This is a genomic window from Mesorhizobium ventifaucium (genome assembly GCF_935822925.1).
GTDB classification, from domain to species: domain Bacteria; phylum Pseudomonadota; class Alphaproteobacteria; order Rhizobiales; family Rhizobiaceae; genus Mesorhizobium; species Mesorhizobium ventifaucium.
In genome coordinates, this window is the sequence record NZ_CAKXZS010000014.1 from 24,814 (window position 1) to 80,368 (window position 55,555).

The 55,555-nt window shown below is 62.0% G+C and carries 56 protein-coding genes, 1 tRNA gene and 4 pseudogenes (1 of these 61 cut by a window edge); 22 read left to right on the forward strand and 39 right to left on the reverse strand.

What is annotated here, in order from left to right; translation table 11 throughout:
- Window positions 1-100: 100 nt before the first annotated feature.
- A complete protein-coding gene (locus NMG70_RS12835; RefSeq protein WP_254024866.1) occupies window positions 101-844 on the reverse strand; it encodes a creatininase family protein in 744 nt (247 codons plus the stop codon).
- A gap of 3 nt (window positions 845-847) precedes the next feature.
- Window positions 848-1,414 carry an SIS domain-containing protein gene (locus NMG70_RS12840; RefSeq protein ID WP_254025127.1) on the reverse strand — a complete coding sequence of 189 codons (567 nt, stop codon included), beginning with the start codon at window positions 1,412-1,414 and terminating at the stop codon, window positions 848-850.
- A gap of 186 nt (window positions 1,415-1,600) precedes the next feature.
- Here NMG70_RS12840 and NMG70_RS12845 point away from each other — a divergent pair, with 186 nt between their 5' ends.
- On the forward strand, window positions 1,601-2,623 hold the full coding sequence (locus NMG70_RS12845) for an aldo/keto reductase (RefSeq protein WP_254025128.1): 1,023 nt from the start codon (window positions 1,601-1,603) through the stop codon (window positions 2,621-2,623).
- 111 nt (window positions 2,624-2,734) lie between these two features.
- Here NMG70_RS12845 and NMG70_RS12850 read toward each other — a convergent pair whose 3' ends face one another.
- The 4 genes from NMG70_RS12850 to clpP form a co-directional block, all read right to left on the reverse strand.
- Window positions 2,735-3,007, reverse strand: coding sequence for an HU family DNA-binding protein (locus tag NMG70_RS12850; protein ID WP_023798342.1), 273 nt, complete (start codon window positions 3,005-3,007; stop codon window positions 2,735-2,737).
- 194 nt (window positions 3,008-3,201) lie between these two features.
- Window positions 3,202-5,613, reverse strand: coding sequence for an endopeptidase La (gene lon, locus NMG70_RS12855; protein WP_254024867.1), 2,412 nt, complete (start codon window positions 5,611-5,613; stop codon window positions 3,202-3,204).
- 321 nt (window positions 5,614-5,934) lie between these two features.
- Window positions 5,935-7,209 (reverse strand): ATP-dependent Clp protease ATP-binding subunit ClpX, encoded by a 1,275-nt coding sequence (clpX, locus tag NMG70_RS12860; protein WP_027155315.1) that lies wholly within the window; start codon window positions 7,207-7,209, stop codon window positions 5,935-5,937.
- 294 nt (window positions 7,210-7,503) lie between these two features.
- Window positions 7,504-8,133, reverse strand: coding sequence for an ATP-dependent Clp endopeptidase proteolytic subunit ClpP (gene clpP, locus NMG70_RS12865; protein ID WP_023798344.1), 630 nt, complete (start codon window positions 8,131-8,133; stop codon window positions 7,504-7,506).
- Window positions 8,134-8,595: 462 nt separating this feature from the next.
- Here clpP and NMG70_RS12870 point away from each other — a divergent pair, with 462 nt between their 5' ends.
- Window positions 8,596-9,045 (forward strand): hypothetical protein, encoded by a 450-nt coding sequence (locus NMG70_RS12870; RefSeq protein WP_436798381.1) that lies wholly within the window; start codon window positions 8,596-8,598, stop codon window positions 9,043-9,045.
- Window position 9,046: 1 nt separating this feature from the next.
- Here NMG70_RS12870 and NMG70_RS12875 read toward each other — a convergent pair whose 3' ends face one another.
- Window positions 9,047-10,150: an NAD(P)/FAD-dependent oxidoreductase gene (locus NMG70_RS12875; RefSeq protein ID WP_254024868.1), complete on the reverse strand. Its 1,104-nt coding sequence runs from the start codon at window positions 10,148-10,150 to the stop codon at window positions 9,047-9,049.
- A gap of 201 nt (window positions 10,151-10,351) precedes the next feature.
- Here NMG70_RS12875 and NMG70_RS12880 point away from each other — a divergent pair, with 201 nt between their 5' ends.
- Window positions 10,352-11,602, forward strand: coding sequence for a cytochrome P450 (locus NMG70_RS12880; RefSeq protein WP_254024869.1), 1,251 nt, complete (start codon window positions 10,352-10,354; stop codon window positions 11,600-11,602).
- Window positions 11,603-11,629: 27 nt separating this feature from the next.
- A complete protein-coding gene (locus NMG70_RS12885; protein ID WP_254024870.1) occupies window positions 11,630-12,349 on the forward strand; it encodes a transporter substrate-binding domain-containing protein in 720 nt (239 codons plus the stop codon).
- Between the two features lie 11 nt (window positions 12,350-12,360).
- Here the strand turns inward: NMG70_RS12885 and NMG70_RS12890 are convergent, their stop codons facing one another.
- From NMG70_RS12890 to NMG70_RS12910, 6 genes and pseudogenes are all read right to left on the reverse strand, one after another.
- Complete coding sequence (locus NMG70_RS12890; RefSeq protein ID WP_254024871.1) at window positions 12,361-12,711, reverse strand: cupin domain-containing protein; 351 nt, start codon at window positions 12,709-12,711, stop codon at window positions 12,361-12,363.
- Window positions 12,712-12,732: 21 nt separating this feature from the next.
- Window positions 12,733-14,013, reverse strand: a complete 1,281-nt coding sequence (locus tag NMG70_RS12895) for an O-acetylhomoserine aminocarboxypropyltransferase (RefSeq protein ID WP_254024872.1) — start codon at window positions 14,011-14,013, stop codon at window positions 12,733-12,735.
- Between the two features lie 173 nt (window positions 14,014-14,186).
- The gene (locus tag NMG70_RS12900; RefSeq protein WP_254024873.1) at window positions 14,187-14,708 is read right to left on the reverse strand and encodes a CoA-binding protein; all 522 of its coding nucleotides are present in this window, start codon (window positions 14,706-14,708) and stop codon (window positions 14,187-14,189) included.
- Window positions 14,705-14,851: pseudogene (locus tag NMG70_RS33260) on the reverse strand (AAA family ATPase); the annotation flags it as partial. The pseudogene NMG70_RS33260 and the gene NMG70_RS12900, both read right to left, overlap by 4 nt.
- Window positions 14,852-14,908: 57 nt before the next feature.
- A complete protein-coding gene (locus NMG70_RS12905; RefSeq protein WP_254024874.1) occupies window positions 14,909-15,331 on the reverse strand; it encodes a VOC family protein in 423 nt (140 codons plus the stop codon).
- A 15-nt stretch (window positions 15,332-15,346) separates the two neighbouring features.
- Window positions 15,347-16,168: an enoyl-CoA hydratase gene (locus NMG70_RS12910; RefSeq protein WP_254024875.1), complete on the reverse strand. Its 822-nt coding sequence runs from the start codon at window positions 16,166-16,168 to the stop codon at window positions 15,347-15,349.
- Window positions 16,169-16,345: 177 nt separating this feature from the next.
- On the opposite strand from NMG70_RS12910, the gene NMG70_RS12915 reads away from it, so the two are divergent.
- From NMG70_RS12915 to rpsI, 4 genes are all read left to right on the forward strand, one after another.
- On the forward strand, window positions 16,346-16,810 hold the full coding sequence (locus NMG70_RS12915) for a PaaI family thioesterase (RefSeq protein WP_254024876.1): 465 nt from the start codon (window positions 16,346-16,348) through the stop codon (window positions 16,808-16,810).
- A gap of 98 nt (window positions 16,811-16,908) precedes the next feature.
- Window positions 16,909-17,559, forward strand: a complete 651-nt coding sequence (locus NMG70_RS12920; protein ID WP_436798382.1) for a LysE family translocator — start codon at window positions 16,909-16,911, stop codon at window positions 17,557-17,559.
- Between the two features lie 263 nt (window positions 17,560-17,822).
- Window positions 17,823-18,287: a 50S ribosomal protein L13 gene (gene rplM / locus NMG70_RS12925; protein WP_023798353.1), complete on the forward strand. Its 465-nt coding sequence runs from the start codon at window positions 17,823-17,825 to the stop codon at window positions 18,285-18,287.
- A 1-nt stretch (window position 18,288) separates the two neighbouring features.
- Window positions 18,289-18,771, forward strand: coding sequence for a 30S ribosomal protein S9 (gene rpsI, locus NMG70_RS12930; protein WP_023717316.1), 483 nt, complete (start codon window positions 18,289-18,291; stop codon window positions 18,769-18,771).
- A 277-nt stretch (window positions 18,772-19,048) separates the two neighbouring features.
- On the opposite strand, the gene NMG70_RS12935 is transcribed toward rpsI, so the two are convergent.
- The gene (locus NMG70_RS12935; protein ID WP_254024878.1) at window positions 19,049-19,951 is read right to left on the reverse strand and encodes a LysR family transcriptional regulator; all 903 of its coding nucleotides are present in this window, start codon (window positions 19,949-19,951) and stop codon (window positions 19,049-19,051) included.
- Window positions 19,952-20,046: 95 nt separating this feature from the next.
- Here NMG70_RS12935 and NMG70_RS12940 point away from each other — a divergent pair.
- Window positions 20,047-20,920, forward strand: a pseudogene (locus NMG70_RS12940) (aldo/keto reductase family oxidoreductase).
- A gap of 267 nt (window positions 20,921-21,187) precedes the next feature.
- On the opposite strand, the gene NMG70_RS12945 reads toward NMG70_RS12940, so the two are convergent.
- Complete coding sequence (locus NMG70_RS12945) at window positions 21,188-22,246, reverse strand: glycerophosphodiester phosphodiesterase family protein (protein ID WP_254024879.1); 1,059 nt, start codon at window positions 22,244-22,246, stop codon at window positions 21,188-21,190.
- A 356-nt stretch (window positions 22,247-22,602) separates the two neighbouring features.
- Here NMG70_RS12945 and speB point away from each other — a divergent pair, with 356 nt between their 5' ends.
- From speB to NMG70_RS12960, 3 genes are read left to right on the forward strand one after another with little or no spacing between them, the layout of a single operon-like run.
- Window positions 22,603-23,610, forward strand: coding sequence for an agmatinase (speB, locus tag NMG70_RS12950; RefSeq protein ID WP_254024880.1), 1,008 nt, complete (start codon window positions 22,603-22,605; stop codon window positions 23,608-23,610).
- Window positions 23,611-23,634: 24 nt separating this feature from the next.
- Window positions 23,635-24,567: an N-acetyl-gamma-glutamyl-phosphate reductase gene (gene argC, locus NMG70_RS12955; RefSeq protein WP_254024881.1), complete on the forward strand. Its 933-nt coding sequence runs from the start codon at window positions 23,635-23,637 to the stop codon at window positions 24,565-24,567.
- Window positions 24,568-25,407: an aminoglycoside phosphotransferase family protein gene (locus NMG70_RS12960; RefSeq protein WP_254024882.1), complete on the forward strand. Its 840-nt coding sequence runs from the start codon at window positions 24,568-24,570 to the stop codon at window positions 25,405-25,407.
- Here NMG70_RS12960 and NMG70_RS12965 read toward each other — a convergent pair.
- Window positions 25,397-26,488 carry a COX15/CtaA family protein gene (locus NMG70_RS12965; RefSeq protein ID WP_254024883.1) on the reverse strand — a complete coding sequence of 364 codons (1,092 nt, stop codon included), beginning with the start codon at window positions 26,486-26,488 and terminating at the stop codon, window positions 25,397-25,399. The genes NMG70_RS12960 and NMG70_RS12965 overlap by 11 nt on opposite strands.
- Before the next feature lie 152 nt (window positions 26,489-26,640).
- Between NMG70_RS12965 and NMG70_RS12970 the strand changes: the two genes are divergently transcribed.
- The gene (locus NMG70_RS12970) at window positions 26,641-26,859 is read left to right on the forward strand and encodes a DUF2842 domain-containing protein (protein ID WP_023798362.1); all 219 of its coding nucleotides are present in this window, start codon (window positions 26,641-26,643) and stop codon (window positions 26,857-26,859) included.
- Window positions 26,860-27,274: 415 nt separating this feature from the next.
- Here the strand turns inward: NMG70_RS12970 and NMG70_RS12975 are convergent, their stop codons facing one another.
- Both NMG70_RS12975 and NMG70_RS12980 read right to left on the reverse strand, forming a co-directional pair.
- A complete protein-coding gene (locus NMG70_RS12975) occupies window positions 27,275-27,871 on the reverse strand; it encodes a helix-turn-helix transcriptional regulator (RefSeq protein WP_254024884.1) in 597 nt (198 codons plus the stop codon).
- Window positions 27,856-28,359, reverse strand: a complete 504-nt coding sequence (locus NMG70_RS12980) for a cupin domain-containing protein (RefSeq protein ID WP_254024885.1) — start codon at window positions 28,357-28,359, stop codon at window positions 27,856-27,858. The genes NMG70_RS12975 and NMG70_RS12980 overlap by 16 nt, the downstream gene beginning before the upstream one ends.
- Window positions 28,360-28,597: 238 nt before the next feature.
- Between NMG70_RS12980 and NMG70_RS12985 the strand changes: the two are divergent.
- Window positions 28,598-29,572 (forward strand): annotated as a pseudogene (locus NMG70_RS12985) (DUF2332 domain-containing protein).
- A gap of 319 nt (window positions 29,573-29,891) precedes the next feature.
- Here the strand turns inward: NMG70_RS12985 and NMG70_RS12990 are convergent.
- The 11 genes from NMG70_RS12990 to NMG70_RS13040 all read right to left on the reverse strand — a co-directional run bounded on the left by NMG70_RS12990 (window position 29,892) and on the right by NMG70_RS13040 (window position 39,915).
- Complete coding sequence (locus tag NMG70_RS12990; RefSeq protein WP_254024886.1) at window positions 29,892-30,047, reverse strand: Rossmann-fold NAD(P)-binding domain-containing protein; 156 nt, start codon at window positions 30,045-30,047, stop codon at window positions 29,892-29,894.
- Window positions 30,044-30,463, reverse strand: coding sequence for an SDR family NAD(P)-dependent oxidoreductase (locus tag NMG70_RS12995; RefSeq protein WP_367185534.1), 420 nt, complete (start codon window positions 30,461-30,463; stop codon window positions 30,044-30,046). The genes NMG70_RS12990 and NMG70_RS12995 overlap by 4 nt, the downstream gene beginning before the upstream one ends.
- A gap of 252 nt (window positions 30,464-30,715) precedes the next feature.
- Window positions 30,716-31,753, reverse strand: coding sequence for an alpha/beta fold hydrolase (locus NMG70_RS13000; RefSeq protein ID WP_436798383.1), 1,038 nt, complete (start codon window positions 31,751-31,753; stop codon window positions 30,716-30,718).
- Between the two features lie 29 nt (window positions 31,754-31,782).
- Window positions 31,783-32,904 carry a thioredoxin family protein gene (locus tag NMG70_RS13005; protein ID WP_254024887.1) on the reverse strand — a complete coding sequence of 374 codons (1,122 nt, stop codon included), beginning with the start codon at window positions 32,902-32,904 and terminating at the stop codon, window positions 31,783-31,785.
- A 67-nt stretch (window positions 32,905-32,971) separates the two neighbouring features.
- Complete coding sequence (locus tag NMG70_RS13010) at window positions 32,972-33,634, reverse strand: VOC family protein (RefSeq protein ID WP_254024888.1); 663 nt, start codon at window positions 33,632-33,634, stop codon at window positions 32,972-32,974.
- 65 nt (window positions 33,635-33,699) lie between these two features.
- Entirely contained in the window at window positions 33,700-34,977 is a 1,278-nt protein-coding gene (locus tag NMG70_RS13015) for an epoxide hydrolase family protein (RefSeq protein WP_254024889.1), read from the reverse strand.
- Complete coding sequence (locus NMG70_RS13020) at window positions 34,974-35,402, reverse strand: DUF6130 family protein (protein ID WP_254024890.1); 429 nt, start codon at window positions 35,400-35,402, stop codon at window positions 34,974-34,976. Before NMG70_RS13020 ends, NMG70_RS13015 begins: the two co-directional genes overlap by 4 nt.
- An 89-nt stretch (window positions 35,403-35,491) precedes the next feature.
- The gene (locus NMG70_RS13025) at window positions 35,492-36,853 is read right to left on the reverse strand and encodes an epoxide hydrolase family protein (protein ID WP_254024891.1); all 1,362 of its coding nucleotides are present in this window, start codon (window positions 36,851-36,853) and stop codon (window positions 35,492-35,494) included.
- A gap of 237 nt (window positions 36,854-37,090) precedes the next feature.
- Entirely contained in the window at window positions 37,091-37,477 is a 387-nt protein-coding gene (locus tag NMG70_RS13030) for a response regulator transcription factor (RefSeq protein ID WP_254024892.1), read from the reverse strand.
- A 73-nt stretch (window positions 37,478-37,550) separates the two neighbouring features.
- A complete protein-coding gene (locus NMG70_RS13035; RefSeq protein WP_091595473.1) occupies window positions 37,551-38,213 on the reverse strand; it encodes a response regulator transcription factor in 663 nt (220 codons plus the stop codon).
- Between the two features lie 13 nt (window positions 38,214-38,226).
- Window positions 38,227-39,915 carry a sensor histidine kinase gene (locus NMG70_RS13040; RefSeq protein WP_254024893.1) on the reverse strand — a complete coding sequence of 563 codons (1,689 nt, stop codon included), beginning with the start codon at window positions 39,913-39,915 and terminating at the stop codon, window positions 38,227-38,229.
- A gap of 529 nt (window positions 39,916-40,444) precedes the next feature.
- Between NMG70_RS13040 and NMG70_RS13045 the strand changes: the two genes are divergently transcribed.
- From NMG70_RS13045 to NMG70_RS13055, 3 genes are all read left to right on the forward strand, one after another.
- Window positions 40,445-41,071 (forward strand): class I SAM-dependent methyltransferase, encoded by a 627-nt coding sequence (locus NMG70_RS13045; protein ID WP_254024894.1) that lies wholly within the window; start codon window positions 40,445-40,447, stop codon window positions 41,069-41,071.
- A gap of 102 nt (window positions 41,072-41,173) precedes the next feature.
- The gene (locus tag NMG70_RS13050; RefSeq protein WP_254024895.1) at window positions 41,174-41,563 is read left to right on the forward strand and encodes a hypothetical protein; all 390 of its coding nucleotides are present in this window, start codon (window positions 41,174-41,176) and stop codon (window positions 41,561-41,563) included.
- Between the two features lie 5 nt (window positions 41,564-41,568).
- A complete protein-coding gene (locus NMG70_RS13055) occupies window positions 41,569-41,835 on the forward strand; it encodes a hypothetical protein (protein ID WP_254024896.1) in 267 nt (88 codons plus the stop codon).
- Here the strand turns inward: NMG70_RS13055 and NMG70_RS13060 are convergent.
- On the reverse strand, window positions 41,832-42,887 hold the full coding sequence (locus tag NMG70_RS13060) for a polysaccharide deacetylase family protein (protein ID WP_254024897.1): 1,056 nt from the start codon (window positions 42,885-42,887) through the stop codon (window positions 41,832-41,834). The two genes, NMG70_RS13055 and NMG70_RS13060, sit on opposite strands and share 4 nt — an antisense overlap.
- A 91-nt stretch (window positions 42,888-42,978) precedes the next feature.
- On the opposite strand from NMG70_RS13060, the gene NMG70_RS13065 reads away from it, so the two are divergent.
- The gene (locus NMG70_RS13065) at window positions 42,979-44,208 is read left to right on the forward strand and encodes a GNAT family N-acetyltransferase (RefSeq protein WP_254024898.1); all 1,230 of its coding nucleotides are present in this window, start codon (window positions 42,979-42,981) and stop codon (window positions 44,206-44,208) included.
- Between the two features lie 45 nt (window positions 44,209-44,253).
- On the opposite strand, the gene NMG70_RS13070 is transcribed toward NMG70_RS13065, so the two are convergent.
- The gene (locus NMG70_RS13070) at window positions 44,254-46,485 is read right to left on the reverse strand and encodes a GumC family protein (RefSeq protein ID WP_254024899.1); all 2,232 of its coding nucleotides are present in this window, start codon (window positions 46,483-46,485) and stop codon (window positions 44,254-44,256) included.
- Window positions 46,486-46,736: 251 nt separating this feature from the next.
- On the opposite strand from NMG70_RS13070, the gene NMG70_RS13075 reads away from it, so the two are divergent.
- The 4 genes from NMG70_RS13075 to NMG70_RS13090 all read left to right on the forward strand — a co-directional run bounded on the left by NMG70_RS13075 (window position 46,737) and on the right by NMG70_RS13090 (window position 51,335).
- Window positions 46,737-47,300, forward strand: coding sequence for a polysaccharide biosynthesis/export family protein (locus NMG70_RS13075; protein WP_254024900.1), 564 nt, complete (start codon window positions 46,737-46,739; stop codon window positions 47,298-47,300).
- 5 nt (window positions 47,301-47,305) lie between these two features.
- Entirely contained in the window at window positions 47,306-48,436 is a 1,131-nt protein-coding gene (locus NMG70_RS13080; RefSeq protein ID WP_254024901.1) for a glycosyltransferase family 4 protein, read from the forward strand.
- A gap of 107 nt (window positions 48,437-48,543) precedes the next feature.
- On the forward strand, window positions 48,544-50,079 hold the full coding sequence (locus tag NMG70_RS13085) for an undecaprenyl-phosphate glucose phosphotransferase (RefSeq protein ID WP_254024902.1): 1,536 nt from the start codon (window positions 48,544-48,546) through the stop codon (window positions 50,077-50,079).
- Window positions 50,076-51,335, forward strand: a complete 1,260-nt coding sequence (locus tag NMG70_RS13090) for an O-antigen ligase family protein (RefSeq protein ID WP_254024903.1) — start codon at window positions 50,076-50,078, stop codon at window positions 51,333-51,335. Before NMG70_RS13085 ends, NMG70_RS13090 begins: the two co-directional genes overlap by 4 nt.
- A gap of 54 nt (window positions 51,336-51,389) precedes the next feature.
- Here the strand turns inward: NMG70_RS13090 and NMG70_RS13095 are convergent.
- The 8 genes and pseudogenes from NMG70_RS13095 to NMG70_RS13125 form a co-directional block, all read right to left on the reverse strand.
- Window positions 51,390-51,466, reverse strand: a tRNA-Pro gene (locus tag NMG70_RS13095).
- Window positions 51,467-51,763: 297 nt separating this feature from the next.
- Window positions 51,764-52,924, reverse strand: a complete 1,161-nt coding sequence (locus NMG70_RS13100; protein WP_254024904.1) for a tyrosine-type recombinase/integrase — start codon at window positions 52,922-52,924, stop codon at window positions 51,764-51,766.
- 26 nt (window positions 52,925-52,950) lie between these two features.
- Window positions 52,951-53,214: pseudogene (locus NMG70_RS32935) on the reverse strand (helix-turn-helix domain-containing protein); the annotation flags it as partial.
- Window positions 53,144-53,653: a hypothetical protein gene (locus tag NMG70_RS13105; RefSeq protein WP_254024905.1), complete on the reverse strand. Its 510-nt coding sequence runs from the start codon at window positions 53,651-53,653 to the stop codon at window positions 53,144-53,146. The pseudogene NMG70_RS32935 and the gene NMG70_RS13105, both read right to left, overlap by 71 nt.
- A complete protein-coding gene (locus NMG70_RS13110) occupies window positions 53,650-53,979 on the reverse strand; it encodes a hypothetical protein (protein ID WP_254024906.1) in 330 nt (109 codons plus the stop codon). Before NMG70_RS13110 ends, NMG70_RS13105 begins: the two co-directional genes overlap by 4 nt.
- Complete coding sequence (locus NMG70_RS13115) at window positions 53,972-54,199, reverse strand: hypothetical protein (protein ID WP_254024907.1); 228 nt, start codon at window positions 54,197-54,199, stop codon at window positions 53,972-53,974. Before NMG70_RS13115 ends, NMG70_RS13110 begins: the two co-directional genes overlap by 8 nt.
- A complete protein-coding gene (locus NMG70_RS13120; protein ID WP_254024908.1) occupies window positions 54,196-54,579 on the reverse strand; it encodes an ASCH domain-containing protein in 384 nt (127 codons plus the stop codon). The genes NMG70_RS13115 and NMG70_RS13120 overlap by 4 nt, the downstream gene beginning before the upstream one ends.
- Window positions 54,579-55,555: the 3' portion of a hypothetical protein gene (locus tag NMG70_RS13125; protein ID WP_254024909.1), read on the reverse strand. The gene runs 25 nt beyond the window's last position; 977 of the gene's 1,002 nt are visible here — the last part of the coding sequence; the start codon falls outside the window, past its right edge — the gene reads right to left on this strand; its stop codon occupies window positions 54,579-54,581. Before NMG70_RS13125 ends, NMG70_RS13120 begins: the two co-directional genes overlap by 1 nt.

The window sequence follows — 55,555 nt, forward strand, 5'->3', positions numbered from 1 at the left end:
TATCTCCCCCCTTGTGGGGGAGATGTCCGGCAGGACAGAGGGGGGCGCGAAGGATCGCTACGGTTTTCATCCTGCATCCTGCAACGCTCGAAATGGCGCATCAGCGCGACAATATCGCCCGCAAATGCTCGAGGAGCATGGCGACGCCCTTTTGCCCCAGTTCCATTGAAGCCTCAGGGGCGGTCGCCGTGTACCATCCCGTATTGTCGGCGAAGCGGCCGGCGTCCACCGCTTCCGGACATAGCGCCAGCATCAGTGACGTCTCGCCGATGCCGGCATGATCGAACGGATACTGGCCGTCCGTCGCCGCCGGCATCAGCGGATGCACCTGTATCCAGTTGAAGAAATTGGCGCCTTCGGCATGTCCGGAATAGTAATCGGCCATCGCCTGCGAGCCCCACCAGCCCTCGCCGCGCTCCTTTTCGAGGAAGCGGAAGATCGCCTGCCGGCCGGCGCTCTTGAAGGCGAGATCGGTCGGCATGCCGGCGGCGAAATTCTCGGTCTGGTGGTGGATGATGGCATGGACGTCGCGAAAGCCGATGCGCAGCAGGCTGTAGAACAATTCCTCAGCGAACGGCGCCAGCGCGTTGCCGCCGACCTGCACCGAGCCGCTGCCTTCAGGCGGCGCTACCGCATAGCTAGCCGCACCGTAATAAAAGGGCGGCAGGATGACGATGTCGGCTTCGCGCTCGAACAGCTCCAGCGTCTTGACGACCGCCAGCGTGTCCATGCCGACGGCCATGTGCTCGCCGTGGTATTCGAGTACACCGAGCGGGAGGACGACCGGCCAGTTTTCGGCGATCGCCTTGCGGATCTGGTTGGGCAGCATCAACTCGTAGCGCATGATCTATTCCATGTTGGTGTGACGGGCACGCATCGCCTCGGGCGACATGCCGGTGATTGTCCTGAGCTTCAGCACCATCACCTCGAACAACAGGAACAACGCGCCTTCGAAGACCGACCCCATCGGCAGCACGGATGTCTTTTCCGAACCCTGGTCGTCGGCCATCGTCTGCGCCGGGACGAGCAAGGTGAAGTCGGCAAGTTTTGCCGCGCTGCTCCCGGTCTGGGCAGTTAGCAGCAGGACTGTCGCACCCGCCTCGCAAGCGACCCGCATCAGGGTGAGCACGGTCGAGGTTTCGCCCGGCCCGGAACTGACGAAAAAGACGTCCCCCGCCGCGAGCGGCGGCGTGTTCATGTCGCCGACCACAGAGATCGGCAGGCCGAGATGGTAGAGCCGCATGGCGAAGCCCTTGACCTGCAAGGCCTCGCGGCCGCAGCCATAGACGGCGATCTTTTGCGCACCGGCCAGCATTGCGCAGGCGGCGTCGATGCTGCTTTCATCCACTCGCTCCAGCACGCCGCCAAGCTCGCCCAACGCGATCGCGAACAGATCGGTGCCGGCCCTGGTCATGACGGTTCCGCCAGTCTGCCGGGGGCCGAAAAAGGTCTGGATTGTCTGATCATTTTTTCCGCCGAACAGCTTGTTTTCATTCATGCTACCGCCGCGAAAATCCGTGTCCAACGGCGCTGCGCGCTTTTGCTGTGCCACGGGCGTGATAGTGTCATGTCAGACAAATCAACCAGGAAACGACAGGGCATGAAGACACGGCATTTCGACCGCATCGGCAATGGCGGCATCGCGTTCACGGAACTTGGCTTCGGCACGGCGCCGCTCGGCAATCTCTATCGTGCTGTCTCCGACGAGGATGCCAAGGCCACCCTGGAGACCGCATGGCAAGTCGGCTGCCGTTACTACGACACCGCGCCACTCTACGGGCTTGGCCTGTCGGAAACGCGGCTCAATCCGTTCCTGCGCTCGAAAAAGCGCGACGACTATGTGCTGTCGAGCAAGGTCGGCCGCATCATGCGCGCCTGCCCGCCGGACCAGCGCACCGGCATCGGCAAGTTCTTCGACACGCCGTCGCGCCGCGAGGTCTACGACTACAGCTATGACGGCGTCATGCGCTCCTTCGAAGCCTCGCTGGAACGCCTCGGCGTCGACCGCATCGACATTCTTTTCGTGCATGACGTCGACGTCTTCACCCATGGCAGCAAGGAGGCCTCGGACCAGCGCATCGAGGAGTTCATGCGCTCGGGCTATTACGGGCTGCTGTCCCTGCGTGACCAGGGCGTCATCAAGGCGTTCGGCGGCGGCATCAACGAATGGCAGGTTGCCCAGACACTTGCCGAGCGCGGCGACTTCGACCTTTTCCTGCTTGCCGGGCGCTATACGCTGCTGGAGCAGGACGCGCTGCAATCCTTCCTGCCGCTATGCCAGAAGCGCGGCATCGGCATCGTTCTCGGCGGGCCGTATAATTCCGGCATCCTGGCAACCGGTCCGAAGCCCGGCGCCTATTACAATTACACCGAGGCGCCGCAGGACATCATCGACCGCGTCGCGCGCATCGAGGCCGTCTGCCAGCGCCACGGTGTGCGCCTGATCGAGGCGGCACTGCAATTTCCGCTGCTGCACCCTTCGGTCGTGTCGGTGATCCCCGGCGGCCAGCGGCCGAGCGAGGTCGAAAGCAATCGGTCGCTGCTCGACGCGAAGCTGCCATCAGCACTCTGGGCCGATCTCAAGAACGAAGGGCTGATGCGCGCCGATGCACCGACGGCATAAAGCCGCCTGCTGCCATCTCGACGATTGCCGGCCGAGACAAAAGGTCGGGCGCAAAAGAAAAGCCGGGGCATGCCCGGCTTTTCTGGTCGCTGAAAAAGGTTCGAAGCCCGCTTAGTTGACTGCGTCCTTGAGGCCCTTGCCGGCCGAAAACTTCGGCACGGTGCGCGCCGGAATCTGCACTTCCGCGCCGGTCTGCGGATTGCGGCCGGTCGAGGCAGCGCGTTTTGACACGGTAAAATTTCCGAAGCCGACAAGCCGGACATCGCCGCCCTTCTTCAGTTCGCCGGTGATGACGGAGAACACCGCATCGACCGCCGACTGCGCGTCACCCTTCGAAATACTCGCGGCATCGGCGACAGCGGACACCAGTTCGTTCTTGTTCATAAAAATTCCCTTCCATGAGAAACCGGAACGTACGACTCATCCGGCAGGAAACGGACTTTAGAAAGAAGCGCTTCCGCAACCAAGTCGAAAAGCGTCAAAAGAGTCGAAAAAACCCCGGAATTCCGGGGTTTTTTCATGAAAAAGCCGGGCGCTGGGGCCCGGCTCTCTCTTGTGCATTGCAACTTTAGCACGATCTAATGAGCCAACAACTTGCCGGCGTCGTCTCCGGCATCCACCGCAGCCGGCGCATTGGCTGGTTCGACCCAGTCGATCGGCTCCGGCATACGCACCAGCGCATGGCGCAAGACTTCACCGACCCGCGCGACCGGAACGATCTCCATACCGTTCTTCACGTTGTCCGGAATCTCCGCCAGGTCCTTGGCGTTGTCTTCCGGGATCAGCACCTTCTTGATGCCGCCGCGAAGCGCTGCAAGCAGCTTCTCCTTGAGCCCGCCGATCGGCAGCACTCTGCCGCGCAGCGTGATCTCGCCGGTCATCGCCACGTCGGCCCTGACCGGAATGCCGGTCAGCACCGAGACGATCGCCGTCGCCATCGCCACACCCGCCGACGGTCCGTCCTTGGGCGTAGCGCCCTCGGGCACGTGGACGTGGATGTCGCGCTTGTCGAACAGCGGCGGCTCGACGCCGAAATCGAGAGCCCGCGAGCGGACGTAGGAGGCCGCCGCCGAGATCGATTCCTTCATCACGTCGCGCAGATTGCCGGTCACCGTCATACGGCCTTTGCCGGGCATCATGACGCCTTCGATCGTCAGCAGCTCGCCGCCAACTTCCGTCCAGGCGAGCCCGGTGACAACGCCGACCTGATCGTCGGCCTCGACCTGACCGAAGCGGAAGCGCGGAACACCAAGGTAGTCGGCGAGATTGTCCGCCGTGATGTCGACCGTCTTCTTCTTCGTCTTCAGGATCTCGGTCACCGCCTTGCGGCCGAGCTTCATCAGCTCGCGCTCCAGGCTCCTGACGCCCGCTTCACGGGTGTAGGTCTGGATGATGCCGCGGATCGCGTCCTCGCCGACGGAGAACTCGTGCGGCTGCAGCGCGTGATCGCGGATCACCTTGGGCATCAGGTGGCGCTTGGCGATCTCGATCTTCTCGTCCTCGGTGTAGCCGGCGATACGGATGATCTCCATGCGGTCCATCAAGGGCGCAGGGATATTCAACGTGTTCGCCGTGGTCACGAACATCACGCTCGACAGGTCGTATTCGACCTCGAGATAGTGGTCCATGAACGTCGAGTTCTGCTCGGGATCGAGCACCTCGAGCAACGCCGACGACGGATCGCCGCGGAAATCCTGGCCCATCTTGTCGATCTCGTCGAGCAGGAAGAGCGGGTTGGACTTCTTCGCCTTCTTCATCGACTGGATGACCTTGCCGGGCATCGAGCCGATATAGGTGCGCCGGTGACCGCGGATCTCGGCCTCGTCGCGCACGCCGCCCAGCGCCATGCGGATGAACTCGCGGCCGGTCGCCTTGGCGATCGACTTGCCGAGTGAGGTCTTGCCGACACCGGGAGGTCCGACGAGGCACAGGATCGGCCCCTTCAGCTTCTTCTGGCGGCTCTGCACGGCGAGATATTCGACGATGCGGTCCTTGACCTTGTCGAGGCCGAAATGGTCGGTGTCGAGCACGTTCTGGGCGAAGGCCAGATCCTGCTTGACCTTGGAGTTCTTGCCCCACGGTATCGACAGGATCCAGTCGAGATAGTTGCGCACGACGGTCGATTCAGCCGACATCGGCGACATCGTCCGCAGCTTCTTCAGTTCGGCTTCCGCCTTTTCGCGGGCCTCCTTGGAGAGCTTGGTCTTCTTGATGCGCGCCTCGATCTCGGCGGCCTCGTCGCGGCCGTCCTCGCCTTCGCCGAGCTCCTTCTGGATCGCCTTCATCTGCTCGTTGAGGTAGTATTCGCGCTGGGTCTTCTCCATCTGGCGCTTGACGCGCGAACGGATGCGCTTCTCGACCTGCAGGACGGAGATTTCGGCTTCCATGAAGCCCATCGCCTTTTCCAGCCGCTCCTTGACCGAAAGCGTGGCCAGCATCTCCTGCTTCTCGGGGATCTTGATGGCAAGATGCGAGGCAACCGTATCGGCGAGCTTGGAATAGTCGTCGATCTGGCTGGCGGCACCCACCACTTCGGGCGAGATCTTCTTGTTCAGCTTGACGTAGTTCTCGAAGTCGGTGACGACGGAACGGGCCAGCGCCTCGACCTCGACCTCTTCCTCATCCGGTTCGACCAGCGCCGCGGCGCGGGCCTCGTGGAAGTCGGGACGGTCGGTGAACGAAACGATTTTCGCGCGCGAGGCGCCTTCGACCAGCACCTTAACGGTGCCGTCCGGCAGCTTCAGCAACTGCAGCACATTGGCGAGCGTGCCGATGTCGAAGATCGCATCGGACTCGGGATCGTCATCGGCGGCATTCATCTGGGTCGCAAGCAGGATCTGCTTTTCCTGACCCATCACCTCTTCCAGCGCCTTGATCGACTTTTCACGCCCAACGAAGAGCGGAACGATCATGTGCGGGAACACCACGATGTCGCGCAGTGGGAGGACTGCGAAGACGCCGTCGCTGGGAGCCTTGGATATTTTGGCCATTGTCCAACCTTTCATGTCGCGGCCGCCAATCGGCCAACCGCGAATCTCATATTAACGACCGGGGATGGTTCCGCCTACCACCGTTTGTGACGGGAGTTTTACAGCACAGAATTCGGCGCCACGGCCTTCCTCCGTTAGTTGGAGGCACGCGGGACAAAGATCAAGGGTCGACACGAAACCGTTCATCCAATCCGTCACAAACCGTTCATCAAAAGTCGGGCCGTTCATCACAAGTCGGCCCGTTCATCACAAGTCGGCCCCGTCTAAACAACAAAAGGCGCCTCGCGGCGCCATTTGAAGAACTCCACTAAAGAGGGTACGTCAGGCGCTGACGTTGCCCTTCTTTTCCTTTTGCTCGGAATAGATGTAGAGCGGCCTGGCGTTGCCGGACACCACCTCTTCCGAAATAACCACTTCGCGCACGCCTTCCAGCGCCGGCAGTTCGAACATCGTGTCGAGCAGGATCGCTTCCATGATCGAGCGCAGGCCGCGCGCGCCGGTCTTGCGCTCGATAGCGCGCTTGGCGATGGCCGACAGCGCATTCTCATGGAAGGTCAGGTCGACATTCTCCATCTCGAACAGCCGCTGATACTGCTTGACCAGCGCGTTCTTCGGCTCGGTCAGGATCTGGATCAGCGCCGGCTCGTCGAGGTCCTCCAGCGTTGCCAGGACCGGCAGACGGCCGACGAACTCGGGAATGAGGCCGAACTTCAACAGATCTTCAGGCTCGACCAGACGGAAAACGTCGCCGGTGCGGCGATCCTCGGGCGACGCGACGGTGGCGCCGAAGCCGATCGAGGTCTTGCGGCCGCGATCCGAGATGATCTTGTCCAGCCCGGCGAAGGCGCCGCCGCAGATGAACAGGATGTTGGCGGTGTCGACCTGCAGGAATTCCTGCTGCGGATGCTTCCTGCCGCCCTGCGGCGGCACGGACGCGACCGTGCCTTCCATGATCTTCAACAGCGCCTGCTGCACGCCCTCGCCCGACACGTCGCGGGTGATCGAGGGATTGTCCGACTTGCGTGAGATCTTGTCGATCTCGTCGATGTAGACGATGCCGCGCTGGGCACGCTCGACATTGTAGTCGGCCGACTGCAAGAGCTTCAGGATGATATTCTCGACGTCCTCACCGACATAGCCGGCCTCGGTCAGCGTCGTCGCATCGGCCATGGTGAACGGCACGTCGATGATGCGGGCCAGCGTCTGCGCAAGCAGAGTCTTGCCGCAACCGGTCGGGCCGATCAGCAAGATGTTGGACTTCGCCAGCTCGACGTCGTTGTTCTTGCCGGCATGCGCGAGGCGCTTGTAGTGGTTGTGGACGGCCACCGACAGCACGCGCTTTGCGTAGGGCTGGCCGATGACGTAGTCGTCGAGAACCTTGAGGATCTCCTGCGGGGTCGGCACGCCCTCGCGCGACTTCACCATTGAGGTCTTGTTCTCCTCGCGGATGATGTCCATGCAGAGCTCGACGCATTCGTCGCAGATGAACACCGTCGGGCCGGCGATCAGCTTGCGCACTTCGTGCTGGCTTTTGCCGCAAAACGAGCAATAAAGCGTGTTCTTGGAATCACCGCCGCTGTTGCCGACCTTGCTCATTTTCATGTCCTTTCATAGCCGCCCGCCGATGGTCTGGTTGAAAGGGCGCATATCTTAATCTATCGCGGGAAATCGCCACCGCCAGTAGTCCGGCTCCCGCAACGCATTCCATACGAAACACATATCAGAAAACGTCGCAATGATTCGCACCAACCCCGCACAAAGCTAAGCCGTCGAAAATCAACATAGGCTTAACGTAGGCAATCGCTCCCGTCGTGGGAACAGCCAATTGTGGCCGAAATGCCGCAAGCGGCATCAAAAGCGTGTTTTCCCGCCATCCAACTGCCACCGGGCTTATGTGGCAAGACCCTCGATCGGCTCACGCGACGAAATGACCTTGTCGATGAGGCCGAATTCCTTGGCCTCGTCGGAGGTCATGAAATGGTCGCGGTCGAGCGTCCTCTCAATCTCGTCGTAGCTCTTGCCGGTGTGCTTGACATAGACCTCGTTGAGACGGCGCTTCAGCTTGATGATGTCCTGGGCGTGGCGCTCGATGTCGGAAGCCTGGCCCTGAAAACCACCGGAAGGCTGGTGGACCATGATGCGGGCGTTCGGCGTGGCGAAGCGCATGCCCTTCTCGCCGGCGGTGAGAAGCAGCGAGCCCATCGAGGCGGCCTGGCCGATGCACAGCGTCGCCACCGCCGGCTTGATGAACTGCATGGTGTCGTAGATCGCCATGCCCGAGGTGACGACGCCGCCGGGCGAATTGATGTAGAGGTTGATTTCCTTCTTCGGATTCTCGGCTTCGAGGAACAGGAGCTGCGCGCAGACCAGCGTCGCCATGCCGTCCTCGACCGGACCGGTGATGAAAATGATCCGCTCTTTCAGGAGCCGCGAGAAAATGTCGTAGGCCCGCTCGCCGCGATTGGTCTGCTCGACCACCATCGGAACGAGGTTCATGTAGGTTTCGACGGGGTTCTTCATGGACTATCCCTTATTGAAGATGGGATTCCGGCGCCGGGAGATTAGCAAGTCGGGGCAGAATCGGTTCTGGATCGTTATCCCAGTAAATAGGATGTCGGCTCACCCTAGCGCAAGGCCGCCCCCTCCTAGCCATCCGGTTAAGTCGAATCAAGGTTTCTGCACAGAATTCGCCCGAAGCTGCACCGGCTGCTGTTGAAGCGGCGCGGCTGCGCTGCCGAGTAGCACTTTCTTAACCGCGTCGCTTAACAAAATATCGAAACTGCTTTCCCGCGATGCAGCTTCCCCTACAATTCAGCGTTGAGCTTGAACTGAAGGTTCAAACAGTGCCATGATCGGGAAAACTGCTTCCTCGGCCATCGCCAGCCTCGCCGTTCTCGGCATGGTGTCCGAAACGGCTGCCGGCGGGGTCGAATGCTACGAGCAGGTCCACAGGCCGTCCGTCTACGAGACAGTTACGAAAACGTGCTCGTCAGCCCGGCCGGTCAGCAGGTGGAGTATGTTCCGGCGATCTACGGGACGCGCGAGCGGGTGGTGCAGATTGCACCGGCGCGTGTCAGCTACGAGATCGTGCCTGCCATTAGCCGCACCATCTACCGCATGGTGAAGGTCGATGACGGCGGCGACTCCTGGGGATGGCGCGTCATCAATGGCCGCAAGGTGCTGTGCAAGATCAGGCACAAGGCGCGCTATGAACGGGTAGCCGAGACCGTGATGGTGCAGCCGGAGCGCCAACGGCGCGTCGTCAGTCCCGCCGAATACGAGAGCGTCGCCGAGGAGGTTCCGGTGCAGCCGGAGCAGCGGCGGATCGTCAATTTTCCCGCCTCCTACCAGACGGTGGCGCGCCGGGTTCTGGTCCGCGAGGGCTCGTCGCGCTGGCGGCAAGTGCGTATTCCGCGGCACTGCCGGTTTTAGGTCAGACCGCCTCCGCCCGCAGCCACACCTTCAAGCCGCCGACGTCGCCATTGCCGACGGTCGCTGCGACACGCCTGCCGACCGCCGCGCCGAACTTGTAGCCGTGGCCGGAGCAGGCCGAGACGACAAGGCATTTGCCCTTCTCATGCGCCAGGAATTTTTCGTCGGCGGTGAAGGTGTAGGCGCAGGTGACGACCTCGGTCACCTCATATTCTTCGACACGGGCAATCGGCGGCGAAAACAGGTCGCGGATCGCCTCGCCCTCGCCCGCCACCGGCTGGCGGTTCCAGTCGGCATCGCTGGTCGGCACCCTGTGCAGGCCCGAGCCGAATTTCATGCCGGCGCCGCCGGACGGCGGGATCACGTAGCCGTCGACGGCGCCGCCGACATCGAGGATGACCGGGGCCGTCTGCCACGCCGCTTTCAGATCCGCCGGCGGTTCGACATAGGCGAGCGCGGTGCGCCAGGTCTTCAGGTCGCCACCCAGCTCCGGAAACAGTTTCAGCACCCAGGCACCGGCGGCGATGACGATGCGGTCGGCCTGCATCGTCTCGCCGCTTTCAAGCACGAGGCGGCCAGCCTCGGCGTCGACCTCCGTCACCTTGCTGTTCTCGTAGACATTGGCGCCGTTTCTCCGCAGCCATCCGGCGAGGCGGGAGGCAATCTTGCGACAATGCAGCGCACCACCCTCCGGCGAAAAATACGCGTAGCGGAACGAGCCGGGCTGCAGGAACCGCCAGCGTTTAGCCGCGGCGTCCGGCTCGAACAGTTCGATCGGGTAGTTCCCGGCTTCCATGCCCTCGCGGTATTCCTCGGCTTCGTCTCCCGGCTCGCGCGAAATGCAGATGAAGCCGCGGGGGTCGAGATGGCTTTCGCCGAGATCGGCCCACATCTCGTCCCAGGCCTCATAGGCTTCGGTGATCAGCCGGCCATAACCCGAGGCTGCGCCATAGGCGCGGCGGATGATGCGGTGATGGTCGCCCGAGGCGGCAAGCGGATTGGGAATCGGTCCCTGCTCAACGATCGAGACCCGGTGCCCAGCCTTGACCAGCGACCACGCCGTCGAAAGCCCCGCAATGCCTGCACCGACCACGATCACATTCATCAAAACCGTCTTTCCGCAGCCGCGTGGCTGGCTTAACTAGAAGGATTGCCGCGCCAACATACGGTCTGGCATCAAGCTGGCAAGCCTTGGAGCGCCGCGCGTCGATGGACGCGCAAAGGACGCTCCAACACTTTAGAATCTGCGCATGATCCTTTCCGAAAACCGATTCCGGTTTTCGGGGTCATGCGCTAATGATCCAGAATGACCGATTTGGTGCCACCAACTTACCTGGCCTTCGATCCGGCCACCCGCCATGTGCGGCTCGATCCACACGAGGCGGCTTTCTTCCAGAACCCCTACGCGGCTTATGCGTTCATGCATGGCGCATCGAATGTCTTCTTCTGGGAAGAGTTCGGCTGCTGGTGCTTTGGCGGCTTCGATGACGTCAACCGGCTGCTGCGCGACCGCCGCTTCGGCCGCCAGAACCCGGCCGGCATCCCTGACAGAAGCGGCGTCGGCGAGGACCGCACCCATCTCAGCACCTTCGACGGCATCGAGGCCAATTCGATGCTGGAGCTGGAGCCGCCCGTGCACACCAGGCTCAGAACGCTGGTCAACCGCGCCTTCGTCTCGCGTCAGGTCGAGCGGCTCAGGCCACGCGTCGAGGCGCTCGCCAACGAGCTGATCGACCGTTTCGAGCCGGGCCAAGTCGACCTGCTGCCGGCTTTCGCCTCGCCTTTGCCGATCACCATCATTGCCGAAATGCTCGGCGTGCCGGTCGAGATGGGGCCGCAACTGCTCGACTGGTCGCATCAGATGGTCGCCATGTACATGCACGGCCGCACGCGCGAAGCGGAAGAGACAGCCAATCGCGCGGCACATGATTTTTCGAATTTCCTGCGCGGCCATGTTGCCGAGGGGCGCAAAAACCCCGGCGACGATCTGTTGTCGCTGCTGATTGCGGCACATGAGGACGGCCAGAAGCTCTCCGAGGACGAACTGGTGTCCTCCGCCATCCTGCTGCTCAACGCCGGCCATGAGGCGACCGTTCACCAGACAGGCAATGCGGTGCGCTCGATCCTCGCGCAAGGCGGCGACCCGCGACGTTTCTTCATGTCCGCGGAAGCCACTGCTGCGACCGTCGAGGAATGCCTGCGCTTCGACGCGCCGCTGCACATGTTCACGCGTTATGCCTATGAAGAGATCGAGGTCGGTCCCGGTGTCATCGTGCGGCCGGGCCAGACGATCGGCCTGCTGCTCGGCATGGCCAATCATGATCCGGCTGCCTTTGCCGAACCCTTCGCCTTCAGGCCGGATCGTAGGGACCAGAAGAACGTCTCGTTCGGCGCCGGCATTCATTTCTGCATCGGCGCGCCGCTCGCCCGGCTCGAATTGCAGCTATCGCTGAAAACCTTGTTCGAGCGCCTGCCGCGGCTCCATCTCGCCGAACGGCCGCGCTTTCGCGACACCTATCATTTCCATGGGCTGGAAACGCTCGCCGTGCGCTTTTGAGAACAGCGGACCTGAGGCTGATATCGCATGACCGAAAAGATGACGTTCGCATTTTTGCAGGAGCCTCCTTTCTGCTTCACGGACGCTTCCGGAGATGTCTCCGGCTGCGACGTCAAGCTCGCGCAGAAGGTTTGCAAAGTGTTGCGGCTAGAGGTCTTTTCGCCCATCGAGACCGAGTTCGCCAAACTGCTTCCCGGACTGGCCAAGGGCGAGTGGGACATGACCACCGGCCTGTTCATTTCGGACGAACGCAAGAAATCCGTCGACTTCACGCGACCGATCTGGGTCTTGCAGGACGGGCTGCTGGTCGCGAAAGGCAATCCGCGCGAATTCAAGGGCTATCGATCCATCGCCGCAGATGAGGCGGCGTTGATCGCCGTCATATCGGGCCAGATCCAACATCAGACAGCCTTGCAAAATGGCGTTCCACCCGAGCGGATAAGAATTTTCGCCACGCAAGCGGGCGCGGCCGATGCTGTCGCTGCCGGCGTGGTGCATGCCTATGCAAGTGTCGCTATGGCGCATCGTGGCTATCTCGCTCAGCGTCCCAACGCGCCTTTTGCGGTCATCGACGTTCCGGCAGCCGAAAAACAGCCAGCCGCCGGCGCTTTCGCTCTCGCCAAAGGCAACGTGATCCTGCGCCAGCGCATCGATTCATGCCTCAATGATTTGCTTGGAAGTCCCTGGCACAGGGACATGATGATCGGATACGGATTTTCCGATGCCGACATCGATCGCCTTCTGTGAAGCCCAAAGCTCTAAAGGCGGATCACATATTCCTTGCGAGTCGTTTCAAGCACTTCCCAGCTGCCCCTAAAGCCCGGCCTGAGCACGAAACTGTCGCCGGCCCTGACGGTGCGCGCCTCGCCGCCCTCCTCGGATATCACTGAAACGCCCGACAGGATGTGGCAGAACTCCCATTCGTCATACTCGATGCGCCATTTGCCCGGCGTCGCCTCCCAGATGCCGGCATAGAGGCCGCCGTCGCGTTCCTCGACATTCCAGGTGCGGAACTTCGGATCGCCTGAAATCAGGCGATCCGGCGCCGGCGCGCCAGATTCCGGCTCGACGCTTTCAGTATCGACGGAGAGGAAATTCGGCGCGGTCATGAGGGCTCGTTCCAGCAGGGGTCAGACCTTGGCGAGAGCCTGTTCCAGATCAGCGACGATGTCGTTGACATCCTCGATGCCGACCGAGAGCCGGACCGTATCTGGCCCAGCGCCGGCGGCGACCTTCTGCTCGTCGGACAGTTGCCGATGCGTGGTCGATGCCGGATGGATGACCAGCGACTTGGTGTCGCCGACATTGGCAAGGTGCGAGAACAGTTCGAGCGCCTCGACGAATTTGATGCCCGCCGCATAGCCGCCCTTCAGGCCGAAGGTGAACACCGCGCCGGCGCCAAGCGGCGAATACTTCTTCTGCAGCGCGTTGTTGTTGTCGCTGGGCAGGCCGGGATAGGACACCCAGGCGATCTTGGGGTGGTTGGACAGCCACGCGGCGACGGTGACCGCATTGTCGCAATGGCGCTGCATCCTGAGCGGCAGGGTTTCCAGGCCGGTCAGGATCAGGAACGCATTGAAGGGCGAGATCGCCGGGCCCATGTCGCGCAGGCCAAGCACGCGCGCGGCTATGGCGAAAGCGAAATTGCCGAAGGTTTCGTGCAGGACGAGGCCGCCATATTCGGGGCGCGGCTCCGACAGCATCGGATATTTGCCGGATTTCGACCAGTCGAAGGTACCGCCATCGACAATCGCGCCGCCGATGGAATTGCCGTGGCCGCCGATGAACTTGGTTAGCGAATGCACGACAATGTCGGCGCCATGCTCGATCGGCCGCACCAGATAGGGCGAGGCCAGCGTGTTGTCGACGATCAGCGGCAGGCCGTGCTTGCGGGCGATGTCGCCGATCTTTTCGATGTCGACGAAGACGCCGCCCGGATTGGCCAGGCTCTCGATGAAGATCGCCTTGGTGTTTTCGTCGATCTGGCTTTCGAAGGTCGAGATGTCGTTGGTGTCGGCCCAGCGCACCTGCCAGCCGAAATTCTTGAAGGCGTGGCCGAACTGGTTGATCGAGCCGCCGTAAAGCCTTGTTGCGGCGACGAAATTGTCGCCCGGCTGCATCAGATTGTGGAAGACCAGCACCTGCGCTGCATGGCCGGACGCCACCGCCAGCCCCGCCGTGCCGCCTTCGAGTGCCGCGATACGCTCTTCCAGCACCGCCTGCGTCGGGTTCATGATCCGGGTGTAGATGTTGCCGAAGGCTTTTAGCCCGAACAGCGAGGCGGCATGGTCGGTATCATCAAAGACAAAGGAGGTCGTCTGGTAGATCGGCGTTGCACGCGCGCCGGTCGCCGGATCCGGCTTGGCGCCGGCATGGACGGCGAGCGTGTTGAAACCGGGCGTGCGGGTCATCGATTACCTCCCCTGAATAGTGAATGGTGAATGGTGAATGGTGAATGGTGAATGGTGAATGGTGAATGGTGAATGGTGAATGGGAAAGTCGGCCAGCCTCATCCTGATTGCAAGCGGCTCATATGCGGCTTTGCCCGCCTTCCAGAAAAATCCTTCTATTCACCATTCACCACCTACTTCTGGCGAACGCCAAAACTCTGGAATCCCGGCCGCATCAGCGGCTTCTTGGACGACAGCACGCCTGAGTTGACGCCGGTCCAGCCGATCTCGCCCGACAGCTTGCCATATTCGATCTTGGGGCAGCGGTTCATCACCACCTTGATGCCGGCAGCCTCGGCCCGTGCGGCTGCCTCGTCATGGCGCACGCCAAGCTGCATCCAGATGACTTTCGGCAACGGATCGCGCCGCAAGACCTCGTCGACGACGCCCGGCACCGCCGCCGAGCCGCGAAAAACGTCGACCATGTCGATCGGCTCGGGAACGTCGGCGAGCCTGGCATAGGTCATCCGGCCAAGGATTTCCTTGCCGGCCTGGCCGGGGTTGATCGGGAACACCGAAAAGCCCTTGCCCAGCAGGTATTTCAGCACGAAATAGCTTGGCCGCACATCATTGGCGGACGCGCCGACCATGGCGATGGTCTTCACCGAATTGAGGATGCCGGCGATATAGGCATTGTCGTAGGCGTCGTGGTTCATGCCTCGTCCTCATACAGAGCTTGGGCGAGAAAACCATCCGCATCGTTGCAGAAACCGGCGAAAAAGTATCGTGGAAATCGGTCGAGGCCGAACCGGCTGATGCGGAACAACCGCGCACCGGGACTGGCCATCAGCAGCGGCGAGGTAGGATGCGCTTGGGATAGGGCGCCCGCGTTTCGATATGCCATCTGGCAGAAGGATCAGCTCGGCAGTGAGATGCTGCCATCTTCCGCGATCGGAAAAGCCGGATTGTGCGCCACTTCCCAGACATGCCCTTCGGTGTCGGCGAAATAACCATACCAGCCGCCCCAGAAGGCGCGGCCGGCCGGCTTGACGATGCGGCCGCCGGCCTTCTCGGCCATCGTCAGCACGTCATCGACCTCCGCGTCGGAACGGGTGTTATAGGCGAGGTAAATCGCCGACGGCGCCGTGCCGAAAGGAATGCCTGAATCCGCTTCGGCGCTTGCGCGCGGGAACAGCCCGAGAATGACGCCGCCCATCTGGAAGAAGGCGACGCCCTCGGTGATGCCGGCATGGCGGGTCAGGCCCATCGCCTCATAGAAGCGCGTGGCGCGCTCGAGATCGTCGACGGCAATGGTGATGATGGAGATGCGAGGCTCCATGTCTATTCTCCGTCCCTATTCCTCCGTCCATTCCGGCTTGCGCTTGCCGATGAAGGCGCCGATGCCCTCTTCCGCGTCGCGCGCCAGCATGTTTTCGACCATGACGCGGCCGGCATAGGCATAGGCGTCGGCCAATCCCATTTCGGCCTGCGCGTAAAAGGCTTCCTTTCCGGTCTTCACGACCAGAGACGATTTGGCGGCAATGGTTTGCGCGTATTTGGTGACAATCTGATTCAGATATTCGCGCGGCACCACGCGGTTGACCAGGCCGAATTCCTTTGCCGTTGCCGCATCGATCGTCTCGCCGGTCAAGAGCATCTCCATCGCATGTTTGCGCGAAGCGTTGCGCGACAGCGCCACCATCGGCGTCGAGCAGAACAGGCCTATATTGACGCCGGGGGTGCAGAAGGTCGCCTCGTGCGAGGCGATCGCCAGATCGCAGCTCGCGACCAGTTGCGCCCCGGCCGCCGTCGCCAGGCCATCGACCTCGGCGATCACTGGCCTCGGATGGCGCACGATCGCCTGCATCAGTGCCGCGCAAGCGGAAAACGTCTCCTCGAAGAACGCCTTGCCGCGATCGGCATCGGTGCGGCGCGCGGTCATTTCCTTGAGGTCGTGTCCGGCGCAGAACATTTTTCCGGCTGCCGCCAAGACGATGACGCGGACGGATCTGTCTGATTTCGCGCGGTCGAGCTCCGCCTTCAGCGCCGCCATGACCGCCAGCGACAGCGCATTGGCCGGCGGGTTGGTGAGCGTGAGGCGGAGCACGCCCTTGTCCAGCCTCGTGACAACAGGAGCTTCGGCAACAGCCGGCTTGATGGCGACGATTTCAGCCATACTCTCTTACCTCTTTATCGGCCAGCGGCATCGGATGCGCGGGCCATGGAACAAAAGAACTAGCACGCTGCCGATTGAAGAACAGGCTTAAGGCGTGTTTTCTCGGCAGCGTGGCCTCAGCCAAGCGCCTCGCCTTGAGACCGCCGGCCCTACGGCGCCGTATATAGGAAACCGCCTATGCCCGCCCAAAACAATCTCAAGCCCGTGCTGACTGCGGCGCAGGTCAATGCGCTGATGGAGACCGTCTATCCGCAGCTCAACGACCAATTCACCTTCTACGAGGCGATCGACGTGTTTGCGGGCGGCTGCACGGTGCGCCTAAACGCCGACGAGCGGCATTTGCGCCCCGGCGGAACCGTGTCGGGCCCGTCGCTGTTCACGCTGGCCGACATTGGCGGCTATGTCTGCGTGCTTTCGCATGCCGGGCCGGATGCGCTCTCGGTCACCACCAATCTCAACATCAATTTTGTCCGCAAGGCCGAGGCCGGACCGATCGACGGCCATTGCCGCATCCTGAAGCTGGGCAAGAGCCTGATGGTGTTCGAGATCGACATCGTCGCCGGACCGGACGCCCACACGGTAGCGCATGCCACGGGAACCTATTCGATCCCGCCGAAGAACAGCTTTCAATCGCAGGCCTGATTTGCAGGACGGAATACGTTTTCCGCTCGTTCCAAACGACCGCAACGGAACGAAATGTCCGACAATACGTTCGCAGCTCCAATCAGGCCCGCAAAAACATGCCCGAACTTCCTACCTATCTGGCATTCCTGGTCGCAGTGCTTGGCTATCAACTATCCGGCCCCGGACCGGACATGCTTCTGGTGATCAGCCGCGGTATCGGACAGGGCCGGCGGGCAGCACTAGCAACGGCGACCGGCTGCGTTTTCGCAGGCGTGATCCAGATTCCGCTGCTGGCAATGGGACTTGCATCGCTGATCACGACCTCGCCTATTGCGTATGGCTTTCTGCAACTGCTCGGAGCGGCGTACCTCATTGCAATCGGGACAAAGTTCTTGCTCGTGCGGAACCAAGCGGGAAGAGACAGCATCGTCACGACCAGCGAGGGAGGCTTGGCGGGCGCCTTTCGGCAAGGCATGATCTGCAACCTGACCAATCCTACCGCACTTGTCTTCATGCTCGCAGTGCTGCCGCAGTTCGTCCATGCCTCCACAGGATCGTCGGCGATGCAATTCATCGTACTCGGGGCCACCATGAAGGCTACGGGCTTTCTGGTCCTGGGAGCTGTGGCCTTGGCCTCAGGTACGGTCGGTGGCTGGCTGGCACGCAATGCCGGTTTTCTTGTCTGGCAAGAACGCCTGGCCGGTGCAATCATGATTGCTGTCGGCATTAGACTCCTGCTGGCCGCAACTATTCCCGGGAGGCGCTAACCAAATTGATGGATTCCACTGTGGTATAATAATACCTTTCTTGTAACCCATTGATTTAGAAGTGCAATCCTTCTGACATAGCCAGGAAATGCAGCTTGACTGCCCTAGTCCCCTCACCTATAAGCCCTCACGGAACAGCGGTCCGCAAAGGCCGCCGTTTTGTTATTGGCGGCGGGCGAACGCTCTGCGTCAATCCAAGCAACAAGAAACGCCTTTCCTTGTCGTTCGTCGATAGGGAAGGTCCGAACCGAAAGCAACAATCCATGGCAACCTTTTCGCAGAAGCCTGCGGATGTGGTGAAGAAGTGGGTGCTGATCGACGCCGAGGGTCTCGTCGTCGGCCGTCTCGCCACTGTCATCGCCAACCATCTTCGCGGCAAACACAAGCCCACCTTCACCCCGCATGTCGACGATGGCGACAACGTCATCGTCATCAATGCCGACAAGGTGGTGTTCACCGGCAAGAAATTCACCGACAAGGTCTATTACTGGCACACCGGCCACCCCGGCGGCATCAAGGAGCGCACCGCGCGCCAGCTGCTCGAGGGCCGTTTCCCCGAGCGTGTCGTTGAGAAGGCCGTCGAACGCATGATCCCGCGTGGTCCGCTCGGCCGTCGCCAGATGAAGAATCTCCGCGTCTATGCAGGCACGGAACATCCGCATGTCGCCCAGCAGCCCGTCACGCTCGACGTGGCCAAGCTGAACGCCAAGAACAAGAAGGTTTCGTAAAATGGCTGAGCTTTCCTCGCTCGCAGAACTCGGAACTGCCACCGGCAACACCAACACGCAGCCGGCTGCACCCGTCCATGTCCAGAAGCTCGACAAGTCGGGCCGCGCCTATGCCACCGGCAAGCGCAAGAACGCCATCGCCCGTGTCTGGGTGAAGCCCGGCTCCGGCAAGATCGTCGTCAACGACAAGGTGTTCGCCGAATATTTCGCGCGCCCGGTCCTGCAGATGATCCTCAACCAGCCGATTATCGCCGCCAACCGCGCCGGCCAGTACGACATCGTCGCCACGGTCATCGGCGGCGGGCTTTCCGGCCAGGCCGGTGCCGTGCGTCACGGCATCTCCAAGGCGCTGACCTATTACGAGCCGGCGCTGCGCGCCGTGCTCAAAAAGGGCGGCTTCCTGACCCGCGACAGCCGCGTCGTCGAGCGCAAGAAGTACGGCAAGGCGAAGGCCCGCCGCTCGTTCCAGTTCTCGAAGCGCTAAGCACTGCGCAGCTTCAGCCAGTCGAAAAGGCCGCCTCCGGGCGGCCTTTTGTTTTGGCGCCGAGCCATCACCCCACCCGCGCCTGCGGCGCGACCTCCCCATCAGGGGAGGTAGATGGTCGGGGCAGCTCCCGCCCCTTGAGTCTAAGGCCCGACGGGCGCCAGAACGATGGTCTGAGTGTAAGGGCGCGATTCCCTACCTCCCCTCGATGGGGAGGTCGGCGCGTAGCGCCGGGTGGGGTGACGGCGCCGGGGGCAGTTCATGCCTGGCGCAGACCTCAGGTCCGGCTGTCCTTGATAAAGTCGATAAACGCCCGCAACGGCGCCGGCACAAGGCGCCGGCCGGGATAATAGAGGAACGGCCCGGGGAAGCTCTGCCACCAAGGTTCGAGGACGGGTTCGAGCACACCGCTCTCAAAGTAAGGGCGAAGCCAATCCTCGAACAGGCTGACAAGGCCGGTACCGGCGATGGCTGCATCGACGGCGAGATCGGCCGCTCCGCCCAAGGTCACGAGAAGCGGCCCCTTCGGATCGACCCGTACCACCTCGCCGGCACGCTCGAATTCCCATGGCGGCATCGCACCACTGGCGAAGCGGCCGCGCAGGCAGGCGTGACCGAGAAGGTCGCGCGGGTGTTCCGGCCGGCCATGGCGGTCAAGGTAGGCAGGGCTGGCAGCGGTGGCAAAGCGCTGAAGGCGCGGTCCAATCGGCACCGCGATCATGTCCTGTTCCAGCCGCTCGTCGTAACGGATCCCGGCATCGCAGCCTGCCGCCAGTACGTCGACAAAGCTCTCCTCGGCGATCACCTCTAGCCGGATGCCGGGATAGGCAGCGAGAAACCCCGGGACGATGCTGGGCAGCACCAGCCGCGCCGCGCTGACCGGCACATTGAGGCGCAGCGTGCCTGCCGGCCGGTCACGATAACCGTTTACCACGTCAAGTGCTGCCTCGACCTCGTTCAGGGCCGGGCCGAGCCGCGCCAGCAAGCCGACACCCGCGTCGGTCAGCGCGACGCTGCGTGTCGTGCGATTGAGCAGCCGGACACCGAGTTGAGTCTCCAGCCGGCGCACCGCCTCGCTCAGACGCGACGCGCTGCCGCCGCTTGCACGAGCGCCCTCGCGAAAACCGCCGGCGCGCGCCACCGCCAGGAAGGCATTCAGATCACCAAGTTCGACATTCACTGTTCGCAATCCCGCACAACCCGTGCGGATTGTAGCGGATTATCAGGACAGCGCACAGCGGCTATTTCTGCTTCATCATTCGAAGGAGACAGATCATGCCCAGCATCGACAAGTCAGGTACATTCACTCTTGGCGACCGCTCCGTGAAGCGGCTCGGCTATGGCGCCATGCAACTCGCCGGACCCGGTGTTTTCGGCCCGCCTAACGATCATGACTCAGCCCTGGCCGTGCTGCGCGAAGCCGTCGCGCGTGGCGTCGACCATATCGACACCAGTGACTTCTACGGCCCACACGTCACCAACCGGCTCATCCGCGAAGCGCTCGCGCCCTATTCCGACGACCTCACCATCGTCACCAAGATCGGCCGCCCGCCGCGGCGCCGATGGTTCATGGCTCCCCGCTTTCTCTCCCGAGGAGCTGGCCCAGGCGGTGCACGACAATCTGCGCAATCTCGGGCTCGACGTGCTGGACGTGGTCAACCTCAGGATCACATTCCATGTGCATGGGCCCGCTGAAGGGTCGATAGAAGAACAATTCGCTGTGCTGGTCGGGCTGCAGCAAAAGGGTCTGGTGCGTCACATCGGGTTGAGTAATGCCACCTCGGCGCAGATAAAAGAAGCACGGCGGATCGCCGAGATCGTCTGCGTGCAGAACCAGTACAATCTGGCGCACAGGAGTGACGACGCGCTGATCGACGAACTTGCCCATGACGGCATCGCCTATGTGCCGTTCTTTCCGCTCGGCGGCTTCAACCCGCTACAGTCGTCTACCTTATCGGGCGTCGCTCAGCGTCTGGGCGCCACGCCCATGCAGGTCGCGCTCGCCTGGCTGCTCGGTCGCGCGCCAAATATCCTGCTCATCCCCGGCACCTCTTCCGTCGCGCATCTCCGGGAGAACCTCGCCGCGGCCGAACTCGATCTGCCGCAGGATGCCGTCAGGGAGTTGGACGGCGTGGCGATGGCTGCATGAGGATTGGCGAAGAGCTACGCAGCTTCATAAGGAGGCCGCCTTCGGACGGCCTTCTTGCTGCTCGGCTGTCACCCCACCCGCGCCTCCGGCGAGACCCCCCATCAAGGGGAGGTAGGAGGTCGCGGCAGTTCCCCACTCGCCGAACGGTCTGCAAAAGCCAGCCGGGTGACGGAACGATGGTCCGAATGTAAAGCGCGACGCTACCTCCCCTCGATGGGGAGGTCGGCGCGAAGCGCCGCCGGGTGGGGAAGCACCCACGTCGAATTTCTAATTGATGCTCGCCGTATTCGCCGGCTCCGCCGGCCGCGCGTCAGCTGAATAAGGCACGCGGTAGCCGTTCGCGGCCAGCCACTCGATCGCCGCTTTCGGCTCGTCGGTCTGGATGATGGTGGCGCCGCGCTCGGCCCAGAAGCCGTAGGTCTCGCGCGGCAGGCTGGCGAACACCGCCAGTTCATCGCCGCGACCGCCGGCAAGGAAGCCGCCCGGCTTGTTGACGATGGCGTAGGTATTGGCCCAGATGTGCCAGTCGCCCCTTATCGCCGCCGCGCGCATGCGCGGGCTGAACAGCGGCCCGCCGGTTTCGGTCAGCGTCTCCGCGCCGTCCCGCCAGTTGATCATCTCGACCGCGCGCGGCGAAAAGGCGCCGCTGACTTTCTCGGCGAAACCGGCGTCGCGAACCGCGTCGTCGGCAATGATCGGCATGAACTGGAAACCGCTGCCGATCGCACCCATGGCGGCCTTGACAGTGGTGATCCTGGCCGGATTCCACAGGTTTTCCTTGACGATCACCTGCTCGGCCATGTCAAGGTCACGCGCCACCGCGATCATGCCGGCCAGGCTGTCTACGTCCAGTTTGTTGTCGATGTTGATGAGGATCCTGTCCTTGGTCGCCATCAGCATTTCGCGCAGCGTCGAAACCGGCTCGTCGGTGACGGCGCCGGTGCCTTCGATCACCAGTCTGCAGGTCTTGAGTTCGGCCACGGTGCGCTTGATCACCTCGCCCTTGCAGTTGGTCGTGCGGTCGAGCCAGCTGTCATGCATGACGACGAACTGGCCGTCCTTCGTGCGCCTGACGTCGACCTCGACGATTTCGGCGCCAAGCGCGATCGATGCCTCGAGCGCGGCGATCGAGTTCTCCGCAAAGAGCGTCTTGCGGGCCTGCAGGCTGCCTGCGCGGTGTGCCGCCACCATGACATGGTCGCGCCACTGGTTGGCGTGTTCGAAACGGTCGAGAATCTGCCTGGCGCGTGTTTCGCCTGCCGATGCCGAGCCAGTGAACAGCACCGAGGCGGCGGCAAGCAGAAGGTTGAGCCAGATCGTTCGCATGAGAATCGCCCCTACCGGATGCAGACCCGGATAAGCGACGCACGTGACAGCCCAGTGAACGAAGCCGGCTTCGCAAATGCTTGCCGAGATCAATGCCGGCGTCCTGGCGGTCAGTGGCCGGCTTGGCGTGCTGAAACCTGCTCCGTTCCCGGGCTGACAGCCATTCCACGACAGGACGGCGAGCTACTTTCGGTTGTATTCATGCATATCTACGCAATTTCAGGGTTTGCTATGCGGGCTCACCTGGCAAGCAAGAAGTTGTGACCGAGCTCGAACGGCCATGGCCCTCGGAAGGGGTCGCATTTCTTAGAATTATATCCAATAAGGTTGCGCCTCGACGCACAGGAGATCGCTTCATGCCGAATACCAACATCGACCACGCCTTCACCGCCCGGGCCAGGACGGGTGCGTCCTTCGAGCCGACCTATGCCGGCGCTCTGTCGTTCATGCGACGCAAATACACGAAGGACGTGAAGGGCGCGGACGCGGTGGTGTGGGGCATCCCCTTCGACGCCGCCGTCACCAACCGGCCGGGCGCGCGTTTCGGACCGCAGGCGATTCGCCGCGCCTCGACCATCCTCGACAACGACCCGCAATACCCGTTTTCGCGCGATTTGTTCGAACATCTCGCCGTGGTCGACTATGGCGATTGCCTGCTCGACAGCGGCAATCACCAGAAGACGCCGGGAACGATCGAGCGCGAGGCGGCAAAGATCCTGAAATCCGGCGCCTTCCTGCTATCGCTCGGCGGCGACCATTTCGTTACCTGGCCGCTGCTCAAGGCGCATGCCGCCATCCACGGTCCGCTCGCCATGGTGCAGTTCGACGCCCACCAGGACACCTGGCCGGACGACGGCAAGCGCATCGATCACGGCTCCTTCGTCGGCCGTGCGGTCAAGGAGGGGATTATCGATCCCGACCGTTCGATCCAGATCGGCATCCGCACCCATGCGCCCGACACCTTCGGCATCAAGATCCTGTACGGCCACGAAGTCGAGGACATGCGCGCGTCCGATATCGCCTATGCCATCGTCGACCGCACCGGCGGCAAGAAGGCCTACGTCACTTTTGACATCGATTGCCTCGACCCGGCCTTCGCGCCCGGCACCGGCACACCGGTCGCCGGCGGGCCATCCTCGGCAAAAATCCTGTCGGTGCTGCGCCAGATCAATCAGGTCGATATCGTCGGCGCCGATGTCGTGGAGGTTGCGCCGGCCTATGATCACGCCGATATAACGGCAATTGCCGGGTCGACGGTGGCCATGCACTATCTCGGGCTGCTGGCGGAACGAAAGGCCCGGCTCGAAGAGCTGAACAACGGCAATCACGCCGTCGCCGTATTGAATCAGGCAAGCGGCATCTAACATAACAGGAATTCAGGCAGGCAAATGAAACCGAAAATCTTCATCGACGGCGAGCACGGCACCACCGGTCTCCAGATCAGGGCGCTGCTTGCCGAGCGCGGTGACCTGGAGATCATCTCGATTCCGACCGAGCGCCGCAAGGAACCGGCAGCCAGGGCCGAGTTCCTCAACGCCGCCGATGTCGCGATCCTGTGCCTGCCGGACGCAGCCGCGAAGGAAAGCGTCTCGCTGATCACCAACGACACGACAAGGGTTATCGACGCCTCGACCGCGCATCGCGTCGCCGAAGGCTGGGAATATGGTTTTGCCGAAATGGACAAGGCTCAGGCGCGCAAGATCGCTTCGGCGAAGCGCGTCACCAATCCAGGCTGCTGGCCGCAAGGCCCGATCGCGACGCTCAGGCCGCTGGTGGCGGCCGGGCTGTTGCCACCGGATTTTCCGGTTACCGTCAACGGCATCACGGGCTATTCGGGCGGCGGCCGGCCGATGATCGAGGACTATGTCGCCAAGGGCGAGGATGCGTCGGAATTCCTGCCCTACGGGCTGACCCTGCAGCACAAGCACGTGCCAGAGCTCAGGACCTATGCGAAGCTGTCGCATGACCCGATCATGCAGCCGGCGGTCGGCAATTTCGCGCAAGGCATGATCACCGTGGTGCCGCTGCAGCTCGGCGGCCTCGACTATGTGCCGACCGGCGCCGAGCTCCACGCGGCGATTGCCGACCATTTCGCCGCGATCGATGGCGGAGTGGTCGAGGTGGCGCCCTATGCGCAGCTGGAGCGCGTGCCGGAGATCGATCCCGAAATCTACAACGGCACCAACCGGATGATGCTCCATGTCTTCGCCAACGACGACAGGGCCCAGGCGCTGCTGCTCGCCGTCTACGACAATCTCGGCAAGGGCGCCTCGGGTGCTGCCGTGCAGAACATGGATCTGATGCTCGGCCTCAGGCACTGAATGGACGCTCCGGCATTTCCAAGCCGCTGGAAGGTCACCGCGCCAGAACTGATCGCCGAGACGTTCAGCAGCCGCATCTGGAAGGTTTTTCGCGAGGACGGCTCGCCGGCGATCGTCAAGGCCCTCAAGGCTTTCGACGACGTCGAAGACGAATTGCGCGGCGCCTATTTTCTCGCCTGGCGGCGCGGCGAAGGCGCGGTACGGCTGCTCGGCCGCGACGGCCACTGCATGCTGCTCGAATATGCCGGTGAAACCTTGCTGTCGCAGGTTCTCGCGGAGCAGGGAGACAATGCCGCTACAGCAATCGCGGCCGAAGTGATGGCAAGACTGTTCTCGCCATCGGACCACCCTGCCCCACCGGATCTGCAGCCGCTGCGGGTACGGTTTTCCAGCCTGTTCAACAAGGCGAGGGTCGATCGCGACGCCGGCGAAAAGAGCCTCTACGTCGAAGCGGCTGCGACTGCGGAATGGCTGTTGGCCGATCCGGTCGACGTGCTGCCGCTGCATGGCGACCTGCATCACGACAACATCATGCTGGGATCGCGCGGCTGGCTGGCGATCGATCCGAAGGGCGTTCTCGGCGATCCCGGCTTCGACGCGGCGAACATGTTCTACAATCCGCTCGACCGCGACGACCTTTGCCGCGATCCTCGGCGAATTGCCGACATGGCCGAGATCTTCGCCAAGACGCTCGGCCAGACGCCGCCAGCCATTCTGGATCACGCCATCGCCTATGGCTGCCTGTCGGCGTCATGGCATCATGAAGACGGCAATGCGATCGAGGAAAGCCGCGAATTGTCCATTGCCACGGCGATCAGGACGGTGCGGCTCAGCCTCTGACGGCGATCTGGCTGGGCATGGGATAAGCGCCTTTGGTGCCGCGCCAATGCGCTGCGGCAAACCCCAGCAGGACAAGCGCGAATGCCTGATGCGTCAGCGCCATGTGCAGCGGCACCTGCATCAGCAACGTGCCGATGCCGATCAGGGCCTGCACCAGCACCAGCAGAAACAGCAGCGTCGCGCGGCGCGCATGCGTCCTGCCGGGCTGGCGGCGGTGCGTCGCGATCATGTGCCAAAGTGCTGCGACGAAAATCGCGTAGGCGCCGAGCCGGTGGATGAACTGGACCGTCTTCGGGCTCTCGAAGAAATTGCGCCATGCCGGCTCGAGGATCAATAGATCGCCTGGAATGAGCCTACCGTCCATCAGCGGCCAGGTGTTGTAGCTCAGGCCGGCATCGAGCCCGCCGACCAGCCCGCCGAGATAGATCTGGATCAGCGCCAGCAGCACCAGAAAGCCGGCCAGACGCTGGGTCGAACGGTCGGCGGCGGGTTCGGAGTGCGGGGCCAATCCACGCGCGACCACCATGGTCGCAGTGAAGATCAGCGCGGCCAGCGTCAGATGCGTCGCCAGCCGGTACGGGCTGACGGAGACCCGGTCGACCAGCCCTGACGCCACCATCCACCAGCCGATCGCGCCCTGCAGGCCGCCGAGAAGAAGAATCCCGATAAGCTTCGGTCCAAGGCCGCGCTCGATGCGGCGTGTCGCCCAGAAAAACACCAGCGGCGCGGCGAACACCAGGCCGACACCGCGCGCCAGGATGCGGTGCAGCCATTCCCACCAGAAGATCGACTTGAACGCTTCGATGCTCATGCCCTTGTTAAGCTCGGCATATTGCGGGATCTGCTGGTAGCGCTGGAATTCCTCCTGCCATTCGGCGTCGTTGAGCGGCGGGATGACGCCGTGAATCGGCTTCCATTCGGTGATCGAAAGGCCGGATTCGGTGAGCCTGGTGGCGCCGCCGACCAGCACCAGCACAAACAGCACCAGGAGCACGACGTAGAGCCAGCCGCGCACCAGCGCCCGGTTACGCAGGTCACGATCGCGGGCCACGAAAGGCGCGGCAGCTGATATGGCAGCCATAGGCTTGTCCCGGCAGGTTGCAGTCGCGGATTGGTGAACCATCGCAATCCAACTGGCAAGACCGGACAGCGCGGCACGCCGTCGCGCCGCATCTTGCGGGTTGCGTGTCTCTTTTCTTGGGCCTAAGCGAAAGGGATCAACCGGATCGCGAAATGCCCATTCGCCTGAAAAAGCTGATCGGAACAATCCTGCTGGTGGCGCTGGTCATCGTCTATGCGCTGGTCGCATCGATCGTGGCGGTTGCCCAACTGGCGGAATCGGGTCCATGGGCGCATTTCCTGTTCTTCCTGCTCAGCGGCATGCTCTGGGTGCTGCCGGCCATGGGCATCATCAAGTGGCTGATCCTGGAGCCGCCGCGGCCGAAGAACTGAGGTTTGCTCGCCGCCGCCAGATGGTGAAGCCTGACGCCCGAGGCAAATCAGCGTGGTTTTCTGCCTTCCGTGTTGCCGATCGGAACGCAGCGCCAAGAGTGCTCATTGCCGAACACTACTCAGGCGTCCCGTTTGGGCCGAGAGCAGGCTCGGCAGATTCGGGCTGCGAATAATCGAATAATAAAGAGCGGACATTCAGGTTGGTGTGGGCATCGTCGTGGAGCCGAATGCTCGGCAGTAGGTCCTGGAGGTCCGAATGTCTCGACGGACGCCGGCTTCCCCGGCTCGGCCTTTAGGTAGAGCGGCAGCTTAAGGCGCAGCGGACGCAGGGTGGCTTCCCGGTGGAAATGATGTCACCCACACGCAGTAACAACTGGTTGAGATGCGAGACCAGAAACGCCAAGCAGCAGTGGCCCTAGCGTCCCGCCGGTGAAGAAGCGGCCGGCCGTAGCGAAGGGGTCTGGTGCAAGGCCGCGACCGCGACATAATCGCGCGTAGCAGGCAGACCGAAAGTGATGTCGGACGCCCATGCCATGTTGGCCATGTAGCTCTGAAGCCTCGCGAAAGCGGCCTTGTAAGAGTCATCCGGCAATTGGGAATTTGTCACTATCGAATGCGCGCGCTGCCGAAACTGGAGGGGACTGCACCCGAAACGCTCTCGAAACCGGTGGTAGAACAAGGAGGGATTTCCAATCCCACGAGCGGACATGATGTTCAAAACCGTCTCGGTTGTCGTCAGAAGATCTTCCACCACGGCGTCTATCTTGATGCTTTGCACGTAGTCTCGGAAGCTGATGCCGGTACGCGCCCTGAAAAGGCGCGACAAATGGCTCACCGTAACACCCTCCGCGTCAGCAAGCTCGCCAAGCGATGGCGCAGGACGGAGGCGACCCAAACTGTCCATGATCTGCAATATGCGATCGCGGCCGCTCCCTCGCGGCTCGCGGCGCTGATGATCGATCGGCTCCCACGGTATGAAGCGGTGAATGTAGCAGCTCAGCCCCGTCGCCATCGCACCCCGCACGACTGCTCGTCAGGCCTTCGCGTATCGCTGAGAATCATGCGCGCCACGAATGCCTTGATCGGCAGGATCATTCGTTGAAACGGCTTACTGTGCAGAAAGCTTTTGCAGCGATAGGAACGTTCCGCGAAACCCAGAAGACCAAGCCTCTCATAATGCGAAACATCAAGATGAACACCGCAGATGAGTGAATCGGCCGAAAGGGACACCGAATTGTGCGTTTCATCTGCGTTGATGATCATCAGATCGTCTTCGTGCATCAGACAGGGCCGCCCTTCCACTACGATTCGCGCGGTTCCCCTCAGCACCAAAAGGATCTCCATTTCCGGATGCCAGTGAAAAGGGATGTCGCTGGCACCGTGAATAAAAGGCCTAGCCCGCGAGATGCCGTCGAGGTCGAGTTGTTGAAGCCCATGGTTGACGCCATACCGGCGCTCTCCGGCCAAGGCACCCACAACTATCGCGTCACGCTCCGACATCCCAAACACCTTGCACAGAAATATCAAAAAGTGACGTTCAACGAGGTCACATACTGCATCTATCGATTGGCGCGGTAGTGCAATAGTGTTGCCCAAAACGGCTTGGTCAAGGGCGTTCGGCCTCTGGCGATCAGATTCGCATCACGGAGGGAGTGCCCGGCCTAAGAACGGCAATTGTCAAATTGGAGCTGTCATCGTGCCGGCCGGCAGCAGGCATGGCTTTATGGGCGAGGAGGGCTTGGCCGAAATCTCAGCCCGATACATTCGCTTCGCCGATACGGAGGCTCGCGGTCGGTCGCCGCTATACGAGGAGTTGGCTCGTGCGGTCGCAGGCGACCGGGAAACACTCGGCTTCCTGTCGACCCTCCCGGACGTGAAGCGGCAACCCAACCTTCTGCTCGCCGCGGTGCGTCACCTGTTCGGCACGCCGACAGGATGGAACGAATTTCGCCAGGCGCTTCTGGCGCAGCCCGAGCCTGTGCGCTCGCTCATGCTCGAGCGCTCGACGCAAACCAACGAGCCGGGAAGGTGCGCCACACTGCTGCCCGTCCTGGCGCGCCTGCCGCAGCCGCTGGCCCTCCTGGAGGTCGGGACCTCCGCTGGGCTCTGCCTCATGCCCGACCTCTACGGCTACGACTACGGGCGCAAGGTGATCCGCGCACCCGAGATGGCCTCGGAGCCGCCTGTCTTCCGATGCTCCGCCAGCGAGACAACGCCATTGCCGACGGCCTCGCCGTAGGTCGTCTGGGGGGCAGGGTTGGACCTGAGCCCGATCGATGCTTCGGACGCCTCGCAAGTGGCATGGCTTGAGACACTGGTCTGGCCGGAGCAGACGGCGCGGCTTGCCAATCTGCGGGCCGCTCTAAAGATCGCTGCCACAGTCAAGCCTCGGGTGGTGAAGGGCGACCTGCGTGGGGGCGATCTCGTGCGGCTCTGCAGCGAGGCGCCGAAGGACGCTACCCTCGTCGTCTTTCACACAGCCGTTGTCGACTATGTCTCCGACCTCGCAGATCGAGAGGCCTTCGCTGAGCAGGTGATGCGTCTCTCTCCGTATTGGGTATCGAACGAGTTCCCTCGCGTATTCCCGTCCATCGCCACACGCGCCGGAACAAGCTGGCCACCCGGCCGCTTCCTCCTAACTGTGAACGGCTCCCCTGTCGCTTGGACGGACCCGCATGGCGCCTCGCTCGAATGGATCGCGGACGAGGCGTAGGCGGCTGGTAATGACAACGTCTCCAACCGCTCGCCCAAGGTCTATAGGTCCGCCTCGAGCCGTTGCGCGAAGGGCAGCTTGAAGGAGCGCCATGAAGGTCGTCTAATGGCGCAACCTTCCGGTTCACGAACCGGAAAGTCTGACCCGTTCGAGACCTTTCGGAGCCTATATCTGTTCCCAAAACCGGACATTGAGCGCAACCAGCGCCCATGACCGCTTGCGGACCTTGAGCAGCAACGAACGAACGGCGGCTTTCAGCACAATCGGTCTTTGAGGACAGACGGCCGGGACGACTGGAGTTGCCAATAACGCTATGCGATTAACCAAGTGGTGGCGGGTCGAGATAGATTGGCTTTCCGTCGGAGAAGCTTCGCTTAACCTCTCTGGTGAAATCATCGGCGAGCACCTCTTCCTTGTTAGCCTCAAGGCCGATCAAGGCGGCTTCCGCAGCCTGCTGCGGACTGATTTTCTTCATGTCGAATCCATGGTCATGTCAGTATCCATGAAGCTCACATGCAGACCGAGCACTGCCGTCTTGTGGCCGCGGAGTTCGATACGCAAGGCATTTGTGAAGCTCCAGGCCGCGGATTTCGAAGCCGAATATGCGGCAAGCATAGGCCGGGCATACCACGTCGCGTCGGACAACACATTGATGATCGCTCCGCCGCCGTTCCTGGCGAGGATCGGAGCGAATGCCTGGCTGACGGCGATCGTTCCGAAGTAGTTTGTCTCGAGGATCTCCCGCGCTCCCTCGATCATACTCGGGTCAAGAGTGCTGCTGGTCAGGTGGGCAACGCCAGCGTTGTTGATCAGCAAGGTCGTATCGCCGCATTGGTTCGCGGCTTCGGCTATTGAGGCGTGATCGGTTACATCCAGTCTGACCTGTATGATGCCCGGCCTGCTCGCATCAGTGGGTTGCGCACACCGGCATAGATCTTCCTTGCGCCGCGTTGAAGGGCTTGCTCAGCAAAGGCCAAACCCAGCCCGCGATTTGCGCCCGTTATGAACAGTACGGAGTTTTGGATAATCATAGTCGTCCTCTCTGGCGGGCTGGTTCAAATCGGCCAAGGCCGTTCAAAGTCCGGCGTAGATGGGAAGTAGTTCTCTTCTTCTTGTCCATTGCCAGCCGCGCCTATAGGCCGATCAATGACCGTCAGCTTCGACGACAGCTTTGGCGAAGGCTTGCGGAGCTTCCTGCGGCAAGTTATGCCCGATGCCGCCGTCGATTGTCCGGTGCTCATACCTGCCCGAGAATTTCCTGGCGTAGGCGCTCGGATCCGGATGTGGTGCGCCGTTGGCATCACCCTCAAGCGTGATGGTTGGCACGGTGATGGCGGGAAACTCGGCAAGCCGCTTTTCGAGATCGTCATACTTCGGCTCGCCTTCGGCCAAGCCGAGCCTCCAGCGATAGTTGTGGATCACGATCGCGACATGATCCGGATTGTCGAAGGCCGCAGCGCTGCGGTCGAAGGTCGCGTTGTCGAAGGTCCATTTCGGCGAAGCGATCTGCCAGACGAGTTTTGCGAAATCGCGCGTGTATTTCTCGTAACCGGCCTGGCCGCGATCGGTTGCGAAATAATACTGGTACCACCATTGCAGCTCCGCCTTCGGCGGCAGCGGCATCCTGTTGGCCTCCTGGCTGCCGATCAGATAACCGCTCACGGAAACCAGAGCCTTACATCGCTCCGGCCACAGCGCCGCGACAATGCAGGCAGTCCGCGCGCCCCAGTCACAACCGCCGATGGTTGCCTTCCCGATCTTCAGAGCATCCATCAAGGCGATGATGTCGAGCGCGATCGCCGATTGCTGGCCGTTGCGGACCGTCTCACTTGAAAGAAAGCGCGTCGTGCCATGACCGCGCAGATATGGCACGATCACGCGGTATCCCATCGACGCAAGCAAGGGCGCGACATCGACATAGGTGTGGATGTCGTATGGCCATCCGTGCAGGAGAATGACTGCAGGACCATCGGTGGGACCGGCCTCGGCATAGCCGACGCTCAGCACGCCGGCGTCGATCTGATTCAATGGCCCGAAAGGTGTTGCTGGCTCTTCGGTTGCCTGCTGTGCTGCTGCCGGAGCGACCAGACCGAGCTGAGTGGCTGCGACAGCCATCGCGGCGGTGCCTAAGAACCGGCGGCGATCTTGGTCGATCCCATCCGGGATATTGAGCGAATGCATTTGGGAAACCTCCATCGTTGCGCAGGCAATCAGCCGAACGTGAACGCGAAGACCTCCACATCCGAGTCGAGAAACTCGATCTCGAACTGGCGATCGACGATGGGATGCGGTTGGCGGATCAGTTGGTACAGGCGCTGCTCCGTCACCGTGCCTTCGCCTTTTTCGTCAATGTCAATTCCGTGAGCAGCGCCTGGCGGCTGTCCGTCGATCAGCGCCCGAAATCTCACGGAAGTTCCCGTCGCTGCCGGCCCCATGACGAGATGAAGATCGCGTGCGTGAAAACGATACGCGAGCTTTCCATTGGACTTATTGAGTACGGCGTTCTCCTGCCTTACCGTCCAATCCCCAGATAGCCCCCATTCATTCACGCGTAGCCGTTCCGGCACTTCGTAGCTGCCCGGCTCGTCCAAGACCAGTTCGCCGCTGGACGCAAAGTTCCGGGTGCGTGCGTAGCCGAGATAATTTTCTGGAGACTTGAGGTTGTCCCAATCGGCCGCCGCTTCGATACCGCGGACATCTACCGACAGGGGCCTACTGTCGAACCCGCCGGCTCCAGCCTCGGCAAGCAACTCCTGGATGATCTTTTCCGATTGTTCGTATGAGCCTTCGCCAAAATGATGATGCCGAACATGCCCTTGTGAATCGATGAAATACAGCGCTGGCCAATAGTGGTTGTTAAAGGCACGCCATATGGCATGATCGCTGTCGACGGCGATCGGATAATCAACTCCCAAATCCTTCGCGGCGCGACGTACATTGTTCAGGTCTTTCTCAAACGAGAACTCCGGTGAATGGACGCCGATCACCACCAAACCTTGATCGCGATACTTCTCCTCCCACGCTCGGACATAGGGTTGTGCTCGAAGCCAGTTGATGCAGGTGTAGGTCCAGAAATCTATGAGGACGACCTTTCCCTGCAAAACGGACGCCGAGAGCGGCGGTGAATTGATCCACTCGTCCGCACGCTCGAGAGAAGCAAGCGCGGATTGACCCGCAACAGCGCCGGTGGAAAGCCCGTGAAGGAACGGAGCCTCTGCCTGTTTGGAGATAATGGGCCGCGTCATATTCGTATCTCCTAGAAAACCTGCAATCGATGCGCCGATTGCCATCGCGAGTACCGCGGCTACCAACAGCCTGATAGTTTTCATCATGACGCCTCTGGGTACGATCGAAATTGGCGCGCGCACCGAAGTGGGCGCAACGCGCGCGCCGAACTCGTCAAAGCGGCAGCGGCTTGCCGGCTTGCTCCGCAACCATGTACTCGGCGTACCAGTCGGGCCAGTTCTCGTCGCGGTGGCCGCCGTTGCGCTTCTCGTGCTCGCCGTGGGCTTCCGACGCGCGCCGCATCGCTGCAGCAAGATCCGCTACGGAAGCGTAGTTGGTGGTGTTGGAGTCGATCCGGCCAGGGAGCCGGGTGGTGACCTCCTGCAGCAGCCACTCATTGCCGTCTGGATCCTTGAAGGTCGCGTAAGAGGAATAGCTCTGCCGATCCGGATGCCTGCCGCTGACCGCCGGCTTGCCTGGACCGGCGCGGTGGAACACTTCGCTCACCTCGACGCCGTGGCCAATGAGTTCGGCGCGCGCGGCGTCAATGTCCGACACGACGAGGAAAAGCCCGCTTGCGGAGCCGGGCGCGGCCGGCGTGATGCCGGTTCCGAAATGGATCGAGGCCGGCGAGCCCGGAGGCGTGAACTGCATCGCCCGGAACGTGTCGCCGACGACGAAGTCGCCGTCGAGCCTCCAGCCCAGGCCTTCGTAAAACTGCTTGGAGCGTGCTGCGTCCGAAACTGGGATAACCACGGCCTCGAGCTTCATGTCGAGAATCCGCGTTCCGGGAGTTTCGATCGGTTTTTCGCTATGCGTCAGAGTGGTGCTGCTCATGTCGATCTCCTTAGGTTTAACCTGTTAAGCGTTGAACGCGTCCAGGCTGGGGCCTGGTACGCGCCTCAGAAATCTTGTCGGAGCGGTCGGAACGCCGCACGCAACTCAGCGGAAAACAGTTCGGGCTGCTCCCAGGCGGCGAAATGACCGCCCTTGTCGACCTCATGAAAGTAGATCAGGTTTGGATAGGCGCGTCGGGCCCACGTCTCCGGGGCCAGATACGTTTCCTCCGGAAAGACCGTGATGGCCACCGGCAGCGCGATCTCGAGGGTCCGCTCCACGGCCGCAAAAACAACGCTGCGTCCACCGTACTCCCAGTACAGCCGCCCTGCTGAGGTCGCGCTGTCGCTCAGCCAGTACTGAGTAATGTCGTCCAGCACCTCGTCCGGGGACTTTTCGGGATCGCTGTTGTCGTATGTCCAGCGTGAGAAGCCCGGATGTCCGAGCATCCACGCGGCGAGCCCGGCGGGGGAGTCATTGATGGCGTAGCCGATCGTCTGCGGCCGGGTGCCCATCATCGTAGCGTAGGATCTGTTCCCCATCTTGGCTGCAGCGCTGAGCGCGTCAAACGCTGCGCGTTCCTTATCCGTGAGTCCCGTTGGCGCTGACCCGCCGACGGCGAGCACCGCGGCAATCTCGGGCGGCACAACCGCCGGCAAGTTAATATGAATGCCGAGCAGACCTGTCGGCGCCTGGCGCGCCATCGCGCTGGAGACGGGGGAGCCCCAGTCGCCACCCTGTGCGACGTAGCTTGTGTAACCCAGGCGTTTCATCAGCTCCGCCCAGGTTTGCGCGATGCGATCAGGTCCCCAACCCGTCTCTGTCGGCTTGCCGGAGAAGCCATATCCCGGCATCGAAGGCAGGACGAGATCGAACGCGTCCTCCGCCCGTCCGCCATGAGCTGTGGGATCCGTCAGCGGGCCCACGGTCTTGAGCAGTTCGAACACCGACCCGGGCCAGCCATGCGTCATGATCAGCGGCAAAGCATTGGGACGCTTCGAGCGGACGTGAATGAAGTGAATGTCCACGCCGTCGATCGTTGTCATGAATTGAGGCAGGGTGTTGAGCTTGGCCTCGGCCTTTCGCCAGTCGTAGCCGGTGCCCCAATACTCGACGAGCGGCTTCAGCTTGGCCAACTGTATGCCCTGCGACTGGTCATCGACCGTCTCGCGATCCGGCCACCGTGTTTCCGCGATGCGCCGGCGAAGCTCCTCGAGCGCAGCTTGCGGCACCTGAACTTTGAAAGATCGGATCGAGCGATCTTCGGCCGCATTGGCTTGGCTCAGGGCAGAAAGGATGCAGAGTCCGAATGCCAGCGCAGCCGCCAGTGTGTGGAGCTTCATGGCTGAATCTCCTTGCCCGGCGAGTGGAACGTCACCGCTTGCTTGGTGAAGACGTTACCTTCGGCGTCCACCACCTCGATCAGAATCTTATGCTGGCCGCGCGGCATGCCCACCAGGATGATGGTGTCGCTCTGACCGTAATCCGCCCACGCCCAGGGCAGGTCGTCCACGGTGAGGTGCAGGTGCCCGACCCGCGGAGACACGTTGCGCGCGGCCGCCCCACCGACAGGCAGGATGCGCAGGTTCTCCACCCGGTACGGGATGAACACCACGCCCCCGGCCAACGGACCCGGAAGCGGCGGCTCCACGATCAGCTTTGGCGCGGGCTCGTTGTCGATGGGCACGACCGTGCTCTGGGCGAACGCACCCGTGGCGAACACGGTGCAAGCCGCGAGTGCGGTGAGTGTCTGGATGAGAAGGTTCATTGCATTCTCTCCTTTTGGAGATTGCGCTGGGGTTAATCGCCAGGCGGAGGGTGACGCGCACGTCCGGCGCGCCATCCCCGCTCAACACTTCACGCCGTCCGCAACGTCTTGAACGATGCGCGCACGTCGTCGGTGAAGTACTTCGGCTGTTCCCATGCCGCGAAGTGGCAGCCCTTGGGCGGGTGGCCGTAATGCAGGAGCTTCGGGAACGCGCGCTCGGTCCAACTCTTCGGCGCCGTGTAGATCTCGCTGGGGTTCGCGCTCACGCCGACGGGAATGGTGATGCCTTTGGCGTCGAAGAAGCCCGCCTTCGCCGTTTGCCGGTGTTCCCAATAGAGCCGGGCCGACGAGATGGCCGTGTTGGTCAGCCAATAGAGCGTGATGTTGTCGAGGATGTCGTCGCGGGTAAGGCCCTCCGGCTCCCCATCGAAGGAGCGGGCTATCAGTGCATAACTGTCCGCATCGTGATCGAGAATCCATGACGCCAGGCCGGCCGGTGAATCGACGAGCCCGTAAAGCGTCTGCGGACGAAGCGCCATCTCGTTGGCATAGCCCAGGCCGAACTTGTAGAAGAAGGCGACCTGCTCGTAGGCGCGCTTTTCGTCGGGCCCAAGATCGGCGGGAGGCGGACTGCCGGCGGCAAGCGCCCTCACAATCTCGGGAGGAATGGTCGCTGGCATATTGGTGTGGATGGCGATCAGCTCGGGAGGCGCCATCAGAGCCATCTGTTCGGTGATGAGAGCCCCCCAGTCGCCGCCCTGTGCGACAAACCGGTTATAGCCCAGGCGCTTCATCAGCACGGTCCACGCTTTCGCGATGCGCACCGGATCCCAACCGGGTTGGGTCGGTTTGGCGGAAAAGCCGTAGCCCGGCATCGACGGGATCACTACGTCGAACGCGTCGGCCGCGGTTCCGTCATGGGCCGTGGGGTTCGTGAGCGGATCGATGACCTTCAGCAGCTCGATGACCGAACCGGGCCAGCCGTGCGTGATGATGACCGGCAGCGCACCCTGATGGCTTGATTTCACATGGATGAAGTGGATGTCCAGCCCGTCGATCTCGGTGACGAAATGCGGCAGCGACTTCAGCTGCGCCTCGCACTTGCTCCAATCATATTCCGTTCCCCAGTACTGGATGAGCTTCTGCATCGTCGCGAGTTGCACGCCTTGTGTGTCGCCTGCCGCCAACGTCGCCGAAGTCCGCCGAGAAGCTGCTTCGGACACCAACTCGCGCTCCGGCCAACGCGTGGCGGCGATGCGACGGCGTAGCTCGTCGATCTCCTCCTGCGGGAAGCTGACGGTGAAGGGGCGGATTGAACTGGCTTCGGCCGCGGCCGTCGGCTGAGACGAGGTGAAGTTGAACGCGGCAGCGCCTGCCGAAGTGGCAAGCAATGCGGTGGCCGATGTGGCAAGAAAGTCGCGCCGATTTGGCGCCGGTGAGGCCGTGGACATGATCAGTCTCCTTCGTTGCGCGGTGCCATTAGAGTGGTTGAACACTTTAGTTGTGCTCTCACTCCAGTGCGCACTCCATCGGACGTAGGTTGGTCGTGACCGCGTGTTCGTTTATGGAGGTCATACCTAGGTTTATAGGCCCCGGCGGGCCCGAGCCTCCCCCGGTTGAACGGATGCGCTTCGACGATGGACTTTGCGGTCTGCTGAGCCTGATCGCGCCCAGCTGTCAGCGACGCTCTAGTCGCTCTCACCGGCACTGTTTTTCAATGCAACGTCAAGGCAGCGAGACAGCGTGTCGCCGTCAAAAGGCTTGCTCAAAAAGCAGACGGCGCCTCGAACCAACGCTTGAGCGTGCGCCTTTTCATCGGGAAAGGCCGTGATGAAAATAATGGGCGTATGATGTCCACGTATGCGCAAGATATCGTGCAACTCGATTCCGCTCATCTCCGGCATCTGGATGTCTGAAATCAGACACGAGGTTTCAGCCAGTTGTTCCGAATGCAAGAACGCACGTGCGGATGGGAAAGCGTGGGCGACAAACCCAAGCGACCGTACAAGACTCGTAGTTCCGCTTCGAATGGATTCGTCATCGTCGATGATTGAAATAACGGGGGTGTCTGGCAAGCGATTGGCCCATCAATGCGCACCGACAATGGAACGAGTCGGCTGTGTTCGAAAGTCATACATAGATATGAGGCTACGAGGACATTTCCCGGCCGATACCGAGTGCTTCGGCCATTTTGACCAGGTCCGCGAGCGATTTCGCACGCATCTTCTTCATCGCGTGGCCGCGATGAATTTTAACCGTAATCTCGCTGAGGCCGATGTGAGCGGCGATCTGTTTATTCATTAAGCCAGTAGCGACGAGCGCCATCACCTCCTGTTCGCGCGACGTCAGGCTGTCGAACAGGCCCTTTAAGTCGAGCCGTGCGCGATCGGCATCCAGCCTGGCCCGGTCGCGGGTGATCGCGGCGGTGACGGCATCCAGCATATCCTGGTCGCGAAACGGCTTGGTGATGAAGTCGACGGCGCCGGCTTTCATAGCCCGTACGGACATGGGGATATCGCCGTGTGCAGTGATGAAGATGATGGGAATATGGACATCGGCCTTGGTCAACTCGGCATGAAGCTCGAAGCCGCTCAACCCCGGTAGCCGAACATCGAGAACCAGGCAGCTCGGAATCGGAGGCAGCTTGCTTTGCATGAGTTCGTTCGCCGAATGGAATAGTTCGGCGCGCAAACCGACCGAGCGGAATAACAGGCCGAGCGAGTCGCGGATTCCGACGTCGTCATCGATCACATAGACAGCAGCCTCAACCTCTGTCGTCGGCTGCAAACTGTTCGGTGCGACTTTGATCACAGACGGATCCTCGTCATGCGGAGACAGATCGAATTGCGCTAAAATGAAATATGGCACCCCGGGGCGTGTTCGGGGCCGCCCACAACCGCCCATCGTGGGCTTCGACGATCGATCTGCAGATCGACAGGCCCATCCCCATGCCGTCGGGCTTTGTCGTGAAGAGCGGGTTGAATATTCGATTCACGTCTTGCGGACCAATTCCTGTTCCAGTGTCCGCAACCGAAACCGTTACGTGGCCATCGTCATGCAACTTGGATTTCACGGACAGCACCCGCGCCCCGCCGACCGCGGCCATGGAATCGATGGCGTTCGTGATCAGGTTTACAAGCAACTGCTGTAGCTGGATTCGATCGCCTGTTACCCGCGGCAGGCGTTCATCAAGCTCGGCTTCGACCATTATCCGGTGTTTCGCCAGACCCTCTCGCACCAGGGCGAGTGTTTCCCCGATAAGGCTGTTGAGGTCGAGCGGAGCTCGCTTGCGGTCTTCTTTCTTGAAGATCGTTCTAATTCCGTCGATCACCGCTGCCGCGCGATGACCACCGGCGATAATCTGCTTGAATGCCTCCTTTGCTTCCTCCAGATCGGGCATCGAGCGACTGAGAAAGCGCAGGCCAGCATCGGCACTCGTTATCATGCCGGATAGAGGTTGTTTGACTTCATGCGCAACCGTGGCTGCGACTGCGTCGCCGGTTACCAGTCGCGCCTCGCGCTCGTGACGCTGGCCACGGACCGCTCCGAGAAGCCGCGTATAAAGGGTCGTTATCTCGTGAAGCAGAACCATAAGAACGAGACCGCTGGACAGAACTCCGAAGATGCGGACGGTATACCAGCCAAGGCTGAAGCGAGCAGGATCGGGGTAATAGCTTAAAGGTATCTCTATCGAGAATAAGAGCATGACGACCATCAACCAAAGATCAAGCATTGAGTGTCGCCGGATCCAGAGCACGACGATTGCGACGATACTTAGCAACGCGACGGGCGCGCCCACATAGGGCCACACCGGACTAAGGCGAGTGGAATCGAGGGTCACACGCGGTAACAACGCTTCGCCTGCTATGAAAAAAAAGGACGCTAACGAGACCACAGCTGCGGTCAGGGCGACACTGAGGATAATCTCCGCACGCACGGTGCCCTGCCGAAATCGTTTGCTGGGGTTCGAGCCCTTTGAGAGGGCATAGCCTAGGACAAATAGGGGAAAGCCAGCGTGCTGGAAAAAGTAGATCCACGACGTACTCTGCATGCCGCCCACCAGGCCGCCCCGTGGCGTGAACAGACCTGGAAACGCCAGGACAAACGGGATCAGCATGAGCGCTGTAAAGAGATATCCGCTTGCAATCAGGAGCGTGGCACGTGAGCGCAGAATGGAAAACTGAGTGTACAGGAGGATTGCGGTGATCGAATCGTTCACGAACATCGCCGTCGCGTAGGCCGGGACGAAAGCGTCGACCCGGCTCAGATGGATGCCCGAGAGCGGACTAACAGTGATCAAAACATAGACGGCCAGCAGGCCAAGCACAAAAACAAGAGCGAGCTGCTTTTGCGCCCGACTTGGCGGCAAGCTCGAGAGGACGAAAAAATCGTCCTCTGGGACTGTCACGGCTGTCCTTTCCATAAAATACTCATCGCAGCGGCTGCAGCGCGCGGCACGAAAGTCATGACGCTCGAATATGAAAAAGCTCATTTTGCCTGAACTCATCGTCATTCTACCACCCGGGTTGCCAAGTAACAACGAACGAGGAAGGCGCGTCAGCGGAGATCGCACTTTCCTGCCAACGATCTCGAACCTGCACCTTCCCAGTTCGGCGATGGCCGTGGCCCGTCAAACCGAGTAACGGCGGGATACGGCTAGCGTTTGGGTTTACGCCTCAACGGACTCGAGTCCGAGACTCGCGCGCAAGGATTGGTCCGCACGTGCCAATGTCCGAAAAGGGGTCCGAGACGCGACTTTCGCTGCATCACTGGCAAAGTCAGCAAATTGCGCAACCGCGATCTCCGGTCGCCAACAATGTTCGCTTTCAGCAGTAGCAACGGTCACCTCAACGGCCGAGATGCGGCGCATTGCCGCCCGGCAGCCATGGGCAATCGGTCGGGTAGTGTCTCTGATCGCATTTCTGCTAAAGCTGGCAAGCAAATCGCTCGCGATGTCACCAACTGCCGAAAGTGTAAGCGGCGCAATGGGCTGATGGGCCTCTCGCTCATCCGGTCTCTTGTCTTGAAGGAGGAGCGCTAGGATGAGCACCGACCGGGATACCGTGCGGTCCTATGATACGGTCGCGGCGGAGTACGCTGCCGAGGCCGCGGCGATGCCCGAATGGGTCGCGACCGAGATCGAGGCGTTCGTGACCGAGCTGGGTGGCTTGGGCAGGGTGCTGGAGATCGGAAGCGGTGGCGGGCGAGATGCACTTGAGCTTGAGAAGCGGGGGATTAGCGTCCGGCGCACCGACATTTCGAAGGGTTTCGTCGAACTGCTTCACGAAAGCGGCTTCGAGGCCGACCTGTTGGACCCGCTGACCGACGACTTGGCCGACCCGCAGCGTCCTGGCACGCCGTACGACGGGATCTGGGCGTGTGCCTGCCTGATTCACGTCGCGCGCGAGGATTTCGGCACGGTGCTTGGACGCCTTGCCGAGGCGACCCGGCCCGGTGGTCGACTGCACGCCTCGGTTAGAGAGGGCGATGGCGAGGATGTGTCCACACACGGCAGCGCTGCAGCGCCTCGGCGCTACGTCGAGACGTACTGGCGCGAGTCTGCCCTGCGGTCCGCACTCACAGACGCCGGCTGGATCGTCAGCGAGGTACGTCGGTGCATCGGAAAGCCCGATGATCGGTGGCTGAGCGTTCGGGCGAGTCGGCCGTGACGCACACAGACCTTGCGGAGAAGGTCAGCATTCGGGATGCCTCCATGTTGTGCTACATCCAGACTCGCCGGCGGCGGCGACAGCGACAAGGGGTGGCAAGGGATGCTGGACATCGAGAAGGACACTGCGACGAGGATCATCGACGCGCTGGCGGTCGCCATCGACGGCAAGCCCTCTTCGGCGAAGAGTTTCAACCAATTCCCCTACGAGGACCTCGCCGACTACGGCAACTGGGGTCAAGACAACAATGACTCGAAGAGGGACACGCCGCGCACGCGCGCGCTGTTCATGGCCTATCTCGTCTTCTCCGGCGGACGCATCCCGCTGCGCGGCATCGAGATGCACGGGACCTATTTCCGGCCGGACGTCTGGGTCGCGGGTGCGCTCGTCAAGAAGGGCTACCTGACCGTCGACGAGAGCGCGCAGGAATTCGTGGTCACGCTGGACGGCTGGAGCTTCGTCGCTGACACGCTGGAAGTCCTCGGGAAATAGCCGCCATGCAATACGCCCTGGTCGTGGTCGACGGTAGCGTCTTCAAGCAGAATTTCGACGTCTATCAGGAACTTCCGGCTCCGGAGTCCGAGCTGGGTCAGGACCTCGTGTGGGAGAAAGCCGAGCGGCACATGCAAGGCACGATCGTCCGGATGTGCGTCCGGCTTTCCGAGCGCAGGTCTGAGAACCCGGAGGCGACGAGGCGCGCATCAGCGATGGTCCGCAAGGGGTCGGTTCTTGCCGTCCACCGGTACCAAGTGTCAGACCACTAGATGGTGACCACCATCTTGCCGGCATTGGCCAGCGGCGTCGTCACGCCCGACAGCATCGTGCGGATATGGGCAACGCTCTGATAGCGACCGTTGACCGAAATGCGCGGCAGCGCTTGCAGAAAACCGGCATGTTCGGCACGCAGCACGCCGTGGCGTGTCGTCACCGCCGAGACATAGCCGGCATCGCGGGCAAAGCCGACTTCGCGGTCGCCAACCGCGCTGGCATAGCCATAGGGATAGGCGAAATGGCGCGGCGCCTCGCCAAGCTCGGCCTGCAATATGCCCTTGACGTCATCGACCTCGTGCCGCGCATCGGCTTCGGAAAGCCGCTTCAGATTGCGATGATTGACGGTGTGCGCGCCGATCGTCACGAGCGGATGCCCTGCCATGGCGCGGATCTCGTCCCAGTTCATCAACATGCTCTGGCGCGCGCCCAACTCGATGCCGTTCGACCGCGCCAATTCGCGCAGCACCGCGCGCTGGTCCTCCTCGCGGACCTCCAGCGTCAGATGGTCGTGCAGGCGCGCAAAGGCCTGGATTTTCTTGCCCGGGGTCGAGCAGTCGATCGTCACCGGACCGTTCGCGATGGTCAAAACCAACCGGTTCCGCGCGCTGACGATGTCCTCGACCACCTCCCACCACAGATCGGCGGCGCCGTTTATCAGCCCCGGCGCGACATAGATGGTGATCGGCGCGCCGTGCTTTTCCAGCACCGGCAGCGCCTCGGTCATGTTGTCGCGGTAGGCGTCGTCGGCGGTGATCGCCGCGAACTGGCCACCCTTGCCGCCGGCCTTGATGCGCTCGATCGCCTCGTCCAGGGCGACGAATGTATAGAAGTGCGCCTTCATGTCGGCGATCACCGCATCGAGGAACTCAGGCGCGATGTTGAGATGCCGGTTGACGCTATCAGGCTTTTCCGGCGTGGCGGTGACCCGGTGCAGCATCAGGATGGCGCCGATGCCGCCGACGAACGGCTTGGCCAGCGGGGCAAGACCGGTATAGCGGACGACGTTGAGCGCCAGTTTCCGGATTGCCTCGCCCCCGTCGATCATTCATTCACCTTTTGCGCCTAGGCTCATCCAAGCACGGAATTGCGCCTATGCGCCCCACAATCGCGGTGAATACGCCCTAAAGGATTGAGGTATGGTTGACGCCACCGCGTCATTTGACGGCAACCGGCTCGAGGCAATGGAGGCGGCGCCGCGCGCGCTGCCTGCGGATCATGCCGGCCTGTCGGTGTCGGTCGCCGACGGTACGGCACTTGCGGCCTATGCCGAGTTCTGCGATTCGGCGCTGTTCGCGCCGGCGCAGAGCCCGGCCTGGATCCTGAACTGGGCCAGATATGCCGAAGCGGACACCGTTTTGGCGACGCTGAGCGCTGACGGCCGGCCGGTTTTTTCGTTGGCGCTGGAAGTCACCAGCCGCGGTCGGTTCCGCGTCGCCCGTTTCATGGGTGGCCGCCATGCCAACGGCAATTTCGCGTGCGCCGACCCGTCCTGGCTGACCAAGGCGGATGGTGCCGCTATCCGCTCGATTTTCCCGGCGATCGCCAGGGCACGGCCGGACATCGACCTCGTCGCATTGGAACGGCTTCTGCCCGATCTCGACGGCATTGCCAATCCGCTTCTATCTCTCCCGCATTTTCTCAGCCCCAACCTGTCGCTGGCCGTCGACTTGGCGGGAGGTTTTGATGCGCTGCTCTCCCGCGCGAGCGGCAAGCGCAGGCGCAAGAGGCACCGCTCGCAGGCACGAAAGTTAGAGGCCGTCGGCAGCCACCGCCGCATCGAGGCCCGGACAGCCGACGAGGTGAACAGACTGCTCGATGCGTTTTTCGAGATGAAGGAGTTCCGCTTCCGCAAGATGGGCATTGACAACGTTTTCGGCGAGCCAGAGGTTGGTGCTTTCTTCCGCGCCTTGTTCGTCGAGGCGCTTTGCGATGACAAGCCGTCCTTCGTGCTGCATGGGCTCGAAGTCGCCGGCAAGCTTCGCGCCGTCACCGGATCGAGCCGCAATGGAAAACGCCTGATCTGCGAGTTCGGAGCGATCGCCGACGACGACCTCGCCCATGCCAGCCCCGGCGACTTCCTGTTCTTCGACAACATCGAGGAAGCCTGCGAGAGCGGGTTCGATGTCTATGATTTCTCGGTCGGCGACGAACCCTACAAGCGGCTGTGGTGCGACATCGAGACCCAGCATTCCGACGTCTTGATTCCGCTGACGATCAAAGGCCGCGCGCTGGCCCTTGTCCTGCGGCAAGGCGCGAGCCTGAAAGCCTTCCTCAAGAACAGCCCGACGATCTGGAAGCTGACCAAGATGCTCCGCCGCAAGGCGGCCGGACAGGCAGCACCTGCGGCGGGCGAAGACGACAGCTGAACGCCGCCGAGATTCCGGGACGTTCAAGAGAATCATCGAACCGTCTCAGGCGGCGGAGCGCCGTCCGGGTAGCGGCGTCCCAGGCGTCTGATGGCCGACCGGCGTCACCAGCGTCAGGTCGGGATAGCCGCTCTCGATCAGCTCGACCGCGGCCTGCGCCACCTCGTCGTTCGGCTCCAGCAGCGACAGGAAGACCTCGGTGCCCTCGCCGACAAGGCGGCTGATGCCTTGCGCGTCGGTTGGTCCGCATTCGACCACGACCAGATCGTAGGCGGTGGTCAGCGACTGCATGATGATCGGCAGCCGGTCGGCGGCGCGCATGGCGCGGACCGGATCGGCGGTGCCGACGGGGATGACGTGGCAGTCAGAATAAAGATCGACATGGATCACGTCGCTGAACTGCGCTTCGGAGGCGAGCAGATCGGTGATGCCCGGGAAAAGCCTGCTGTCCAGCGTCGGCCGCGAGGCGGCGCCCGAAGCGGTGAGATCGAGCAGGAGCACGCGCAGGCCGGCGTCGGAAACCTCACGCGCCACCAGCACCGCCGAGGCGGCCGCCTCGTCGCCTTCCGGCGACACGAATATGGCGCGTGCCGCACCGGTTGTGATCAGTTTCTCCACCGCCTTGTCGATTTCGACCTCGCCAAGGCTGCGGCGTGCCGGCCCGACGTCGTCGCCAGTTGCCGGGCCAGTTGCTGGGGCCGTTGCTGGCGCCGCGGCAGCCGCTTGCGGCTCTGCCTGGGCTTGCGCCGTCCGATCCCTAGGGTCTTCGATATCGGCCGGTTCCTGATTGGGCGGTTCGTGATCGGGTGGTTCCTGATCAAACGGTTCGTGGGCAACCGGCATCGCGACCTGTTCGATCCGCTCGAAGCGGGCGCCGGCGGCCGGCCGCATGGCGCGACCCGAAAACAGCTCTTGTAGAAGCGTCACGATCGCCATGACCAGCAGCGAGCCGACGAAGGCCGCACCGGCGATCGGCAGGATTTTTGGGAAATAGGGTTGGGACGGCGCCACCGCGCGGGAAAAGACACGGGCGTCGACCGGCAGATAGTTGCTGTCCTGGCGCGAGGACGCCTCACGATAACGGGTCAGGTAGGATTCGAGCAGCTGGCGCTGGGCGGTCGCTTCGCGCTGCAGCGCGTCCAGTTCGACCTGCTGGTCGCCGGCGCGCGCCGATGCGGCCTTCAGCGTGTTGACGTCGGCGACAAGCTGGTTTTCGCGGGCCTGAGCGGTCTGCGCCTGCGTCATCAGCCCTTTCATGATCTTTTCCGCCTCGCTGCGGATCTGGCGGTCGAGATCGGCAAGCTGCGACCTCAGCGCCCGGATGCGCGGATGATTGTCGAGCAAGGAGGTTGAAAGGTCGGCGATGTTGGTCTTGAGCTCGACCTGCCGCTCGCGCAGGCGCTGGATGAGTTCGGACGACAGCACCTCCGGTACCGCATCGAGCGAGCCGCCATTCTGCAGCGCCCTGCGCACGCTGTCGGCAGTCGCTGCCGCCGAGGCGCGATTGGCCCGCACCCGCGACAATTCGCTGGACAGTTCGGAAAGCTGTTGCGTGGCGAGCACCGAATTGTTGCCGCCCATCAAAAGATCGGACTGGGCGCGGTAGCTTGCCACCTTGGCCTCGGCATCCCTCACCCGCTTCGACAGGTCAGCGATCTCCGGCGCCAGCCAGTCGGTTGCGGCGGAATTCGATTCGATGTTGGCATTGCCCTGGACGGAGATGTAGGCGTCGGCGATGGCGTTCGGAATCTCGGCGGCGAGCCGGGGATCTTCCGAGGAGAATTGGATGACGATAACGCGAGATTTTTCAACGCGATAAACGTTGAGCTTCTCGCGCATCTTCGTCAGCACGCGTTCTTCTGGCGGAATCTCGTTGGGGTCGCTTTTCAGGCCGGCGACGACAAGCAGACGGCTCAACGGCGGCATATCCGCCGTCTCGTCGAACTCGGGAAGCCGCGACAAATCAAGCTTCTGCGCCACCTGCTTGAGGATGTCGGTCGAGGAAATGACCTCGACCTGGCTGGTCACGCCTTCCTCGTCGAGAATCGGCTTGTCGTTGTCGTTGGTGCCGTCGGGGCGCGTGTAGACCGATTCGCGCGTTTCGATCAAAAGCCGGGTTTCGGCCCGGTAATGCGGCGTGGCGAGCCAGGTGAGCGCGAACGCCAGGCCGGTTACGACAAGCGCGACGGCAAGAATGCGCAGCCAATTCCTCGCAAGGCTGGCGAAGAGCTGCCTGAGATCGACGTCGACATCTGCGGCCGCGGATTGAACGGACATGCATCCTGCTCCGGTACTTTAGTCAGCATACACCGTAAACAAATATGGTAACTCAGGCGTTAATATTGCGGTAAGCACCGGTTAGGTTTTACTCGGCAACAAAGCTTCGAAACCGGGCCGTCTCTTGTCGGTTGCCGTCGCTTGGGCCGCCCGCCTTTACCGGCCATTAACCCTAACCGGATGATAACGGGCCTCGATCTCCAGCGTTTGCCGCGGTGCAGCGGCGGCCAGTCGAAGGTACATGTCCGGTCATGAAAAGCACTGCTCCCCTGTTCCGTGCGCTGCTCGCCGTGTCATTGCTTGCCGGTTGCTCCAGCTACCGGCCGGCGCCGGCCGCCTTTCATAAGATGCTCGATCATTCCTATCGCCTCGGCGCCGGCGACCGGGTCCGCGTCACCGTGTTCGAGCAGGAAGGATTGACCAACGTCTACAGCGTCGACCAATCCGGCTATCTTTCCATCCCGCTCGTCGGCGCCGTACCGGCGCGCGGCCACACCGCACAGCAACTCGAAGGCGAGATCGCCGACAAATTGCGCCAGGGTTATCTCCGTGACCCGGACGTTTCGGTCGAGATCGACCGCTACCGGCCGATCTTCATCATGGGCGAAGTCGGTGCTGCGGGCCAGTACTCCTATGTTCCCGGCCTGACCGTGCAAAAGGCGATTGCCATCGCCGGCGGTTTCAGCCCGCGCGCCAACCAGGAAAGCGTCGACATCACCCGCGACATCAACGGCAAGGTCATGACCGGTCGCGTTGCCACCTCCGACCCGCTTCTGCCCGGCGATACGGTCTATGTTCGCGAACGCCTGTTCTAGACCACGTGGCGGACACACTCAGGATCGTCCACTGCTTTCGCTCACCTGTCGGAGGGATTTTTCGTCACGTGCGCGACCTGACCGAGGCGCAGGTCGCCGCCGGGCATGCCGTCGGCATCGTCTGCGATTCGACGACGGGCGGCGACTTCGAGGAACATCTGTTCGAACAGATGAAAGGCACAATGGCGCTCGGCATCCATCGCACGCCGATGCAGCGGCATCTCGGACCGGGCGACCTCGCCTCGGCCTGGCGCACATTTGGGATCATCAAGGAATTGCGGCCGGACGTGCTCCACGGGCACGGCGCCAAGGGTGGCGCCTATGCCCGCCTGTTCGGCTCATTGTTGCGGGTATCAAGGTCTCGCGTAGCCCGCGTTTATTCGCCTCATGGCGGCTCTCTTCACTATGACGAGACCACCGCGACGGGGAAGCTGTTCTTCGCGCTCGAGCGGTTCATGGCGCGCTTCACCGACTATCTTCTGTTTGTCTCCGACTATGAAAGGCAGACCTATCGCAGGAAGGTCGGCGAACCGCCCATCCCGAACAACCTTGTCCACAACGGCCTCAGCGCCGCCGAGTTCGAGCCGGTGCGAACCGAGCCGAATGCGGCCGATGCCCTCTATATCGGCATGATGCGCGACCTCAAGGGACCGGACATATTCATCGATGCGCTGGTTCTTGCCGGAACGCGACTCGGCCGCCCGGTGAAAGCGGTGATGGTCGGCGACGGCGACGACCTGCCGCGCTACCATGCGCAAGTGAAGCGGCTCGGGCTCGAAGGCCATATGCGTTTCCTGCCGCCGATGCCGGCGCGCGAAGCCTTTGCGCTGGCCGAACTGGTTGTCGTGCCCTCGCGCGCGGAAGCCATGCCCTACATCGTGCTGGAGACGCTCGCCGCCGGCAAATCGATGATCGCCACCGGCGTCGGCGGCATCCCGGAAATCTTTGGCGCCGGTTCCCCTGCCCTGATCCGGCCCGATCCGCGCGAACTCGCCGACAAGATGAGCGCGGCGCTGGCCGACCCCAATGCCTATTGCAGGCTGATGCCCGATACCGCCGACCTCAAGGCGCGATTCGGCGCCGATGTGATGGCCGCCGCGATCGAGACGGCCTATTTCGCGGCGCTCAAGCGGTAGCCCCAAAAGGGCGCTGACTTCAAAGCTTCTCCAAAAGCTATTTGTCGTTTCAAGGGTTTCTTAGCTCTCTTTCGCTATTCACTTGCGTGAAGCTTTGCGGATGCACCATGAGCGACTTCGATCCCACACCCGGCTTTTCGAAAGACGCGGTGCGCAATTTCAACGCCTCGGCCGGTGACGATAGCCCCGGCGGGATGAACGACGTCGCCCGTCAGGTCGCGACGCAATACCGGCGCGACACCATGTCGCCGATCATGGTCAGCGGCGTCTTGCGCATGGTCGAATTCGCACTGCTGTTCCTGTCGGGCCTGTGCATCTATTTTTACTATGTCGGCTTCTTCAACCATCTCGCCTGGCAATATCCGCTGGCGATCGCCGCCGCTTCGTCCCTCGCCGTGGTGCTGCTCGACGTCACCGACTGCTACCAGATCGTCTCGTTCATGCGGCCGCTCGCCAATTTCGGCCGTCTGCTGATGGTCTGGGCCGGCACCTTCGCCTTGATGGCGCTGACGGCATTCGCCATGAAGATGTCGCAAGACTATTCGCGCCTGGTTTTCGGCACCTGGTTCGTCGTCGGCTTCATGCTGATCTTCTGCCTGAGACTGCTGATGTCGAAGCTGATCCGGCGCTGGGCGCGCGACGGGCGCATGGAGCGCCGCGCCGTCATCGTCGGCGGCGGCACGGCGGCGGAAGTCCTCATCCGCTCCGTCGAAAAGCAGCCCTACAACGACATCCGCATCTGCGGCATCTTCGACGACCGCGGCGACAAGCGCTCGCCGCCCATCGTCGCCGGCTATCCGAAGCTCGGCACCATTTCCGAGCTCATCGAGTTCGCCCGCATCGCCCGTATCGACATGCTGATCGTATCGCTGCCGCTGACCGCCGAATCGCGCGTCCTGCAGCTTTTGAAGAAGCTGTGGGTGCTGCCTGTCGACATCCGGCTCTCGGCGCATTCGAACGCGCTGCAATTCCGGCCGCGCGCCTATTCCTACATCGGCTCGGTGCCGATGCTCGACATCTTCGACAGGCCGATCAACGACTGGGATTCGGTCGCCAAGCGCGCCTTCGACATCGTCTTCTCGATCATCGGCATCATCGTGTTCTCGCCGGTCATGCTGGCGACCGCGATCGCCATCAAGCTCGACAGCAAGGGACCGGTGCTGTTCCACCAGAAGCGGCATGGCTTCAACAACGAGATCATCGAGGTCTACAAGTTCCGTTCGATGTACACCGACAAGGCCGACCCGACCGCCAGGCAGACGGTGACCAGGAACGACCCGCGCGTCACCCGCGTCGGCCGCTTCATCCGCAAGACCTCGATCGATGAGTTGCCGCAGTTCTTCAATTCGCTTTTCGGTTCGCTGTCGCTGGTCGGCCCGCGCCCGCATGCCATTGCCGCCCAGTCGCACAACCTTCTCTACAATGAAGTCGTCGACGGCTACTTCGCACGCCACAAGGTCAAGCCCGGCATCACCGGCTGGGCGCAGATCAATGGCTGGCGCGGCGAGATGGATACCAACGAGAAGATCCGCATGCGGACGGAGTACGACCTCTATTATATCGAGAACTGGTCGCTGCTGTTCGATCTGAGGATCCTGTTCCTGACACCGATCCGGCTGCTCAATACGGAAAATGCCTATTGAGCGCAGTCGCGCATGAACTCTCGCCGGCTGCGGTCAACGCCAAGCTGATCGCGCTGATTGCGTCGGGCGCGGTTTTCCTCGGCGTCTTCCTGTCCGGCTTCGTCATCGCCGAGCCGGCGCCATACGACCTCTACATGGTCGCGCTGATGGCAGTGTGGGCCTTGTTCGGCCTGCGCATATCGCGCGCGGCGGCGCCGCTGCTGGTGCTGCTGGTGGTCATGAACATCGGCGGCATGATCTCGATGACCCAGATGTCGGATATTGCCGGCACCCCGCTCTATCTCTCGGTGTCGCTGTTCCTCGCCTTCACTGCGGTGTTCTTCGCCTCGGTGACATCGGTCCAGCCCAGTCTCTACCGGGTGATCTTCCTCGCCTATGTGATGTCGGCGGTGCTGACCTCGCTGCTTGGGATCGCCGGCTATTTCCATGCCTTCCCGGGGGCGGAGATCTTCACCAGATACGACCGCGCCACCGGCGCCTTCCAGGATCCGAACGTGTTCGGGCCGTTCCTGGTGCTGCCCGGCATCTACCTGCTCCATCTTCTGCTGACCGGCCCCGTCTCACGCATGCCGTTGCTGGCGATGCCGCTGCTGATCATCACGGCCGGCATTTTTTTCTCGTTCTCGCGCGGCGCCTGGGGCATGTTCGGCGTTTCGGCGATCCTCCTCACCGGCGCCCTGTTCCTGCAAAGCGCCAGCGGAAAATTCCGGCTGCGTGTCGTCGTCATGACCATCGCCGCCATTTCGCTGCTGGTCATCGCGATGCTCGTCATCCTGCAGTTGCCGGGCGTCTCGGAAATGTTCTCCAGTCGCGCCCAGCTGGAACAGAGCTACGATACTGCCCGCCTCGGCCGTTTCGCCCGCTATATCTTCGGTTTCCAGATGGCGCTTGAGCATCCGCTCGGCATCGGCCCACTCGTCTTCGGCACGATTTTCGGCGAGGACACACACGATATCTGGCTAAAAATGCTGATGGACTATGGCTGGCTCGGCTTCGTCTCGTTCCTGACGCTGACCTGCTGGACGATAGCGGCCGGCTTCCGCATTCTCCTGCGCGACAGGCCGTGGCAGCCCTATCTTTTGTGCGCCTATGTCGCCTTCATCGGCAATATCGCGCTGGGCACCTTCATCGACATCGATCACTGGCGCCACGTCTATCTGCTGCTCGGGCTGATCTGGGGCGCCATCGGACTCGAATATCGCCATCAGCGGCAGTTGCGGCCGGCGGCGCTGCCTGCGCCGGCGGCTGGGGCATGATGAATTTCTGAGGGCAACTCTAGGTTTTCTGGGGGCAAGTCTAAGTCTTGAAAATGGTCGGAGTGGCCGGATTCGAACCGACGACCCCTTGACCCCCAGTCAAGTGCGCTACCGGGCTGCGCTACACTCCGGACCGCGGGAAGCCATATATTTTCAGGGGTTGCGGCGCAAGCGCTAAAACGGCGGTTTGGAACAGAACCCGATCAAGCCGGGCAATTATCGGCGCAACCCGTCAGAAAGTCCCACGGGAAGTCCCACGGAAGCGAATATCGGGTTCTATCAACGTTCCGAAGTTATCCACAGAGGCGGCGGATCGGCACTCATCGACAGTGAGGACGTATGTTCGAGGGGCTACGCATGGCGCGAGCATCCGAATGCCGATGGCGGCTCATACGCATCGACGCGAATTGGGCAGAAGACAGGCCTAACTAACTGCGAACCGGCTTTGAAGCGTGGGTGTAGGCTTCCTCGGCGTTCTTGGGTTTCGCCGCTTCCATCGCGTTCAACACGTCGTCCATCATAGCATGGGCGTATTTTGTCGTCGTCTTTATATCCTCGTGGCCGAGGAGCTGCTGGACAACCTTAAGGTTGCTGTTACGCAGCACGCGTGTCGCGGCGGTATGCCTGGTGTCGTGGAAGTGGAAGTTCTTGACACCGGCTTTCGGTACGGCCCGCCGCATCGCGGTCTTCAGTCCCGACTCAGTTAGCGGATAGGGGTTGCCCTTGATCAGCCTGCGGTCTCCCGTCTTCACCGTCCGCGCCGCGATATAGGTGAACACCTTTTCGGCGTGATAGTTCTGCTGCGCCCACAGGATCTCGAACGTCCGCTTCGTCATCGGGATCACCCTGGACTTTTTGCCCTTGCCGATGACGGTGAATTGCCGGCCGAAGAAATCGACCCGAGACCATTCAAGCCCCAGGATCTCCATCCGCCTGCAGCCATTAATAAACGCGAACTCGACGGCGACCTCGTAGCCGCGCGCCAGCTCGGCCATGATCGCCGCCTCCTCGCCGCTGCTGGCCTCCCTCACCCGCTCTTTCGGCTCCGGCAAAAGATGCTTCGACCAGTCGATTGTAGCGGTCCTGGCGCCCCATAGGGCGCCGGCCCGTATGATCACCTCACGCAGCGGCTGCGTTACGGTGCGGTTGACCGTGGCAGCGCTGACCCGCTTCTTCACCTCCGGCGTCTTATATTTCCGACCGGGCTTCCGCTGCGACGGGACGAACTCGCCACGACGCTTCGCCACCATCGTGGTGACTTTTTCGTCGTCGATTGCCTGCAGAAGGGTGTCTTGTCCGAAATGGGAGACCAGCCACGCCATCGACCATTCAGTGTTCTTCCAGTTTTCGTGGTGCTGACCGACCTCTTCCCAGTAGCGGCTGGCCGCGATCGCTACGGTCATGTTCGGATCAGAGAACGCCTTCTCCACGTCGAGGACGGCCTTTGCCTCGGCGCGCTTGATGGTCTCTACTTGTTTCGCTTCTCGCTTTGACGTGCAGCCCGTCGAGCCTGAAAATCGACGACCCTGTAGTTGGAAGTCGTAGGAGTAGAGGCCATCCTTGGAGTCGGCCCTTCTAAAGACGGACATTTTACGACCTTCTTTCGTTTCGCCTTCCAGGCATTGAGGTCGTCAAGCTCATACCGTGGCGTCTCGCGCTTCTTTCCCTGCCCGACGTTGATGTACGGGATCTCGCCCGCCTTGCGCATCGCTCGCAAGGTGTCTTCGCCGATCCCGAGTTCCGCGCAGGCTTCCTCTGGCGTCAAGAGCGGCATGGTGGTGGTCCCCATGTTTCTGGACGATATGGCATCAATCGTAGCCCTCCAGCCAGAGCCGGTAGGATTTGTCGATGCCACGGAAGTTGTCGGCTTTGGCTTCATCGTAGTCGAGGTCGACCCGGCTTTTGACGCCGCACTGCGCCTTCAGCCAGGCCGCGGCCTCGTCGGCCGAGCCGATGGTGACGCCGAACTTCTTGCCTATGAATATCCAGAAGCCCTTTTCACCGCATGAGATCGCGGCGCGCTGCGCCAGCGGACCGCCCTTGCGTGGCGGTTCCGCCGGTGTGGTCCCGGCCTCCGGAGATGCCTCGTTAACTTTTGCCGCCTCGTTTGAGGCCTCCTGCCCGCCGCGGCCGTCGACTGTGTATTCATAGTCGCCGATACAGAAGGTGACGTTGGCCGGCCCGTGGATATCGATGATGAGGTCGTCGCCATTGATGTCGACAAGGAAACTCTCGCCATCTGTGGCCTCTTTGCCGACCAGCTGCTCGATCGCCTGCTGGAGCGGGATGGTATAGCGGTGAATGAGCGTTGGGTTCACAGCCCGATCTCCTCGAGGAAGGTTTCCAGCCCGGCTGGCTTGTCTGGTGCGAGCAGCGGCCCTTTGATGAAAGCATCCCAGTGCGTGCCGAGGTAGTAGGAGGCACGTTCACGGATCGCCCGCATCCGGACGATCTTCAGCTCGTCAGCGGTGCGAGCGATGCGCCGATCCCACTTCCTGATCTCGCGCCAGTAGCCGCGATGTTCCTTGCGGACCGCCTCCGGCAGCATCCGGAAGCACTTGCCGCAGATGGTCTCCTGGCTCTCGTGCTCGCGCTTGAATGTGCGCCGGCAGCGCGGGTTGATGCAGGGAACGCGGTCAGACACCGTCTACCCCCTCCCACGTTTGCGAATTGTCGGGGAGGCCGAAAAGGCTGTCGCCGACCTCGACGAGCGGGAATTCGCCGCCGGCGCGGATCTTCACCACCGCGGCGTCAGGGACGTCCTGGAACGGTTCGTCGAACCACCACTGCCGCCGGCCGTCGACGATCTGCTGGTGCAGCTTCTCGCCGGCGCGGAGGCGGGCCAGGACGGCGTCGAGCTTCATGCGAGGTCGCCCCACATGATGAGATTGCCCTGAAACTCATCAACGCCGGGATGGTTCTCCCGCCAGAACTGTTTCAGGTCGACCCACGACGCGAAGCCGTCGGCGATCGCGAAGCCCTCCAAGCCGCCTGGAAACCCGAAGCCGGGCAGAATGATGCCCTCCGATTCCGGGTCAGCGTCATTGAACAGGATCGTGATCTTGACGACTTCGATGCACTGCGAGCGGCCGATCAGCTCGCAGTGCTTGGTGCGCATGCCGCGGTAAAGCTGCAGCTGCTCGCCTGGCCGGGCATGCCGCTTCCGATCGGCGCGAACCGTCTGCCGTTTCGTGCCGGCATGGATCGGCGCGACGAAGCGCTGCTTGAAGGAATAGGCGACCATCAGGCTACCCCTTGAGGAACGGGAGCGCCGGGAGGTTCTTGCCAATGAGTGGCGACAGCTTCCTTGACCGATACGAGGCGGCCGCTGGGCCGCGACGTGCGCCACTCGCCGCAAATCTGGTCGTAGTAGCAGTCGCACCACCGAACGCCAGTTTTCAGCCAAATATCGATCAGTCGATCTTTCGGCGCGGTCTCAATCGGCTTCCACCCCGGTACTAACCCATCGGCGATGGCTGCGTCGATGCGGTGAACGACGCCCCACAAGAGGTCTTCAGCCGGGGCCAATATGAATTGCCGCGCCTCCCGCAAAGCCTCCACGATACCTTTGTCTATCTGAGGCTTGGGTGGGGAGGTGCGTGCCGCTAGATACGCTACAACTCGGTCTGCCTGTGTGCCGAAATTGGCATCCAGATATTCGTAGTCACGGCCGTACCTATCCCCTCCGAACCACTCGCGGAGAATATCGGTTCTGGTCACCGCCTCGGCTTCCATAGCCAGCAGAGGTGTTTCGTTGGTGGGGTTCTTCACGACGCGGCCTCCCGCTTTGGCGATGGCGTTCGTGGCGATCCGATGCATGGCGTGGATGGTATCGACCAGGGCAATCTCGCCGGTTCCGCTCTCGTTGGCGCGCTGGCTGATCTCTGTGAGCGCCGCCAGCAAATCCGGCACTGCCTGAGTGGCAGGGGCGAGGGCCACACCGAGGGCATACTTGGTGGCATGGAAGCCGACATCAGGTGTTGGCGGCGTGATATGGCCGAGCGCGGACTTGTCCATGTATTCGCCGAAAGAGTGCTTGTAGGCGTGAACCATCGCATCTGTGACCGCCACAGCAGGAACAGGCTGTGATGCGAGGGCGGCTTCGAGAGCAGCGCGCATCCATTTGCGGTTGTCGGCATTCGGAATGTACTCTGCACCGTCAAGCCCCGCCTCAACCATCGCATCCGTGACCTGGTCTTGACGGCTCACCCCTATGGAAC

Coding starts and splice junctions, on each gene's coding strand:
- NMG70_RS12835 (WP_254024866.1), bottom strand. CDS start 844: ATGCGCTACGAGTTGATGCTGCCCAACCAGATCCGCAAGGCGATCGCC.
- NMG70_RS12840 (WP_254025127.1), bottom strand. CDS start 1,414: ATGACCAGGGCCGGCACCGATCTGTTCGCGATCGCGTTGGGCGAGCTT.
- NMG70_RS12845 (WP_254025128.1), top strand. CDS start 1,601: ATGAAGACACGGCATTTCGACCGCATCGGCAATGGCGGCATCGCGTTC.
- NMG70_RS12850 (WP_023798342.1), bottom strand. CDS start 3,007: ATGAACAAGAACGAACTGGTGTCCGCTGTCGCCGATGCCGCGAGTATT.
- lon (WP_254024867.1), bottom strand. CDS start 5,613: ATGGCCAAAATATCCAAGGCTCCCAGCGACGGCGTCTTCGCAGTCCTC.
- clpX (WP_027155315.1), bottom strand. CDS start 7,209: ATGAGCAAGGTCGGCAACAGCGGCGGTGATTCCAAGAACACGCTTTAT.
- clpP (WP_023798344.1), bottom strand. CDS start 8,133: ATGAAGAACCCCGTCGAAACCTACATGAACCTCGTTCCGATGGTGGTC.
- NMG70_RS12875 (WP_254024868.1), bottom strand. CDS start 10,150: ATGAATGTGATCGTGGTCGGTGCAGGCATTGCGGGGCTTTCGACGGCG.
- NMG70_RS12880 (WP_254024869.1), top strand. CDS start 10,352: ATGACCGATTTGGTGCCACCAACTTACCTGGCCTTCGATCCGGCCACC.
- NMG70_RS12885 (WP_254024870.1), top strand. CDS start 11,630: ATGACCGAAAAGATGACGTTCGCATTTTTGCAGGAGCCTCCTTTCTGC.
- NMG70_RS12890 (WP_254024871.1), bottom strand. CDS start 12,711: ATGACCGCGCCGAATTTCCTCTCCGTCGATACTGAAAGCGTCGAGCCG.
- NMG70_RS12895 (WP_254024872.1), bottom strand. CDS start 14,013: ATGACCCGCACGCCCGGTTTCAACACGCTCGCCGTCCATGCCGGCGCC.
- NMG70_RS12900 (WP_254024873.1), bottom strand. CDS start 14,708: ATGAACCACGACGCCTACGACAATGCCTATATCGCCGGCATCCTCAAT.
- NMG70_RS12905 (WP_254024874.1), bottom strand. CDS start 15,331: ATGGAGCCTCGCATCTCCATCATCACCATTGCCGTCGACGATCTCGAG.
- NMG70_RS12910 (WP_254024875.1), bottom strand. CDS start 16,168: ATGGCTGAAATCGTCGCCATCAAGCCGGCTGTTGCCGAAGCTCCTGTT.
- NMG70_RS12915 (WP_254024876.1), top strand. CDS start 16,346: ATGCCCGCCCAAAACAATCTCAAGCCCGTGCTGACTGCGGCGCAGGTC.
- NMG70_RS12920 (WP_436798382.1), top strand. CDS start 16,909: ATGCCCGAACTTCCTACCTATCTGGCATTCCTGGTCGCAGTGCTTGGC.
- rplM (WP_023798353.1), top strand. CDS start 17,823: ATGGCAACCTTTTCGCAGAAGCCTGCGGATGTGGTGAAGAAGTGGGTG.
- rpsI (WP_023717316.1), top strand. CDS start 18,289: ATGGCTGAGCTTTCCTCGCTCGCAGAACTCGGAACTGCCACCGGCAAC.
- NMG70_RS12945 (WP_254024879.1), bottom strand. CDS start 22,246: ATGCGAACGATCTGGCTCAACCTTCTGCTTGCCGCCGCCTCGGTGCTG.
- speB (WP_254024880.1), top strand. CDS start 22,603: ATGCCGAATACCAACATCGACCACGCCTTCACCGCCCGGGCCAGGACG.
- argC (WP_254024881.1), top strand. CDS start 23,635: ATGAAACCGAAAATCTTCATCGACGGCGAGCACGGCACCACCGGTCTC.
- NMG70_RS12960 (WP_254024882.1), top strand. CDS start 24,568: ATGGACGCTCCGGCATTTCCAAGCCGCTGGAAGGTCACCGCGCCAGAA.
- NMG70_RS12965 (WP_254024883.1), bottom strand. CDS start 26,488: ATGGCTGCCATATCAGCTGCCGCGCCTTTCGTGGCCCGCGATCGTGAC.
- NMG70_RS12970 (WP_023798362.1), top strand. CDS start 26,641: ATGCCCATTCGCCTGAAAAAGCTGATCGGAACAATCCTGCTGGTGGCG.
- NMG70_RS12975 (WP_254024884.1), bottom strand. CDS start 27,871: ATGGCGACGGGGCTGAGCTGCTACATTCACCGCTTCATACCGTGGGAG.
- NMG70_RS12980 (WP_254024885.1), bottom strand. CDS start 28,359: ATGTCGGAGCGTGACGCGATAGTTGTGGGTGCCTTGGCCGGAGAGCGC.
- NMG70_RS12990 (WP_254024886.1), bottom strand. CDS start 30,047: ATGAAGAAAATCAGTCCGCAGCAGGCTGCGGAAGCCGCCTTGATCGGC.
- NMG70_RS13000 (WP_436798383.1), bottom strand. CDS start 31,753: ATGCATTCGCTCAATATCCCGGATGGGATCGACCAAGATCGCCGCCGG.
- NMG70_RS13005 (WP_254024887.1), bottom strand. CDS start 32,904: ATGATGAAAACTATCAGGCTGTTGGTAGCCGCGGTACTCGCGATGGCA.
- NMG70_RS13010 (WP_254024888.1), bottom strand. CDS start 33,634: ATGAGCAGCACCACTCTGACGCATAGCGAAAAACCGATCGAAACTCCC.
- NMG70_RS13015 (WP_254024889.1), bottom strand. CDS start 34,977: ATGAAGCTCCACACACTGGCGGCTGCGCTGGCATTCGGACTCTGCATC.
- NMG70_RS13020 (WP_254024890.1), bottom strand. CDS start 35,402: ATGAACCTTCTCATCCAGACACTCACCGCACTCGCGGCTTGCACCGTG.
- NMG70_RS13025 (WP_254024891.1), bottom strand. CDS start 36,853: ATGTCCACGGCCTCACCGGCGCCAAATCGGCGCGACTTTCTTGCCACA.
- NMG70_RS13040 (WP_254024893.1), bottom strand. CDS start 39,915: ATGACGATGAGTTCAGGCAAAATGAGCTTTTTCATATTCGAGCGTCAT.
- NMG70_RS13045 (WP_254024894.1), top strand. CDS start 40,445: ATGAGCACCGACCGGGATACCGTGCGGTCCTATGATACGGTCGCGGCG.
- NMG70_RS13050 (WP_254024895.1), top strand. CDS start 41,174: ATGCTGGACATCGAGAAGGACACTGCGACGAGGATCATCGACGCGCTG.
- NMG70_RS13055 (WP_254024896.1), top strand. CDS start 41,569: ATGCAATACGCCCTGGTCGTGGTCGACGGTAGCGTCTTCAAGCAGAAT.
- NMG70_RS13060 (WP_254024897.1), bottom strand. CDS start 42,887: ATGATCGACGGGGGCGAGGCAATCCGGAAACTGGCGCTCAACGTCGTC.
- NMG70_RS13065 (WP_254024898.1), top strand. CDS start 42,979: ATGGTTGACGCCACCGCGTCATTTGACGGCAACCGGCTCGAGGCAATG.
- NMG70_RS13070 (WP_254024899.1), bottom strand. CDS start 46,485: ATGTCCGTTCAATCCGCGGCCGCAGATGTCGACGTCGATCTCAGGCAG.
- NMG70_RS13075 (WP_254024900.1), top strand. CDS start 46,737: ATGAAAAGCACTGCTCCCCTGTTCCGTGCGCTGCTCGCCGTGTCATTG.
- NMG70_RS13085 (WP_254024902.1), top strand. CDS start 48,544: ATGAGCGACTTCGATCCCACACCCGGCTTTTCGAAAGACGCGGTGCGC.
- NMG70_RS13100 (WP_254024904.1), bottom strand. CDS start 52,924: ATGTCCGTCTTTAGAAGGGCCGACTCCAAGGATGGCCTCTACTCCTAC.
- NMG70_RS13115 (WP_254024907.1), bottom strand. CDS start 54,199: ATGAAGCTCGACGCCGTCCTGGCCCGCCTCCGCGCCGGCGAGAAGCTG.
- NMG70_RS13120 (WP_254024908.1), bottom strand. CDS start 54,579: ATGGTCGCCTATTCCTTCAAGCAGCGCTTCGTCGCGCCGATCCATGCC.